We start from the raw sequence: 55,257 nt of genomic DNA, 5'->3' as shown, positions 1-55,257 counted from the left end.
GCCGCCTCCTGCGCCGCGACTCCGTACCGCCGGTGCCCGCCGCCGAGCTGACCGCGCGGTCCGCCGACGGCTCGCGCATCCACGTCGAACTGCACGGTCCCGAGGACGCCCCGGCCGTCGTCCTGGCCCACGGCTGGACCTGCAACACCCGCTTCTGGGACGCCCAGATCCGGGACCTGGCCGCCGAACACCGCGTCATCGCCTACGACCAGCGCGGCCACGGGCTCACCCCCGCACCCGGCCCCGGCGGCTACAGCACGAACGCGCTCGCCGACGACCTCGAAGCGGTCCTCGCCGCGACACTCGCCCCGGGCCGCCGGGCGGTCCTCGCCGGGCACTCCATGGGCGGGATGACGCTGATGGCCGCGGCCGCCCGGCCCGGACTGCGTGCGCACGCCGCCGCCGTCCTGCTGTGCTCCACCGGCAGTACGCGGCTGACCGCCGAGGCCCGCGTCCTGCCGATCCGCCCGGGGGCGCTGCGGACCCGGCTCACCAGCGCCGTGCTGGGGGCGCGGGCGCCGCTCGGGCCGGTCACCCCGGTCTCGAAGAAGATCCTCAAGTACGCCACGATGGGAGCCGGTTCGGCTCCGGACCGGGTCGAGGCCTGTGCCCGCATCGTGCACGCCTGCCCGCGCCGCGCGAGGGTGGAGTGGGGGCACGTGCTCGACGGGCTGGACCTCGCGGAGGGCGTGCGCGAGCTGCGGGTGCCGACCGCGGTGATCGCCGGTACGGACGACCGGCTGACCCCGCCGGTCCACGCGCGGGCCATCGCGGCCGCCCTGCCCCTCGGCCTCGGGCTGACCGAGCTGACGGGCGTGGGACACATGACGCCGGTCGAGGCCCCGGAGGCCGTCACGGCGAGAATCAGGGAGCTGGTCACCCGGTACGTCACCGAGCGGTCGGCCGCAACGGCCGAGAAGGAGGATGTCGCATGAGCAGCAGGCGGAGTCTGGAGGGCCAGGTCGTCGTCGTCACCGGCGCGGCCCGGGGCGTGGGCGAGCTGCTGGCCCGCAAGCTGTCCGCACGCGGTGCGACCCTCGCGCTGGTCGGTCTGGAGCCGGACGCGCTGAAGGAGGTCTCCGAGCGGCTGCACGGCGAGAGCGGCCACTGGTTCGCCGATGTCACCGACCACGAGGCGATGGCGCAGGTGGCGCGCGAGGTCAAGGAGCGCTTCGGGAAGGTCGACGTCGTCGTCGCCAACGCGGGCGTCGCCGCGGGCGGCCCGTTCGCCGACTCCGACCCGGACGCCTGGCGGCGGGTCATCGAGGTGAACCTCATCGGCGGCGCGGTCACCGGGCGGGCCTTCCTGCCCGTGCTGACGGAGAGCCGCGGCTACTTCCTCCAGATCGCGTCGCTGGCCGCGATCACCCCGGCCCCGATGATGACCGCGTACTGCGCGTCCAAGTCGGGCGTCGAGGCCTTCGCGCACAGCCTGCGGGCGGAGGTCGCCCACAAGGGCGTCCGGGTGGGCGTCGGTTACCTCTCCTGGACCGACACCGACATGGTGCGCGGCGCGGACCAGGACGACGTGATGCGCGAGCTGCGCCAACGGCTGCCGTGGCCCATGAACCGTACGTATCCGCTCGGCCCGGCCGTCGAACGGATCGTGGACGGGATCGCGCGGCGCTCCGCGCATGTGTACGCCCAGGGGTGGCTGCGCGGGATGCAGTCGGTGCGCGGCTATCTGCCCTCCGTCATCGCGCTGGGCGGGCCGCGCGAGATGCGGCGCTTCGAGCCCCGGCTCCACGGCGTTTCGAAAGGGCTGGTGGGGGCCGGCGGCGCGGCGGACCAGGACGCGCGAGCGGAGCGCGCTGACCGTACGTAACGGAAGGTAGCTGTCCGAAATGCGCGGGATGTCGGGTCATGCAACGCTGGGCGAGGCCCCGCAGGGGGCCATCCCCCCACGTACCGCACGCATCCCACAGGAGTGAACAGCATGGGTATCGCAGACCAGTTCAAGGACAAGGCGCAGGAGCTCGCCGACCAGGCCAAGCAGAAGGCCGGTGAGGCCAAGGAGCAGGCCCAGGAGCGCGGCCGGCAGGGCCAGGAGCGGGCCCGGCAGGGCCGGGACGACGTCCAGGACCGTGCTCAGGACGCGTCGGACCAGGCGCGCGAGCGCTTTGACCGTTGACGGTCGCTGAGGTGTGACGCGTGCGCGCTGCGCTGTGCGCGTGCGTACGCGTTACGTCGGGAGGCGCATCCGGGTGACCGGGTGCGCCTCCTCCATGTTGTGTTCGGGCCGTACCGGGCCCGCGCTGTCGACCGCGCGGGGTGCGGCGGTGCGTAGGATGCATGTTCGATGATGGGCTTTCGCGTCTCTGACGCCCGCCCTGCACGACAGCCGCTCGGGGGAGCCTTTCTTCGTGTCCACAGCGCATATAGCGCGTTCGGCGCCCTGTTCCCCGGGGAGCTGAACCGCGTCCCCGGCATCCCCGGCCGACCCGAGGCGTATCCGTTTTCTCGTCCGGTCGGTACCGGCGCTCTGGACGCTCGCGCTCGGTCTGTGGGGCCTGTCGCGGCAGGAAAGTGTGTGGCGGCCCTCGGCCACCGGCTGGCCGGACCGTGGGCTGGGCTGGGGGGCGGGCTGGCCCTCGGGCTGCTCCCGGCCGTGCAGTTCTACCTCCAGGAGGGGCGGTGCCGGGCGGTGCACTGAGTCGCCTACGGCGGCACGGTCGCGCCGAGCGGTCTGCTGAACTGGCTCTCGCTGATGATTCTTCCGGCGCGCCTGACGACCCTGCTGTGGAGCCGGGCGGGCCGTGACGTCGGCAGACGCTGGACCGCCGCGGCCCTGGCCGCCGTGGCCTGTGTGCTGCCCCTGATCCTGTTCAGCCGGAGCCAGTCCGCGCAGGTTTCCTGGATACCGCCGCTGACCTGGCACATGCTGATCGGCCCGGCGGTCCTGCTGGCCATCGGCGGCGTCGGCGCCCTGCTGGACCGGCCCCGGGCGGAGGGGTATCCGTCGGCCAGGCCCCCGGGGGAGGAGCGTCCGCCGGACCGGCCGCGGGCGGGCCGGCTGCCGGCGGCGTCCGTCGGGCTGCCGCTGCTGGCGCTGCCGCAGGCCGGCCTCGTCGGGCTCTCCTCTGAAGCGGCCCGGAAACGCGGTGCTCTTCATTCCGGCGGCCCGGCGGGACACCGAACCGGTCTCCCCGGACGCCTTCTCCGGGCTCGCGGACATAGCGCTGGCCCAGAGCCCGCAGAAATCCGGCACGCTGAAAGGCATAGAGGCGGAGCCGGACCGGATACGCACGGCGATGCTCGCCCAGAAGCGGATACTGCTGGTGACGGACGCGCCCCGGGTGGCGCGGCCGGTCACCGCCGCCCGGGACAAGGCCAAGACCTCCGTGCTGGAGGAGCACTTCACGGCCGTGGCCGACGAAGTGGCCCGGGGCCGCCGGGTGACGGTCTACGAGCGGCGCACGCCGCTGCGCTGACCGCCGGGCGTCCCCGGGCCGTCGAGCGAGCCCCAGGAGGTGCGTCCGCCCCGCCCTCAGGAACTCCGCGGCGGCAGCGGCGGCCGCCGCAGGTTCGGGGCCGTGTCGTACGAGGGCGGGGTGGCCGCCGGGTGGGCGGCCAGGAGGTCCAGGGCGAGGCGGACCGCGTCGTCGAGTACGGCGTACCGGCCCTCCGCCCAGTCGAGCGGGGTGCGCAGGGCCTCCACGTCCGGTTCCACGCCGTGGTTCTCCACCGACCAGCCGTAGGTGTCGAACCAGGCCGCGTTCATCGGCACCGTGATCACCGTGCCGTCGCCCAGGCGGTGACGGCCGGTCATGCCGACCACGCCGCCCCAGGTGCGCTGGCCCACCACCGGGCCCAGTTTCAGCAGCCGGAACGCGGCGGTGATCATGTCGCCGTCGGAGGAGGTCGCCTCGTCGGCCAGGGCGACGACCGGGCCGCGCGGCGCGTTGGAGGCGTAGCTGACCGCCTGGGCGTTGCGGGTCAGGTCCCAGCCGAGGATCGTACGGGTGAGCTTCTCCACGACCAGCTCGCTGATGTGGCCGCCCGCGTTGCCCCGTACGTCCACGATCAGCGCCGGGCGGGACACCTCCAGGCGCAGGTCCCGGTTGAACTGGGCCCAGCCCGAGCCGCCCATGTCCGGGATGTGCAGGTAGCCGCACTTGCCGCCGCTCAACTCCCTTACGACGTCGCGGCGTTTGGCCACCCAGTCCTGGTAGCGCAGCGGGCGCTCGTCCACCAGGGGCATGATCGCCACCCGGCGGGACGGACCTCCGCCCGCCGGGGCGAACGTCAGCTCCACCGTGGTGCCGCCTGCCGCGGTCAGCAGCGGGTACGGGCCCGCCACCGGGTCCACCGGGCGGCCGTCCACATGGGTGAGGACCGCGCCCTCCCTGATCCCCGTACCCGCCAGCGGTGAGCGCGCCTTGGAGTCCGAGGAGTCGCCGGGCAGGATGCGCTGGACGACCCAGCAGCCGTCCCGGCAGACCAGGTTGGCGCCGAGCAGGCCGATCGCCCGCTGGTAGTGCGGCGGGCCCTCGTTGCGGCGGGCGGGGGAGACGTACGCGTGCGAGGTGCCCAGCTCGCCCAGCACCTCGCGCAGCAGGTCCGCGAACTCGTCGGGGGACGCGACCCGTTCGACCAGCGGGCGGTACTGCTCCAGCACCCCGTCCCAGTCGATGCCGCACATGTCCGGCTCCCAGAAGAAGGAGCGGATGATCCGGCCCGCCTCCCCGTACGCCTGCCGCCACTCCGCCCCCGGGTCGACCTCGTGCAGGATGCGGCGCAGGTCCAGATAGACCGTGGAGTCGGTGTCGCCCGGTTCGGCCGCCGGTACGGCACGCAGCTCGCCGTCGTCCATCACCACGAGCCGGGACGAGTCGCCGCTGACCGCGAACCAGTCGAGGTGGTCGACCAGTTCCGTCTTGCGGGCCTTCGCGATGTTGAAGTGCTCCAGGGTCGGCCGCCCGGACATGTCGGCCGGGTTCGCGAACGTCTCGCCCAGCGCACCGGAGATCGGCCAGCGCAGCCAGACCAGACCGCCGCCGGTCACCGGGGCCAGCGCCGAGTACTTCGAGGCGGAGACCGGGAACGGTGTCACCCGGTTCTCCAGGCCCTCGAACTCCACCATCACCGGCGACCCCTCCGACGTACCTCCGTCCGGCACGTCCACCGGGTCCAGGCCGCCCGCCGCGGGGCGCCCGTCCGGGGAGAGCGCGAAGGGGGAGGGCGTGGCCGAGGAGAGCGGGACCAGGTACGGGCGGCAGCCGAGCGGGAAGGACAGGTCGCCGGTGTGCACGTCGTAGACCGGGTCGAAGCCGCGCCAGGACAGGAACGCCAGATAGCGGCCGTCCTCCGTGAAGACCGGGTTCTCGTCCTCGAAGCGGCCGTTGGTGACGTCCACGATCACCGGGGCGCCGGGGCCGGAGATCCGGGCGAGCTTGATCTGCCGCAGCGAGCGGCCGACTCCCGGGTGCGACCAGGTCAGCCAGGCCCCGTCGGGGGAGAAGGCCAGATCGCGGACCGGGCCGTTCACCGAGCGGATCACCTCGGTGAGCCCCGGGTGCTCGGCGGCCGGCACGCTCGCCGGGACCGCCGCGCCCGTGGCAGCGTAGAGGTCGGCGCGGGTGGAGCCGCCGGGGGCCCTCGCGGCCGCCTCTTCGGGCGTCCCCTCGGCCGCCTCCTCGGCCGCCAGGGGCTCGGGCGCCGGCTCCGCCTCCGGTTCCGCGGTGTCCAGGAGCAGCAGGCGGCCGTCGTTCGAGGCGATCGCGAGGCGCTCGCCGTCCGGGGCGGAGACCATCTCCTGCACCCGGCCCAGCTGCCCGGAGGCCAGCAGGCGCGGGGGGCGGTCGCCGCTGGCGCGCGGCAGGTGGGCGATCTCGACCGCGTCCGCGCCCTCCGCGTCGGTCACGTAGGCGACCCGGCCGCCGCTGCCGAGCATCTCCGGCTGCCGCACCCGGACGCCGGGGGTGTCGGCGATGGTGCGGGCGGGGCCGTCGCGGTGGGTGAGCCAGTAGAGGCTGCCGCGTACGGTGACGGCGCTGGCCCGGCCCGTCTCGTCGACGGACAGCGAGTCGACGTTGCTGGCGGCGGAGACCTGGTAGTGGCGGCGGCCGGTGCGCGGCCCGCCCAGGCGTACCTCCAGCTTGCGCGGGGTGGCGTCCGGCGACTCGAGGTCCTCGACCAGCCAGAGGTCCCCGGCGCACTGGTAGATCACCCGGTGGCCGTCGCTGGAGGCGTTGCGGGCGTAGTAGGCGTCGTGGTCGGTGTGGCGGCGCAGACCGGTGCCGTCCATCCGGCAGGAGTACAGGTTGCCGACGCCCTCGTGGTCGGAGAGGAACGCGATGCGGCGGCCGACGAACATCGGGGTGGCGAGGTGGCCGTCGATGTCCGGGAGCAGGCGTTCGCCGTGCAGCCACAGGCGGCCCATGGCCCCGCCCCGGTAGCGCTTCCAGGCGGCCGGTTCGTGCGGGGGCGTGCCGGTGAGCAGCAGGGTGCGGCGCTCGCCGTCGATGTCGGCGACCGCGATGTCGGAGACCGGGCCCCAGGGGAGTTTGCCGCCGGGGCTGCCGTCGGTGGGGACGCTGTAGGCCCAGGAGAAGTACGAGAACGGCTGCTGGTGCGAGGACACGGCGAGGATCTGCGAGGTGGCTCCGGGGTCGGGGCTCCAGCCGCAGACCCGGGCGTCGGTCGAGCCCCAGTAGGTCAGGCGGCGGGCCGGGCCGCCGTCGACCGGGGCGAGGTGGATCTCGGGGTCCAGCGTGCGCCAGGTCGTGTAGGCGATGGAGGTGCCGTCGGGCGAGAAGCGCGGATGGCTGACCCGGGTCCGGTCGACGGTCACCCGCCAGGCCCGGCCCGGCCGGTGCCCCGCGGCGGCGAGAGGGGCGACCCAGAGGTCGTCCTCGGCCGCGAAGCACAGCAAGTCCTGGTGGAGGTGCGGGAAACGGAGATACGCGACGTCGTCACTCACCCCCCAATGCTTTCCGCGCGAAGGGCCCGGGGCAACTTGTGGTGCAGCACACAAGCGAAACGATTTCGTTTCGCTGGGTGCTGGAGGTACGGTTCAGGTGTACGAAACAGTTTCGTTCGATTCCCGGGCGAGGCTGAGCGAGGCTGCGGGACCGCGAAGAGCGATACGGCGAAGGAGGTCGGCACATGGCACGCAGCAGGCTGACTCCCGAGCGTGAGGGCGAGCTGTACGAGGCCGTTCTCGACCTGCTCCGCGAGGTCGGCTACGACGCCCTGACCATGGACGCCGTCGCCGCCCGCACCCGGTCGAGCAAGGCCACGCTCTACCGCCAGTGGGGCTCCAAGCCCGAGCTCGTCGTGAAGGCGCTGCGGCACAACAAGCCGGTGAACCTCGCCGAGATCGACACCGGTTCGCTGCGCGGCGACTTCCGTGCCGCGCTGAGCCGGACCGACGACTGTCAGATGGAGAAGGACGCCGCGCTGATGCGGGGTCTGAGCCATGCCGTCCACGAGTACCCCGAGCTGCACCAGGCCCTGCGCGAGCTGCTGATCGAACCGGAGATGACCGGTCTCGACCAGCTGCTGCAACGGGCGGTGGACCGGGGTGAGCTGCGCTCGGACAATCCGGCGCTGAAGTACGTCCCGCACATGCTGGTCGGCGCGCTGGCCGCCCGGCAGCTGATCGAGGACCAGCCTGTCGACCAGGCGTTCCTCATCGATTACGTGGACTCCGTGGTTCTCCCCGCCCTCGGCGTCTGACGTCCCCGTCCCCTCCGTACGGCCCTCTCCCCGACCCGCCCCACCTGACACGCCGCTCTCGTCGTCGGGCTGGTTTCCTCTGCCCGTTTTCCAGACACACGACCTGACCGGGAGTACGCCCCCGTGGCCACTTTCCTCTACAAGCTCGGACGGCTCACCTTCCGCCGCCGCCGCTTCGTCGCCCTGATATGGGTGGCGCTGCTGGCGCTCGCCGGATTCGGTGCGGCCTCCGCGTCCACCGCCACCTCCAGCTCCTTCTCCATCCCGGGCACGGAGGCGCAGCGCGCCTTCGACCTGCTGGAACAGCGCAACCCCGGCTCCAGCGCCGACGGCGCCACCGCCCGGGTCGTCTTCAAGGCCCCCTCGGGCGAGAAGGTGACCGACGCCGACAACAAGCGCGAGATCACCGGCTTCGTCAAGGAGCTCCAGTCCGGCTCGGACCAGATCGCCTCGGTCGCCGACCCGTTCCAGGCGCAGGCCGTGAGCCAGGACGGTTCGACGGCGTACATCTCGGTCGCCTACAAGGTCAACTCCATGGAGCTGACCGACGCGACCCGGGACGCCCTGGAAGGCGTGGGCAAGGACGCGCAGAAGAGTGACATGAAGGTGGAGATCGGCGGTGACGCGCTCCAGGTCATGCCGCACAGCGGGGCCGCCGAGATCATCGGTGTCGGTATCGCCGCCGTGGTCCTGGTCATCACCTTCGGCTCGCTGATCGCCGCCGGGCTGCCGCTGGTGACCGCCCTCATCGGGGTCGGCATCGGGGTCTCGCTCATCACCGCCCTGGCCAACGTCCTGGACCTGGGCTCCACCACCTCGACGCTCGCCATGATGATCGGCCTCGCGGTCGGCATCGACTACGCGCTGTTCATCGTCTCCCGCTACCGCGCCGAACTGGCCGAGGGCAAGGAGCGCGAGGAAGCCGCCGGGCGGGCCGTCGGAACGGCCGGGTCCGCGGTCGTCTTCGCGGGCCTGACCGTGGTCATCGCCCTGGTCGGCCTCGCCGTCGTCAACATCCCGATGCTGACGAAGATGGGCTTCGCCGCCGCCGGAACGGTCGCCATCGCCGTCGTCATCGCCCTCACCCTCGTCCCGGCCCTGCTGGGCTTCGCGGGCAAGCGGGTCATGGGCCGCAAGGCGCGCAGGGCCGCCGAGTCGGCGGGCAAGGCCGACCTCGGCAAGGCCAAGCCGAACATGGGCACCCGCTGGGCGCGGTTCGTGCTGCGCAAGCCGGTCTGGGTCATGCTGGTCGGCGTCCTCGGCCTCGGCGTCATCGCCGTACCGGCCGCCTCGCTGGAGATGGGTTTGCCCGACGACGGCGCCCAGCCGAAGTCGACCACGCAGCGCCAGGCGTACGACATGCTCTCGGAAGGCTTCGGCCCCGGGTTCAACGGGCCGCTGGTCACGGTCGTCGACACCAAGAACAGCGCGGACGGCGAGGCCGCGGTGGCGCGGGTCTCCGAGGAGATCAAGTCCATCGGCGTGGTCGCCGTCGCCCCGGCCGAGTTCAACAAGGCCGGTGACACCGCGACGATCGTGGTCATCCCGAAGGACCGGCCGTCCTCCGTCGAGACGGAGAACGTCGTCCACGCCATCCGCGACGCGGGTGAGGGCGTCAAGGCCGACACCGGGGCCGAGGTACTGGTCACCGGCGCCACTGCGATGAACATCGACTTCTCGCAGAAGATGAACGACGCGCTGCTGCCCTACCTGGCGCTCGTCGTGGGCCTCGCGTTCCTGCTGCTGATGCTGGTCTTCCGCTCGGTCCTGGTCCCGCTGAAGGCGGCCCTCGGCTTCCTGCTCTCGGTGGTCGCCGCCCTCGGCGCGGTCGTCGCGGTCTTCCAGTGGGGCTGGCTGGGCTCGCTCTTCGGGGTCGAGCAGACCGGTCCGATCATGAGCATGATGCCGATCTTCATGGTCGGTGTGGTCTTCGGTCTGGCGATGGACTACGAGGTCTTCCTCGTCACCCGGATGCGCGAGGCGTTCGTCCACGGCGAGAGCCCGGGGCAGGCCATCGTGACCGGCTTCAAGCACGGCGCCCGGGTGGTCACGGCGGCGGCCGTGATCATGATGGCGGTCTTCGCGGGCTTCATCGGCTCCTCCGAGCAGATGGTCAAGATGATCGGCTTCTCGCTGGCCGTCGCCGTCTTCTTCGACGCCTTCGTGGTGCGGATGGCGATCGTGCCCGCCGTGCTGGCCCTGCTCGGCAAGCGGGCCTGGTGGCTGCCGCGCTGGCTGGACCGGGTCCTGCCCAACGTGGACGTGGAGGGCGAGAAGCTCCAGAAGCAGCTGACCGACGAGTCCGGTTCCCCGCAGGGGCCGGGAGAGGGCGACAGCGACCGCGAGCTCGCCCGCGTCTGACCCCGTCCGGATTCATCGAGCCCCGGGGCCGCGTCCGAGCGGAGCGCGGCCCCGGAAGCGCCGGTCACCTGTGGGGACGGGGGGCCGGGCGCGGAGAGAAAGCCCCCGTGCGACGCGCGCACGGGGGCTTTTCCCGCGGTGGTCCGGGGCTTTCCCAGGGGCTCTCCCGCTGTGGCCGGCTCAGCCGCGGGCCGGCTGGGTGCCCCGTTCCGGGCGGGTGGTGCGGGACGGCGGGCGCACCTGCCCGGTGTCGTCCGACGGCGTGGCCGGTGCCTGCGCGCGGGTGCGGGCCAGGAAGCGGGTCAGCGTCCGGATCTCGAACTGGAACACCTCGACGCCGTCCGTCGAGTGCAGCTCCACGATCAGCTGCGTACGGCCGCAGGGCCAGACCCGGACGGCCCCGCGCTCGATCGGGGTGCGCAGGCCGCGCTCCAGGAGGTCGCGGCCGAACGCCCAGTCGGTGCCGCCGGGCAGGGTGATGTGGACGGTGCGCGGGTCGTCGGCCGCGTCGTAGCGCAGTTCGACGGGGACCGGGCGGGTGAGGGGGCCGTCCGTGATGAGCCGGGCGCGTGCATGTTCTTCGATCACAGGGGACATGGGCCGGCTCCTCCTATATGCATCTCTCTGTCCTCTAATGTCCCATATTTCGCGGGGGTGGCGCGGTGGATGCCCCGAGGGGGCGGCCCGGTGGGCATCGTTAGCGATACTGCCGGGGTCCCGCTCTTGCGCATGGTTCGCAGGAGAGCACTATTATTGACGGGTTCATGACCCCGCCCGCAGGACCGCGTCCGCACGGGCGCGGAGGCCGCGCGGACCCCGCAGGAAGCGGAGCCTCCCATGCATGTACCCGATGGATTCATCGATGCACCTGTCTCCGTGGCCGCCGGGGTGTTCGCCGCCGGGGCCCTCGCCGTCAGCCTCCGCGGCGCGCGCCGGGAACTGGACGAGCGCACGGCGCCGCTCGCCGGGCTGGTGGCCGCGTTCATCTTCGCCGTACAGATGCTGAACTTCCCGGTGGCCGCCGGTACCAGCGGCCACCTGATGGGAGGGGCGCTGGCCGCGATCCTGGTCGGGCCCTGTACAGCGGTGCTCTGTCTGTCCGTGGTGCTGCTGATGCAGGGCATCTTCTTCGCGGACGGCGGTCTCACCGCGCTCGGCGTGAACATCACCGTCATGGGCGTGGTCACCGTCGTCGTCGCGTACGCGCTGTTCCGGCTGCTGACCGGCCTCCTGCCGCGCAACCGCCGGTCCGCGACCGCCTCGGCGTTCGTCGCCGCCCTGGTCTCCGTGCCCGCCTCGGCCGCCGCGTTCACGCTGCTCTACTGGATCGGCGGCACCACCGACATCCCGATCGGCACGGTCTTCACGGCCATGATCGGGGTGCACGTCCTGATCGGCATCGGCGAAGCGGTCATCACCGCGCTGACCGTCGGCGCCGTCCTCGCCGTACGTCCCGACCTCGTCCACGGCGTCCAGGGCCCCGCCACGCCCCTCAAGCTCCGGGTCGACGGCGAACTGGTCGACGCCCCGGCCGCCACCCGGGAGCCGGAGCCCGCCCCCGCCCGGTCCACCCGGGGGTTCTGGATCACCGGCCTGGTCTCCGCCTTCCTCCTCGCCGGGGTCGTCTCCTTCTACGCCTCCGCCGACCCGGACGGCCTGGAGCGGGTCGCCGCCGACAAGGGCATCGACGAGAAGGCCGAGGAGCACGGCGCCGCCGACTCCCCGCTCGCCGACTACGGGGTCGGTGACATCGAGAACGCCCGGCTCTCCGGCGGCCTCGCCGGGGTGATCGGCGTCAGCGCCACCGTCGTCGTCGGCACGGGCGTCTTCTGGATGGTCCGCCGCCGCAAGGACGACGAGCGGGGCGCACCCCGTACCAACCCGCGCGACCACGAGAACGCCTGACATGGGAGCGGGCCACGCCCACAAGCTCTACCGGCACGGACACTCGGCGGTCCACCGGCTGCCCCCGCACTGCAAGCTGGCCGCCGTCTTCGGCTTCGTGCTCGTCGTCGTCTCCACCCCGCGCGAGGCGATGTGGGCCTTCGGCCTGTACGCGGCGCTGCTGGCCGCCGTCGCCGCCCTGGCCCGCATTCCCGCCGCCTTCCTGCTGAAACGGCTCGTCATCGAGGTGCCGTTCGTCGCGTTCGCGCTGCTCATGCCGTTCGTGGTGCCCGGCGAGCAGACCGAGATCCTCGGCGTCCCGGTCAGCGTTCCCGGCCTCTGGGGCGCCTGGAACGTGCTCGCCAAGGCCACCCTCGGCGTCGCCGCCTCGGTGATCCTGGCCGCCACCACCGAACTGCGCTCCGTGCTCCTCGGCCTCCAGCGCCTGAAGCTGCCCCCGCTGCTCGTCCAGATCGCCTCGTTCATGATCCGGTACGGGGACGTCATCACCGACGAGATGCGGCGCATGTCGATCGCCCGCCGCTCCCGGGGCTTCGAGGCACGCGGGGTACGCCAGTGGCGGGTGCTGGCCGCCTCGGCGGGAGCCCTGTTCATCCGCTCGTACGAGCGCGGCGAGCGCGTCCACCTCGCGATGGTCAGCCGGGGCTACCGGGGCACGATGCCGGTCATCGACCAGGCCACGGCCACCCGCACCCAGTGGGCGTACGCGGCGGCCCTTCCCCTACTCGCCCTCGCGGTCTGTCTGCTGGGATGGACCCTGTGACGTCATCCTCCGCAGCCCAGGAGCCGCCGCTCTCGCTCGACGTCAGCGGCCTCGCCTACGCCTACCCCGACGGCCACCAGGCCCTCTTCGGGGTGAACCTCACCGTCGCGCGCGGCGAACGCGTCGCGGTCCTCGGCCCCAACGGCGCCGGCAAGACCACCCTCGTCCTGCACCTCAACGGCATCCTGGAGGCGGGCTCCGGCACGGTCCGGGTCGCCGGGCTCCCCGTCGCCGAACGGCATCTGGCCGAGATCCGCCGCCGGGTCGGCCTCGTCTTCCAGGACCCGGACGACCAGCTGTTCATGCCCACCGTCCGCGAGGACGTCGCCTTCGGGCCCGCCTCCGCCGGACTGCGCGGCCCCGAGCTGGAGGAGCGGGTCGTGCGGGCCCTGAAGCAGGTCGGCATGGACGAGTACGCGGGCCGCCCGCCGCACCACCTCTCCTTCGGGCAGCGCCGCCGCGTCGCCGTGGCCACCGTCCTCGCGATGGAGCCGGAGATCCTCGTCCTGGACGAGCCCTCGTCCAACCTGGACCCGGCCTCCCGCCGCGAACTGGCCGACATCCTGCGGTCCTTGGACGTCACCGTACTCATGGTCACCCACGACCTGCCGTACGCCCTGGAGCTCTGCCCGCGCGCGGTCGTCCTCAGCGAGGGTGTCATCGCCGCCGACGGCCGTACACAGGACCTCCTCTGCGACGCGGAGTTGATGCGTGCGCACCGGCTGGAGCTCCCGTTCGGCTTCGACCCGCGTTCCGTGACCGTGCCGTCTCCGTGAACAGACCGTGACGGACCGAAGGGGCCGACGCCCCGGGGCCCATGGTGCCCGCCCGGCCGTGCACCATGGGGGGATGAGCGAGGGCGCGGGCACATCGGCGGGTACGGGAGCAGGCGTGGACGTGGACGTACGGGGCACGGTGGCACCCGGGTTCGAAGCGGTCGCGGACGCGTTCGCCCGCAACTTCGAGCAGCGGGGGGAGCGCGGCGCGGCCGTCGCCGTCTACCGGGACGGGCGCAAGGTCGTGGACCTGTGGGCCGGTACGAGAGACGTGGACGGCACCGAGCCCTGGGCGGTCGACACCGTCCAGATCGTGCGCTCGGCGGGCAAGGGCATCGCCGCCGCCGTCCCCCTCCTGCTCCACCAGCGCGGACAGGTCGACCTGGACGCCCCGGTCTCCACGTACTGGCCGGAGTTCAAGGCGAACGGCAAGGAACGCGTCCTGGTCCGCGACCTCCTGGCCCACCGGGCCGGGGTGCCCGCCCTGGACCGCACCCTCACCCCCGCCGAGGCCGCCGACGGGCTCTCCGGCCCGGCGGCCGTCGCGGCCCAGAGCCCGTACTGGGAGCCGGGCACCGACCACGGCTACCACGCCCAGACCTACAGCTGGCTGATCGGCGAACTGGTCCGCCGCGCCACCGGCCGCACCATCGGCCGCTGGATCGCGGAGGAGATCGCGCGCCCGCTCGGCCTGGACTTCTGGTTCGGACTCCCCGCCGACGAGGCCCACCGCATCGGCCGCATCGGTTCCGTGGAGCCCCCGGCCCCCACCGCGGCCTCCGGCGCCCTGCGCGTACGCCCCAAACGCTCGGTGGTCGAGGCCTACCGCGACCCGGAATCGCTCACCCGGCGGGCGTTCGGCGCGATCGACCCGTTCCCCGACGAGAACGACGCCGCCTACCGTACGGCCGAACTCCCCGCCTCGGGCGGCATCGCGACCGCCCGGGGCCTGGCCCGCTGCTACGCCGCGATGATCGGCCCGGTCGACGGCCACCGCCGCCTGTTCGCCCCCGCGACCCTGACGCTGGCCCGCACGGAGGAGTCGGCGGGCCCCGACCGGGTCCTGGTGGTCAACACCCGCTTCGGCCTGGGCTACATGCTGCACGGCCCGGCGGCGCCCCTGCTGGGCCCCGGCTCCTTCGGCCACCCGGGCCGGGGCGGTTCGCTGGGCTTCGCCGACCCCGAATCCGGCATCGCGCTCGGCTATGTGACCAACGGCCTCCAGAAGGGAGTCACCGCGGACCCCCGTGCCCAGGCACTGGTCAGGGCAGTACGGTCGGCGCTATGACACCTGCAACGCGTGGGGCAAGGGCCCGCTTCGACGGCTACAGCGTCCTGATCACCGCCGCCGGCCAGGGCATCGGCGCGGCAACGGCCCACCGCCTGGCGGCGGAAGGCGCCTCGGTCCTCGTCACCGACCTGGACGCCGAGCGCGCCTCGGACACGGCGGCGGCGATACGCGAGGCGGGCGGCACGGCCGACTCCTTGGCCTGCGACGTGGCGGACCGGACAGCGGTGGAGGCGGCGGTCGCCCACGCGGCCGCGACCTTCGGCCGCCTCGACGTCCTCGTCAACAACGCGTACGCGGCGAGCGAGGACGCGAGTCTCTTCGAGGACGAGCCGGACGAGGAGTGGGACCGCGACCTGGACATCACCCTCTCCGGCCCCTTCCGCTGCGCCCGCGCCGCCCTGCCGCACCTGGTGGCCTCGGGCCGGGGTGCGATCGTCACCATCGGCTCGGTCAACGGCGAACAGGACTTCGGCGGCCACGCGTACAGCGCGGCCAAGGCGGGCCTGGCCAGCCTGACCCGTACGCTGGCGGGCCACGCGGGCCCGCGCGGCGTACGGGTCAACCTGGTGGCCCCCGGCACGATCCGCACGGCCGCCTGGTCGGGCCGCGACGCCGAACTGGAGCGTGCCGCCGCCCTCTACCCCCTCGGCCGGGTCGGCACCCCCGAGGACATCGCGTCCGCCGTCGCCTTCCTCGCCTCGTCCGACGCGTCGTGGATCACGGGGACGACACTGCGGGTGGACGGCGGAATCCTGGCGGTGAACACGGGGTTCCGCCAGGCGATGTCGGGGCGGGAGTAAAACCCCTGGCGGGGCGCCACCCGCCGCTCCTACCCTCCCCGCATGATCACGTACGAACACACCGACAGGGCGGGCCGTCCCGTCACCCTCCACGAGGTCGACGGGGACAACTGGCGGGCGGTCGCCGACTGCGCACCCCGCGACGACCAGCGCGACTGGGTCCCTGCCCTGGCGGCCCGCTACCTGGTGCTGACGGCCCGCGAGGACACCTGGCACTCCTTGGCGGTCCTGGCCGGTGACGAGGTGGCCGGGCACATCATGTGGGGGCGGGACGAGGACGGTTCGTACTGGATCGGCGGCGTGCTGATCGACGCCTCCCACCAGGGCCGGGGCATCGGCGCGGCCGCCGTACGCACCCTGGCGACCTGGCTGTCCGCCCGCCCCGGCCGCACGGCGGTCCGCCTCTCCTACGCCCCGGCCAACGAGGCCGCCGCCCGCCTGTACACCGCGCTCGGCTTCCGCCTGACGGGGGTGGAGGAGGGCGGGGAGGTGGTCGCGGAGTGGATGAACCAGCCCTCGGGGGATGTGCAGGAGGATAGGTAGCATGAGTGATGCCACCGGCAAGTACTCGATCACGCTGCCGCGCGGTATCGCGGAAGCCGCTCGGCAGCGTAGCGGCCTTTCCGCCTACGTCGTGGCGGCTGTCGCCCGCCAGATCGAGTGGGACAACCTGAACAGCTCATCGCCGTGGTCGAGGCCGATCATGGCCCGATCGGTGAGGAAGAGATCCAGGCCAGGCGCGATCAGCTGCAACGGGCCCGTGAGCAGCAGGCCGACGCCCAGAGCGCCGCGTGACACGGTCGGCGCCGATGCCGGGCTGCATGGGTACAAGTGCGCCATTGACGCCATGCTCTGCGCCACAGCTCTCGTAGCACCTGGCCCCGTCACCGTACTCACCTCCGACCCCGAGGACCTCACCGCGCTGTGCGGCGGGCGGGTCACTGTGATCAAGGTCTGACACCACCGGCCTCCGTACCTGTGCCTCCCGGAGAAGCCGCTCGCCCGCCGGGAGACCCGGCCGTTAGGTTTGGGCCCATGATTGTGTGGCTCAACGGCACCCACGGCGCGGGAAAGACGACGACCGCCGCACTCGTGCGGCAAATGCTCCCGGATTCACGGGTGTTCGACGCCGAGAAGGTCGGCGAGACACTCATGGACATCACGCCGGTCCTGTCCCGTACGGACAACTTCCAGCACTGGCCGCCCTGGCGGCAGCTGGTGGTCGAGACCGCCCGCCGCGTACTCGACTACACGGGCGGCATCCTGGTGATGCCCATGACGGTGCTGGTCGAGCCGTACTGGCGCGAGATCAGCGCGGGCCTCGCCGAACACCGCATTCCGGTCCGCCACTTCGTCCTCCACGCCGACCAGGACACCCTGCGCGGCCGCATCGAGGGCGACACGGACCTCGGCCCCTCCCCGTTCCGCTTCGCCCATCTGGAGCCCTACGCCGAGGCCGCCCGTACCTGGCTGCACGCCGAGGCCGAGGTCATCGACACCACACACCTCACGCCCGCCCAGGTCGCGGAACGGATCGTGGAGGCGGTCAAGGGGTGAGGCGGGGAGGGGGCGACGGGTGGCTGCCGACTGATTCGGGAGGAGTGGTCGTGCGCTGGACGCGCTCCTTGATCTGACCCCGCACGCCCTATTTTGCCGACGCGCTGTCGGTATCTACTGAGCGCATGACCACACTCACCGGACGGCCTCTACCCGCCGTCGGTCCGGACGGGGTCAACCCGTCGCGGGCCCGCTCTGCCGTGCGTGCCCTCTACACCCGTCCCGCGCTCACCGCCGGAGACCTCAGCGCTCCGCTCCTTGCCCTCCCCGACGGGCATCCCGGGGCCGGAAGCCTCCCCGGCGCGGTACCCCTTGCAGAGGTCCAGCGGACCGTGGCTCGGTGGGGCGATCTCGGCATTCGCGGCGTCAAGGTATTCGTCCTGGGCCACGACCGCGACAGCGCCGGGTCAGCCGCCGTGTCTGCGGGCAACCGCATGGTCCTGGCGGTGTCGGCGATCAAAGCGGCCGCACCGGACCTGGCTGTGACCACAGAGGTGTGCGGTTGCTCCTGGACGAGCGGAGGGGAATGCGTGTTGCGTACGTCCGCCGGAGGTATCGACCTCGACGCGACCTACCGGCTGATGGGCGACATGGCAGTTCAGCACGCTGAGGCCGGAGCCGACGTCGTATCACCCACTGCGATGCTCGACGGCTCGGTGCGCGCCGTCCGTGCCGCCTTGGATGACGGAGGGCTCCGCGATGTCGGGGTCAACCCCAACCTGGCTATCCACACGATGCTGTACGGCCCCTTCAAGGAGTTGATGGCCACTGACCCGGCCGCCGGCCACCGGCGTGGCCTTCAGCTCGAACCGGGCCGTGCCCAGCGCGACACCGTGGTCCAAGCCAGGCGTTGGATCGCCGAGGGGGCGGACTCGCTCACCCTCCAGCCGGTCATGACCGCAGTCGATGTCCTCGTTCGACTCCGGGCCGATCAGGAGGCGCCGCTCGTCGCGTACTCCACTTCCGGTGAATGGCCTGCCCTGCGGGGGATGGGCGCCGAGGGAATGGCCGAATACATCGCCATGCTCCGGCGTGCGGGCGCGGACCACGTGCTGACGTTCGCCGCCGGGCAGGTGGCTGCATACCTGGAGCAGAGCCGTGGATGATCGCCCGTACTTCCGCCCGGCTGCCCTCGACGCTATCCTCGCGGACGCGACCCGTCTCGGGTTCGCCATGTCCTGCGAGGACCGGACCGGGTCCCTGCTCGCGACGCTTGCCGCGTCCAAACCCGCCGGGAATATCGTCGAACTGGGCACGGGGGTTGGCGCCGGGGCGTCCTGGCTGCTCCACGGCATGCGCCCCGACGCCCACCTGACCAGTATGGAGACGGACCCCGGGCGCCAGGCCGTCGCCGCCGCGCATCTGGGTCATGACACCCGTGTGTCCTTCGTGACGGCAGATGCTGACGCCTGGCTCGACGGCTATACCGGTCCTCCCCTCTCACTCGCCTATGTGGACTGCCGCCCCGGAAAGTTTCTCCGGCTGGACGATCTGCTCGAACTGCTGGAGCCGGGCGGCCTCTACGTCGTAGACGATCTGTTGCCGCAGCCCACGTGGCCCAGCGATCACCAGACCCGCGTCGACGACTTTCTCGCACGTCTGAGCGAACGCTCCAACTTGCTTGGGACGCTCGCGACATGGGCGTCGGGGCTTCTGGTCGGAACCCGTATCTGACGGACTATCGTGAACGGCATGTCCGCTGATCTGATCCGCATTGTGTCCCGCGACTCGCCCATGGCACTCGCCCAGGTGGAGCGCGTCCGTGCCGAGCTGGCCGTACTCCACCCCGGCACCCGTACGGAGGTCGTCCCGGTCAAGACGACGGGCGACAAGTGGATGGGCGACCTCAGCGCGGTGGAGGGCAAGGGCGCGTTCACCAAAGAGGTGGACGCCGCTCTCCTGGCCGGGGAAGCCGACCTGGCGGTGCACTGCGTCAAGGACATCCCGGCGGACAGGCCCCTGCCTGCGGGTACGGTCTTCGCTGCTTTTCTCCGGCGCGACGACATCCGTGACGCACTGATCCACCCCGGCGGCCTGCGCCTCGACGAGCTTCCCGCCGGGACGCGTATGGGGACGTCGTCCGTCCGCCGTGCCGCCCAGCTCGCCGCATCCCACCCCCACCTCTTCTGCGTACCGATGCGCGGCAACGCCAACCGGCGCCTCGAGAAGCTTGCCGCAGGCGAGGCCGACGCGCTGCTGCTGGCAGCGTCCGGGCTGGAGCGTATCGGCCGGTCCGACGTGATCACCGAGATCCTGTCGCCCGAGGTAATGTGCCCGCCGATCGGTGCCGGAGTGCTGGCCCTCCAGTGCCGGGAGGTTGACACCGACCTCATCGACGCCGTGAGCGGGCTCGGCGACCCGGCGGCCCACCGCGAGACGACCGCCGAGCGGATGTTCCTGCACGTGCTTCAGGGGCACTGCAACAGCCCCATCGCCGGTTACGCCCAGGTGGAACGGAACGGCGATCTGTCGCTGCGGGCCAAGGTCTTCACCCCGGACGGCAAGACCGTCCTCAACGCCCACGAATGGGCCGGAGCTCTCGACCCGGCCACCCTGGGCACGTCCGTCGCGGTCAGCCTGCTGCGGCAGGGGGCCAGGGAGCTGATCGACGGCATCGCCCACTGACGGACCGCCTGCCGCCCGCGATGTGCCGGGTGCCACGTAGTGCCCGCGGCCGAGCGACGGGTTCAGGCGGCGGTCTGTTCGTGGTTGGTTCTGCATGCGCGGCAGAGGCCGGGGGTGCGGGCGCGGAAGCCGCGTTCGCAGCCGTCGCAGTTCTGCATGGGGATGACGAGGGCGGCACGTACGGGGGTGGTCTCCTGAGTGCCGGGGAGGGGTGGTGGCAGGAGCGCGATGAGGCGGTGTCTGACGAACTGCGCCGGGTGGTTGACGGGTTGCGGGAGGTCGGTCGTCAGGGCGTGGCGGATGGCGTCGGGGTGCGCTTCGCGTTCCAGCCAGGCGGCCATGGCGGGGGTGAGGCGTTCGACTGCGTCCTCGGTGAGCGTCAGTTCGTGCGTGTGTCGTCGTAGGTCGGTGAGGAGCGCGGCGGCAGTCCGGCGGAGTTCGGGGGTGAGTTCGCGGGGCCGGGGGAGGGGGCGGGGCGGGGCTTTGGGTGCGGTCGGTGGCGGTACGAGGCGTGCGGTGGGTGTGTTGGGTTCGGTGGCGGGCTGGGTGGGGGGTTCCGGCACCGGTCCAGGGTCTGGCAGCGGGGTCGGCGCGGGATCAGGCACAGGTGCCTGTGCCTGTGCCTGCTGCGCCTGTGTCCGGGGCTGCCGGGAGGCGGGCGGCAGTTGTGGCGTGGGCGCCGCTCGGGGGTGCAGCAGTGCTTCGGGGTGGTTGCAGTAGACCGTGCGGGTGGCGATTCGGCCGTTCGGGAGGCGGACGACGGTGCGTTGAAGGTAGCCGTGGGCTTCCAGTTCGCGCAGGGCGGTGGCGATGAGTTTTTCGCCTTCGGGGAAGCGGGAGGCGAGGGCCTTGACGCCGACCTCGGTACCTCGGGGCAGCGACTGGATGCGTACGGCGACGCCCAGGGCGGTGGCGCTGAGGGCGGTGTGCTGGGCGAGGTGGTTGCCGACGACCGTGAAGCGCTCGGTGTGCGGGATGGCGATGTGGATCACGCCACGGGCCGGGAGAGGTCCGGGAACCTCTGCCAGGGCGCGCATGAGCGCAGTATTCTGCTGGGTATCCATCGGGAAGGTCTCTTCTTCCTTGGTGGTCAGGCCCTCGTTCGGGATTGCAGTCCCGGTCGGGGGCCGACGTATGTCCGGTGTCTGGTGTTGGTGCTGGCGTGAGCATATGCCCGCCAACCGGCTCGAAATCCAGCTGAGTTGGCAAACCTCACCCGTGTGGGTGACGAGCCCCTGGGGCCCGTCGGGTAGAGGCCGGGGCGGGTGGGGTGGGGTTGTTTCTCCTGGTTCTTTAAGTAGTTGATGTCGCGCTTCGCCGCGTCGCGGTCGAGCGCGATCCGGTCGCGCCGTACCGGGTCGCGGTGGAGCGCGACCCGGTGGAGGCCGTCACCGTACGAGGCCGATTTCGGCCCATACCGTCTTGCGCGGTACGGGCCCGGGGGTGACGCCCCAGTGGTCGGCCAGTGCCTCGACGATGAGCAGCCCGCGCCCGTTCTCCGCGTCGTCCTCGGGTGCCTTCACGGCTCCCGGGCCGGGCGGGAGGCGGTCACCCCGGGTGTCGGTGACTTCGATGCGTAGGGTCTTCGCGTCGACGGTGAGAGTGAGTTGGAAGTCCCTTCCCTTGACGCGGCCATGCACCGTGGCGTTCGCGGCCAGCTCGGCCACGATGTGGGCCGCCGACTCCGACGGGAGCCCCCAGGCGCCGAGATGGGCGACGGTGAGCAGCCGGGCGAGCCGGGCGCCCCGGCGGGTGGGTGAGAGCAGGACGGTGAACGAGCGGGTGGGGGCGGGGTGTTGTGCGAGCGGCACGACTTCTTGGTTCATGTCACTCAGCGTGGCCGTCTCTGCGTACCGTGCCCAGTGACGGAGCCCTTGCGTACGGTGAGTGTCCGGGGCTTGTCCGGTGTTGTCCGGGCTGTCGGGCGTGACGCGTGGGGAACGGGCGGGGTTGAGGGAAGAGCGGCACGCACGTCGGAAGTGGGGCTGGCATGAGCGTGGTTGATGACGGTACGGAGCGTGGAGACGGCGGGGCGGACGAGCCCGGCTGGGACGTCGACCCGGACGACGAGTCGGGTGCCGCGGTGGTTGCCGCCGTGGGGCGCCAGATCAGGGCGTGGCGTGAGGCGGCGGGGATGCGGGCGGGGGAGCTCGGGTCGGTGATGGGGTACGGGGAGGACCTCATCTACAAGGTGGAGGGCGGACGGCGCATCCCCCGCCCGGAGTTCATGGACGGGGTGGACCTGGCGCTGGGGGCGGGCGGGAAGCTCGCGGCGATGAAGTCGGACATCGCCGAGGTGCGGTATCCGAAGAAGATCCGGGACTTGGCGAAGTTGGAGGCCAGGGCCGTCGAGCTGGCGGCGTACGGCAGCCACAACCTGCACGGTCTGTTGCAGACGGAGGAGTACGCCAGGGCTCTGCTCGGTACGCGGCGCCCTGTTCTGTCACCGGACGAGCTGGAGCGCGCAGTGGCCGCTCGCGTGGCGCGGCACTCCATCTTCGACCGAGCTCCCGCTCCCGAACTCAGTTTCGTCCAGGAGGAGGCCTCGCTGCGCCGCCCGATCGGCGGCTTGGCGGTGTGGCGGCGACAGCTCGAAAACCTGCTCCGCCTGAGGGAGTTGCCCTTCGTGGACATCCAGGTGATGCCGACCTCCCGGTGGGACCACCCAGGAACGGGCGGGCGTATCCAAGTGCTGAAGTTCGCGGACGGCTCGGCGGTCGGACGGGCCGATGACGAGTTCGCCGGAAGGCCCATCGCTCACCCGAAGCAGCTCCGTATCCTTGAGCTAGGGTTTGGAATCATCCGGGCTCGGGCTCTCACGCCGGAGGAGTCCCAGGCCTTCATCGAGCAAGTGCTGGGAGAGTCATGACCTACAGGCCCTCTGCCGGGGAAGCGTCTGAGCTGCGATGGTTCAAGAGCAGCTACAGCGACAGCAGCAACCCCAACGACTGCGTCGAGGTCGCGACCGCCCCCGACGCCGTCCACGTCCGCGACTCCAAGAACGCCCAGGGCCCCCGTCTCGCCGTCACCCCCGCCGCCTGGGAGGGTTTCGTCGCGTACGCCGCCACAGGGCGCTGATCCGACCTCAACTCGTGTGCAGCATCAGGCCGATGCCCACTGCCATCAGGCCCGCCGCCGCGATCCTCGGCGCCCCGAAGCGCTCCTTGAAGAACAGCGTGCCGATCGCCGCACCCACGATGATCGAGGACTCCCGCAGCGCCGCGATCGGGGCGAGCGGGGCCCTGGTCTGGGCCCACAGCACCAGGCCGTACGCGACGACCGACAGGGCCGCGCCGAGCAGGCCCCGTACGGCGAACGGTTTCAGCTGGGAAGCCAGTTCGGAACGGCGGCGGTAGTAGGCGTACGCCGGGATCGCCAGGCCCTCCAGGATCATCAGCCACGCGACGTAACCGAGCGGTGTGCCCGACGCCCGGACGCCGACGCCGTCCACCGTCGTGTACCCGGCGATGGCCAGGCCCGTGCCCAGGGCAGCCACGATCGCGGGCCAGTGCGGGCGGGTGCCGGAGCCGTGGATGCCCCAGAGGGCCAGGCCGACCAGTCCGGCCGAGGCGACCGCGACGCCCGCCGTCGCCCACGCGTCCGGGTGCTCGCCGACGAAGACCGCCGCCAGGACGGTCACCACCAGCGGGGCCGTGCCCCGGGCGATCGGGTACATCTGGCCGAAGTCGCCGAGCGTGAACGACCGCATCAGCAGCAGCATGTACGCCACGTGCAGTGCGGCCGAGACCAGGAGGTACGGCCACGCCCCGGCCGCCGGGAACGGGGCGAAGAGGGCGAGGGCCGCGCCGATCAGCAGGCCGCCGCCGGAGATCAGAGTGAAGGAGAGCAGCTGGTCCTTGATCGCGTGGGCGATGGCGTTCCAGCTGGCGTGCGTGACTGCGGCTATGAGGACCGCGAGCGCGACCAGAGGGGTCACCTGGCAGACTCGCGCACGTCCGCCACCGTCGCGCCCGCGTGGGCGATCAGGGTCTTCGGGTCGAGCGGGAACACCGTGTGCGGGGTGCCCGCCGCCGCCCACACCACCGGGTGGTCCAGCAGCCGCCGGTCCGCCAGTACTCGGGTCCGGGTCGCGTGGCCGAAGGGCGGTACGCCCCCGATGGCGTACCCGGTCGTCTCCCGGACCAGGCCCGCGTCGGCCCGCTCGACCTTCTGCGCGCCCAGCTCACGCCGTACCAGCTCGACGTCCACCCGCGAGGAGCCGTCCATCAGGACCAGGACCGGGACCCCGTCCGCCGCGAAGACCAGGGACTTGACGATCTCGCTCAGCTCGCAGCCGACCGCGGCGGCGGCCTCCGCTGCCGTACGGGTCGCGTCCGGGAAGCGTCGTACCTCGACCTGGAGGCCCAGCTCGGCCAGTGCCTCGGCGAACCGGGGGTGGGCGGGGGAGGTGACGGGGGCGGGGGCGGTCGCCGGGGGCTCGGGTGTGCTCATGGCTGCACGCTAGCGGTCGTTGTAGGGGGCACGCGAGGGGGTTCCGGCTGCTGGTTCTGCGACCCCTCCCGTGCGCCCTCGCGCCCTTTCGCCAGGTCATCCGGCCAATCCTCGGTCCTTCCCTGGCCGGAAGTCGCGGGCGCTGATCGCGGCTCCCCTTCCCGCGCCACAGTGATAGGGCGACATATGCAGGAAAGTGTGACAAGGGGGAAATAGTGCTCCGCATCCACTTCACCGCCCAGGACCTGGAGTACGTCCGCCTCGCCCGGCGCCCGGACCCGCTCTGGGAGATCGTGTGCAGCATCTGCCGGCTCCAGACCGACGAGGGCCCGGTCGCGTTCGGCCCCTGGCGGCGGGCCGTCGTCCCCCGCCTGCGCGGGACCGGCGGCGGAGCGGACCGCGCCGTCGCGCTGGCGCTGCGCAGCCTGGTGCCGTTCGGCCCCTACTTCCCCGACTTCCTGACGCCCGCCGTGGACGGTGGCAACGCGGATCTGCGCCAGGGCGTGGACCGGGTGCTGTCGACGCCCCGGACCAGGCTGCGCAGGGAGCTCACGCTGCTCGCGGAGTCGGCGCCGGGGGTGCGGCCCTTCCTGGGGGAGGAGTTGGCGCGGGGTGACGCGGCGGCGCTGCGGGCGCTGGGCGGGCTGCTCACCGCGTACGACGCGGCGTTCGTCGCCCCGTACCGGCCGTGGATCGACGCGGCGGTGGCCTCCGACCTCGCCTGGCGGAGCCGCGAACTGGCGGCCGGAGGCACCCGGGCCCTGCTGGAGACGTTCCGCCCGATGGCCCGGTGGAGCCCGCCCGTGCTGGAGGTGACGTACCCGGTCGACCGGGACATGCACCTGGGTGGGCGCGGACTGCTCCTGATGCCGTCGTACTTCTGCTGGCGCAAACCGCTCACGCTGGTCGACGGCGCGCTGCTGCCGACGCTGGTCTACCCGGTCGAGAAGCCGGTCCTGGCCGCCGCCCCCGGTTCCCCCGGCGCCTCGCTCGCCCGGCTGCTGGGGCCGACGCGCGCCGCGCTCCTCCACGAGGTGACGGCCCGCGGCTGCGCCACGACGTCGGAGCTGGCCCGTGCGGTGGGCTGCTCGCTGCCCAACACCAGCCAGCAGCTGGCGATCCTGCGCGAGGCGGGCCTCGCGGCCTGCCGCAAGGAGGGCCGGTGCACGCTCCACCACCCTTCGCCGCTGGGGCGGCAGCTGCTGGAGGGGGCGGCCTCGTCCCGGGGAACGGGGACGGTCTCCTCTCGATGGAGGTGACCCTTTCATCCCGATGAAAGGGTGCGGCGCGCGTACCCGTTCCGCTGCCACGCTTCTTCCGTCACACCACTCGCCCACTCGTCCCACAGGGGAGCACCGGGCCCCAGAGGCCCGGCGCAGGGAGGAACACCATGCGCACGTTCGTACGAGCGGCAGCACTGCTCATGTTCACGGCAGGCGCCGTACTGACGACCGGGGCCGGGGCCCAGGCCGGTTCGGCCGACGCCCAGGACGCCCAGGACACCTACGCGGGCTGCCGGTCCGGGTACGTCTGCATCTACCCGGGCGCGTCCTGGAACGGCAACCGGCCGGAGGCGACGTACTACCGGTACGGCGTCTACAACCTCAACAACCAGATCGGCACCCACCGGGTGTTCAACAACCAGACAGGCGGGGCGACCGTCCAGCTGTGCACGGGGTACAACGGGGTCGGCTGCGGCGCGAAGATGCCCACGTGGACCTTCTGGGACGTGGACCTGACCCCGATCAACTCGATCAGGCTCGCGCCCTAGCCGCGCAGGGCCCTGTCCGCAGGGGTCTACTCGGATGACCTGGGGCGGGGGTGCTTCCGCCCTCGCCCCAGGGACGTGAGTACCAGCAGGTCGCTTCGGCATCGAGACCGGCCTCAGCCGCCCGCGCGCAGCACCTCCGCCACCACCGGGCCCGCCGCGTCGCCGCCGTGGCCGCCGCTCTGGACGACCGCCGCGGCGGCGAGGTCGTTGCTGAAGCCGGTGAACCAGCTGTTCGAGGTCTCCTGCCCGCCGACCTCGGCCGAACCGGTCTTGGCGCCCTTGTCGCCGCCCACCGACGCCATGGCCTTCGCGCCCGTGCCCCAGGCCGCCGTGGCGCGCATCATCGTGGTCAGCTGCTGGGTGACGGAGGGCGACAGCGAGCGCGAGGCGGTGGCCAACGGCCGGTTGTCCAGGGACTGGGGGACGATGACCGGCTGGCGGAAGGTGCCGGTGCGGGCGGTGGCGGTGACGGACGCCATGTTGAGGACGTTCATCTGGACGGTGCCCTGGCCGATGTACTGGGCGGCCGCTTCACCGCCTGTCTCCGCCGGGACGCTGCCGTCGGTCGTGACGACGCCGGTCTTCCAGTCCAGGCCGATACCGAAGACGTCCCGGGCGATCTTGGGGAGGGCGGCGTCGTCCTTCGTGTCGTCGATGAGCTTGATGAAGGCGGTGTTGCAGGACTTGGCGAAGCTCTGGGTGAAGGTGGAGCCGTCCGGCAGCGCGAAGTGGTCGAGGTTGTGGAACGAACGCCCGTAGTACATCGCGTTCTTGGGGCACTCCGCCGCCCCGTTCGCGGTGACGAGCCCCTTCTCCAGCAGCAGCGCCGCCGTCACGATCTTCAGCGTCGAGCCGGGCGCCTGCTTGCCCTGGAGCGCCACGTTGAACTCGGTCACCGGGTTGTTGGCCACCGCGCGGATCGCCCCCGTGGACGGCTTCACCGCGACCACCGACGCCTGCGAGTACTTCTTCACCGCCCGCTCGGCCGCCGCCTGGGCGCCCGCGTCGAGCGTCGTCTGCACCTTGCCCGGCTTGCCCTTGGCCAGAGTCAGCAGGTTGATCTCCGGCTGGGACTCGTCGGCGGGCTCGATCCAGGTCTCGATGCCGGCCGAACCGCCGGCGCTCTCCCCGTACTTCTGGCGCAGCGTGTTCAGGATCGGCCCGAGCGAGGGGTACTTCTCCTTGGTCAGCACTGTGCCGTTGCGGTCGACGGCATCGATCGCCGGGGTCGAGGACTCGCCCGTCTTCAGCGTCGCGCCCTCCGTCAGCTGCGGGTGCACGACCGTGGGCGCCCAGTCGACCAGGGCCTTCCCGGTCGTCAGGCCGCGTACGACGGTCAGCTCCGAGGCGTACGACAGGGGCTTGGACTTCCCGTCGTACGACACGGTGGCCTTGACCTCGTAGGGCACCTTCGTGCCGACCGCCGGGCCCGGGGTGATCTTCACCTTGCCGATGTGGGCGTCCTCGCCGTACGAGGCGAGCACCGGCTCCGCGCCCGCCTCGTTGTTGGTGAGCAGGGCCGCGGTCGCCGCGTCCCCGGCCGCCCAGGCGTCGAAGAAGCCCTTCGACGTCTCGGCTATCTCCTCCGCGCTCGGCGGTCCCGTCTTCACCTTCGAGGACTCGGACGCGCTCCGCGTACCGCCGCCCCCGTCGCCCGTGTCTCCGAGCACGCTGTACGCCCCGTAGCCGATACCGCCCGCCACCAGGACGAACACACCGCCGACGACGCCGACCTTCGCTCCACTGCGCATCCCGCAGTCCCCCTCCCCAGGAGAGCCCCGAAAAAGGTTCAAGGGGCATCCTTGAGGAAGCCTAGGCGGCGGTGGCGGATGGTGAGGGTGTTGTTACCGGACCGGAATGCTTGGCTGGAAAGCGCTCTCCGCTCCGCAGCCGTGTGAGCTGGGGCCATGCTGGGAAGACTGGACGGGGGTGCACGGGGGAGTGCACGCGGGCGCGAGCGTCGGGGGGCGTGGAGCATGGGGGCACGGGCGTGCGCGGGGGTGGTCCGGTGACGGCCTACCCGATCAAACAACTGCCGTTCGCGGCGCTGCCCGAGGGCGGGGCCGCGACCTGGTCGGCGGCCGACGCCGAGCGGTGGCGGAAGGCGCGGGTCCCGGCGGCCCTCGCCCCGGTGCTGGGCGGCTGGCTCCTGGCCGCCCTGGTGGCGGTGTCGTACGTCCTGCTGTTCGCGATCTCGTCGGCGGGCGCGGGCTGGCACGGCGGGTCGGGAGAAGGGGACGGCACGGACTGGCTCAGGTACCCGGGAGCGGTCCTGCTGACCGCCCTGCCGCTGTGGTACCGGTACGTTCCGGTCGCGGCCGTGACCGCCGCCCTGGCCGTCGCCGTGGAGGCGGGCCTGTCCCTGGCCCTCTCCGGCGGCCTCGACACCCCGGCCGTGGCCGGGTACACGGTCGTGCTCGCCGCCTGCGCCCTGGCGTTCACCGGGGGCTGCCTACGGCTGCGGGCCCGGCGCCGTCAGCGCGCCCTGACCCTCGCCGCGGCGGGCACACGACGCTTCCCGCTGCCCAAGGGCGTTCCGGAGTCCGACGGCTACCGGGGCCACCAGGCATTCCTGGGCGGGCTGGCCCTCTGTCTGCTCGCCGCCGTGTTCCTCGCCGAGGGCCTGTTCGGCGACCTGACGGCCTCCGGGGCGGCGCCCGCGTACGACGCCGTCGGGCAGCAGCGCATCGGACTGGTGCTTCTGGTGGCCGGTACGACCCTCTACGGCCGGGGCCACCTCGCCTACCGCGCGGCCCGGCGGCTGCACGAGGAGCCGCAGCCCGCCCTGATCGTGGGCGTGCGCGCCGGAGAGCCCCGACGCCTCGGGGCATCCCAGCACCCCTGGGAGGGCGTGCGGTACTGGGTGTACGCGGACGCCCGCACCACCTCGGCGCCGCCCCTGATCGCGTACGAATCCCTCCCGCGCGACACCCGGGCGATGACACGGCTGCTGGGCAGCGGTTCGGTGTACGGGGCGGGGAACGGGCACCACGACGTCGACCCGCACCACGAGCCCTTCGAGGCGGTCCTCTACGGCACGCTCGCGGAGGGCGACGAGGTCGCTCTGGAGTACGCCTGCGCCGAGTACCACCGCCACCAGCAGATGGGGCGGATGTACGCGACCACCCTGGCGGCACCGCTCCGCCCCGACCGCCGTCACGGCCTGGGCCCGTGGGAGCCGGTGGACGGCCCCGCCCGTCAGCAACAGCGGCTTCAGGAGGCCGCGGAGGCCGAGGAGCGCCGCAGGAAGCAGGCGCGCGAGGCCGAGGAGCGCCGCCGGAATCCACGGCGCAGCTCGCCCCCGTCCCGAGGAGGCACCCGTGACGGCCGCAGCGGCCGGGCCGACGGCGGCGGCTGCGGGGGGTCCGGCCCCAGCTGCGGGTCGAGCTGCGGGGGCGGGGGCGGGGGCTGCGGGGGTGACTGAACCCGCCCGCCACCTGGACTGGCACGCCGCCGCCCCGGCGGCCTCCACCCCTGTGCGCATACGCTGCTCATCTCGGGTGCGGGGTACGGGGTACGCGGGGCACGGCCCGCGCAGGGCGTGGTGCACCGCCGACGAATCGGGAGGCAGCGGATGCCGAGGGGTCCGAACGGTACGACGAACGCGGGAACCGCCGACGCGCACAAGCAGACGCCGGGCGGAGAGACGTTGGGGCCGCGTGCGTCCCTCGTGATGTCGCTGGTGCTCGGCCTGCTGCTGGGCGCGCTGTCGGGACTGGTCATGGTTCCGGCGGCCCAGCACCTGCGTTCCCTCCAGGGCGGCGAGCGGGCTCAGGCGACGCTGCACACCGCCGGTTCGTGCATGGCGGGCCAGTGCCGGGTCGAGTTCGAGGCCGACGGGCGGACGGTCATCGCCGACCTGCCGGTGGGCAGCGGCGGCGGTAAGCAGTCGGCCGGGGCCCGACTGGTCGTCCGGTACCAGGCGGACGATCCTCGGACAGTCGCCCGTGAAGCGGACGTCGGGGGCGGCGGGGCGGTGGTGCTGGCGGCGCTGTCGGGCGGAGCCGCCCTGTTCTTCCTGGTCATTTCTGCCGTGGCGGCGGTCTTCCTGGTGCGGCAGCGACGTACGGCGGGGCGTGGCAGCCCGGAGTGACCCGGACGGAGGGGCCCCGGGCGATGACCGACCCGGCGACGTGCCGGCGGGCCCGGCACCATCAGGTGCCGGGCCCGCCGGTTCCGGCTACACCCAGGTGTCCAGCCACATCCGGTCCCGCCACAGGTCCTCCGGGATCGAGGTCCCCGTGTACAGCGGCCAGAAGTAGATGAAGTTCCAGATGATCAGCAGCACCAGCACGCCCGCCGCGATCGCCCCCAGCGTGCGGCGGCGTTCACCGGTCGGGTCGTGGGTGGTCAGGCCCAGTTCGGCTCTGGCCCCCGTGCCCGCAGCCGGGCCCAGCATCGCGCCGATCATCATCGTCACGGCCAGACAGAGGAACGGCACGAAGACCACCGCGTAGAAGAGGAAGATCGTCCGCTCCTGGTAGAAGAACCAGGGCAGCCAGCCCGCCGCCACCCCGCAGGCGATCGCGCCCGCCCGCCAGTCGCGGCGGAAGAACCAGCGCCACACCACGTACGCCAGGGCGAAGCACGCCGCCCACCACAGCAGCGGGGTGCCGATGGCGAGGACCTCGGCGGCGCACTTGCCGGTCGCCGACTCCTTGCAGCCCGCCTGCTCCTCGTAGAAGTACGAGACGGGGCGGCCGAGGACCAGCCAGCTCCAGGGGTTCGAGTCGTACGTGTGGCCCGAGGTCAGGCCGACGTGGAAGTCGTACACCTGGGTCTCGTAGTGCCACAGGCTGCGCAGCCAGTCCGGCAGCCAGCTCCAGGCGGAGTCCTTGCCCTCGGTGGCCGCCCAGTTGCGGTAGTAGCCCTTGTCCGTGACGATCCAGCCGGTCCACGAGACGACGTACGTCACGATCGCCACCGGCACCGTGGAGACGAAGGCGGGCACCAGATCCCGGCGCAGCACCGCCTGGTACGGGCGCACCGCGCCCGCCGTGCGCCGTGCGCCGACGTCCCACAGAACCGTCATCAGGCCGAACGCGGCCAGGACGTAGAGGCCGTTCCACTTCGTGGCGAAGGCCAGGCCCAGCAGCACGCCCGCCGCGAGACGCCACGGCCGCCACCCCAGGCGCAGGGTCTCCGCGACCCTGGCGTCCGGGCGCAGCACCCCCTCCTCGTCCACCGGCAGCCCGTCGGCCAGTCGGCGGCGGGCACGGTCCCGGTCGACCACCAGGCATCCGAACGCGGCCAGTACGAAGAACATGACGATCAGGTCGAGCAGCGCGGTCCGGCTCATCACGAAGTGCAGCCCGTCCACCGCGAGCAGCAGCCCCGCCAGACAGCCCAGGAACGTCGAGCGGAACAGGCGGCGGCCGATCCGGCAGAGGAGGAGGACGGAGACCGTGCCCAGCACCGCCACCATGAACCGCCAGCCGAACGGCGTGAAGCCGAACAGCTGTTCACCGAACCCGATGATCCACTTCCCGACCGGCGGGTGCACCACATAGCCCGGGTCGGTCGGGACCGGGACGGACGAGGGGTCCTTCAGGATCAGCTTGTCGACGTCCTTGGGCCAGGAACCCTCGTACCCCTGGTTGACCAGCGCCCACGCGTCCTTCGCGTAGTACGTCTCGTCGAATATCACCGCGTGCGGCTGGTCCAGCTTCCAGAACCGCAGCAGGCCCGCGACCAGCGTCACCAGCAGCGGGCCGCCCCAGGCGGACCAACGCACCAGCCGGTCGGCGATATGCGGCGGGACCGCGAGTACCGACCACATCTGCCGTCCCGGCCGGGTGTACGGCGGGTCCAGACGGTCGCGGAGGGAGGTCTCCGCCCGGGGAACATGGCCGAAACGGCGCAGCCGCCGTTGCCAGGAGGTCGGCTGCTCGCCGAGCGGGTTCCCGGCGTCTTGGCCCCGCTGGGTCTCGGGTGCGGTACTCGTCACCGCGCCATCGTAGGGAACGCATCTGTGCGAAGGGCGCTGCCCGTGCTGCGAGGATGGCTGATGTGACTGGAACGACTGGAACGCTCGTGCTCGCAGGGACCCCCATCGGTGATGTGGCGGACGCCCCGCCCCGCCTGGCCGCCGAACTGGAGCGGGCCGACATCGTCGCCGCCGAGGACACCCGGCGGCTGCGCCGGCTCACCCAGGCGCTCGGCATCCACACCTCGGGGCGTGTCGTCTCCTACTTCGAGGGCAACGAGTCCGCCCGTACGCCGGAGCTGGTGGAGGCCCTGACGGGGGGTGCGCGCGTGCTCCTCGTCACGGACGCGGGCATGCCGTCCGTCTCCGACCCCGGCTACCGGCTCGTCGCCGCCGCCGTGGAGAAGGACATCCGCGTCACCGCCGTGCCGGGACCGTCCGCAGTGCTCACCGCGCTCGCGCTCTCCGGGCTGCCCGTGGACCGGTTCTGCTTCGAGGGGTTTCTGCCGCGCAAGGCCGGTGAGCGGCTCTCCAAGCTCCGCGAGAACGCCGACGAGCGGCGCACGATGGTCTTCTTCGAGGCCCCCCACCGGCTGGACGACACCCTCGCCGCGATGGCCGAGGTCTTCGGCGCCGAACGGCGCGCCGCCGTGTGCCGGGAGCTGACAAAGACGTACGAGGAGGTCAAGCGCGGACCGCTGGGAGAGCTGGCCGTGTGGGCGGCCGACGGGGTGCGCGGGGAGATCACCGTCGTCGTCGAAGGCGCCTCCGACTCCGGCGACGAGGGGCTGGACGCGGAGGAGCTCGTGCGGCGCGTGCGCGTGCGCGAGGAGGCGGGGGAGCGGCGCAAGGAGGCCATCGCCGCCGTCGCCGCCGCAGCGGGGCTGCCCAAGCGGGAGGTGTTCGACGCGGTGGTGGCCGCCAAGAACGCGGAGAAGGCCCCGCAGAAGCCTTAGTACGTGCCGGCGGTGCTCACGGCGTTTCCGTCAGCAGCCCGTACGCCGTCGCCACGAACGTGTCCCCCCGGTGCACCCGCCGCGTCGCCGTCGCCGCCACCGCGAGCCCCGAGTCCGGGCGGAAGCCCAGGAACGCCTGCTGGCCCAGCGTCGCCCCCGCGTGGAAGAGCACCCGACCGTACGGGGACGGGTGCTGGAACCACGTGAGGGTGTGGGTGTGCGCGTGCCGCAGGCCGCGCCGCAGCAGCGGGCGGGTCACCTCGGTGAGCGCGGCGCTCAGCGCCGGGTCCCGGGGCTCGGGCCCGCCCACGTGCGCCTCCAGGAACGTCAGCAGGTCCAGCGGGGTCGCCCGCACCGCGCCCGCCGCCGTGAAGCCGCCCGTGTCCAGCGCGGGCACCGGCGTCCCGTCGCGGCGGCGGCCGACCGCGTCCGTGCCGTCCGGCCCCGGGCGCACCCGGGTCGCGTCCAGCCCCAGCGGGGCCAGCACCTGCTGGTGCAGCAGGACCTCCCACGGGGTGCCGGTGGCCGCGGCCAGGGTGTGGCCGAGGACCGAGACGGCGAAGTTCGAGTAGCGCCAGCGGGTGCCGGGGCGCCGGCGCGGACGGGCCCGCAGGAAGGCCCGGACCACCCGGTCGGCCGGATAGCCGCCGTACGGGCCGGTCGACCAGCGGGGCACCGCCTGCGGGTAGAAGTCGGCGGGCAGGCCCGGCAGCCCCGAGGTGTGGGTGAGCAGATGGCGCAGCGTGATCCGGCGCACCGCCGGGTGCACCGGGAGGCCCGGCGCCAGCAGGTCCGCCGCCCGGTCCTCGTACCGCACCCGGCCCTGGGCGACCAGCCGGGCCAGCAGCAGCCCCGCGTACGGCTTGGACGCCGAGCCCAGCTCGTAGGTCAGCAGCTCCCGGGGGACCGGGCCCGGCGCCGCGCTGCCGCCCGTGTGGACCGTACGGTCTCCGCCACGGCTCATCGCGAGCACCACGTCCGGGGCGTCGATCCGGTCGGCCGCCTCGGCGAGGAGGCGGGCGGTGGCCGAGGTGCCGGGGGCGTCCACGCGGACCGCGGTCATGTTCGTCGCGTCCGTCATGCCGGGGCCGGTTCGGCGCTGAGGCCGGACAGGGCGCGGGACATCGCGAGCGCCGAGGCGAACGCGGCGACCAGCGTCGGGTGGTAGACGAGGTCGAACACCGTCTCCTCGTCGCCCTCCGGCATCCCGCCCACCACCGGCATCGCCCCGTCCGGCCGCTGGGCCTGCGCGAACCCCTGCCAGGCCGCCGGGTCCAGCGTCGGGGAGGGCAGGCAGGCGTCGACCACCAGCAGCTCGCCCAGCAGGTCCCAGCGTTTCAGGTCCAGCCAGTCGTCCAGCCAGGTGGGCAGCCACAGCCCCAGGTAGTCGGCGATGTCGGCGGGAAGGCCCGCGGGCTTCTCGCCCCAGTCCGTGAGGTGGAAGACCGTGTGCGTGATGTCGTAGCCGATGTGGCCCTCGACCGTCCACGGCTCGGGCCGCCGCGCCAGCCAGGTGCGGGCCAGCGCCGCCGTCTCCGGGACGCTCGGCTCCACCCCGAACCGCCGCTCGATCGCGCTCAGGCCGAGCCTCCGCACCGGCAGCACCTCCAGCGCCGCCCAGCTGGCCAGCCCGTGGTTGAGCCGGATCGCGGACTCCAGGTCGGGCTGCCGGTAGCCGAGCTCCCGGAACGGTACGTAGACCTCCAGCGGCACCGGCGAGAGCGGTTCGCGCCGCTGGCCCTCCAGCAGCCGCGCCCCGGAGCCCAGCAGCTCGTGCCAGGCGTGGTCCAGCAGCTTGTGGGCGAGCGCGGACTGCTGGGAGCCCGCCACGCCCTCGCGGAAGATGACCTTGCCGATCAGCGCGAGCTCGCCCAGCGGCTTGAACCGGTCCAGCATCCCCGCCTCCGGGGCCGGGTCGGCCTCCAGCCGGAACCCTTCCCGGTGCTCGTACAGCCAGCCCAGGGCCTTCGCCCCGACGTCGTGGATCTGCTGGATGCCGCTGCTGCTCATGGGGTGTGCCTTTCCCGGCCGGGCCCGGCCTCGTCCGTCTGCCGCGTCGGCCCCGGCGACCGCAGCGACCTCAGGGACAGGGCCGCCGCGAAGGCCGTGACGAGCGTGGAGTGGTAGCAGTCGATGAAGGGGTACGGGTCCGGTGGCGCGTCCTCGCGCACCGGTACGCCCGTCTCCGGGACGCAGCCGCTCGTGTGCTGCACGTCGGCGAGCACCGGCCAGACCGCGTCCAGCAGGGCCGTCGGCGGTGGCCCCGGCAGGGAGGCCGCCACCGCCAGCAGCTCGCCGGTCAGATCCCACTGCCCGCTCTCCAGACAGCCGTCGGCCCATGCGGGCAGCCAGGTCCGCAGATAGCCGTCGATCCTCTCCGGCACGCGGTCCGGCATCCGGCCCCAGTCGGTGAGGTGGAAGACGGTGTGGGTCAGCGCGTAGCCGGACGGGCCCTCGAACATCCACGGTTCGGAGAGACCGCCCAGCCAGGTCCGGGACAGGACCCCGCCGGCGTCCGTATGGGTCACCACCCCCACCCGCCGCTCGGAGTTGACCAGGCCGAGCTGCCGGTTGGCGTGCTGCTCGGTGTGGGCCCAGGCGCGCGTCGCGGTGAGCGGGCGGGCGAGCGCCTCGAAGCCTTCGTGGCGCAGCCCGTACCCGGCGAAGGCGGCGTAGATCTCGTACGGGTACGCGGCGAACGGCTCGGCGCGCAGCAGCTCCAGGAGGAGGTCGCCTCGCGCGACCTGCTGCCAGGCGTACGTGACGAGGTCCCCGGCCAGCTCGTGTTCCGGGGTGCCCGGGGCGGTGGCGCGGCGGATCGTGGAGCCGAGCTGGGCCAGTTCACCGAGGGGTTTGAGGGTGGCGTTGACCTGGGTGTGGGGTTCCAGGACGTCGTCGGGGAGCGTGAAGTGGCTCCGGTGGGCGTCGGTCCAGGCGAGGGCCCGGCTCAGGACGCGGGGCAGGACGGCGAGCGCGGCGCCGGTGGAGGGGGAGGTGCCGGGTGAGGCGTGGTCCCCGGGAGGCCGGCCCGAGCGGCTTCGGGGGTCCGGGCGCCCCCGGGGGCCCTGTGTCGCGGTCGCCGTCATCGTGCTCTCGCCTCGGCCATCAGCCGGGCGGCCCGCACCTGGAGGGTGACGCGGGGGTCGTGGCCGCCCATCAGCTCGACGAAGTCCAGGCCGCGCTCCAGGCCCAGCGTCGCCGGCTCGCCGCCGACGGCCGCCAGCCAGCGGCCCGCGCCCGCCGCCTGGAGCCAGTCGCGCCGCCGGACCGCGCGGACGAAGCCGCGCGACAGGTCGACGGCACGGTTCGCCGCGGCCCGCTGGACGGCTGAGGGGGAGGCCGGGACGGCGAGCGGGGCCAGGACGGACAGCTGGTGGGTGAACGCCTGCCAGGGGGCCTCCTCCAGCCAGGCGGCGTCGGGCTCCTCGTACGCACCGGGGGCGCCCGGGGACGGGGGCGCGATCCGCTGGAGCGTGGAGATCATGTGCCAGTGGCTCCAGGCCGTGGCGGCCGGAGCGTCGGGCTTGGGCGGGAACTCCCGTACCGCCCGGTCGAGCACGGCGACGTCGCCCGGATGCGGATGACGTCCGTGGAGAACACTGGGCAGCAGCAGGTCGGCCCCGATGACCCGCACGGCGGCGATTCCGGTCCGGTTCTCCTCGTCGATTCCCGCCGCGCCGCACACCGTGGCGAGGTGGTCCCCGCTCCGCAGAGCGAGGACCACCTCCGTTGCCAGGTCATGCACGGCGCCCGCCAGCGGGGACGAGGCATGTGTCTGGTCCATGTGGCGACGACTAGCCCTTCTTCGGGCGCGGGGTCGGGGGCGAGAGCAGCAGAGCGCCGCCGCCCGCGAGGAGCGCGAGGTACGCGCATTCGCGCGAGTCCCGGTACAGCCCCTCGGCCTCGCCCGGGTTGAGGGCCGCGTCGAGATCGAGCTCGATGTCAGTGGCAGTGGTGTCCGTCGTGTACATGGGTTGTTCCCCGTCCTGTGGGAAATGGGGTGGACGTAATGAGTGAAAAGCAGGAATGGGGGTGCCGCAAATCGGGCTGCGACATCCGTGGAAATTACGCATTCAATTGAATGATGAATTCCTGGGGTGGGGTCGGCATAAAAGGCCGGAAATTCGGGGAGGGGGAGGAGTGGGTACGGGGGTCGTGCGCGGGCGCGTTCACGCCCGGCTCCCGGCGCGAACGGGGGCGCTCGGTGACCCGGTGGTCACGGTCTGTCCTGCCGTGCATCTCTCCCGCGCCATGCGGGGGCAAAGGGCGGCAAAAGGAGGCCAAGAACGCACCAATATCGGCCCTGAGCTGGTGCGTCCATCCGCGTCCAGGTGTCCACTGGAAGGGACGGGCCACCTGTTCGAACCCCTCGGGCGGGTCGGCCGTCCCCGGAGCGCGTGACCGGCGGCCAGGAGGAGCGGGTATGAGCGAGATCGCAGCGACCACCGTCCATGAGGCGTACGCCTTCGCCTGCATGAGGTGCGGATACGGCTGGGAGCAGTCCTACGAGATACAGCACCACACGGACGTCCACGGCCACGACTTCGTCGTCTACACGGCCGACGGCGAGCGTGTGCCGTCCCCGCTCTCCACGCCCACCTGCACCAACTGCGGCGGACACGTGGTGCGCATCATGCGGGCGGGGCGGGTCGCCGGTGTCCAGGAGCTCCTGCGCAAGCAGTCCGCGCCGCGCGAGGCGGAGGACCGGGCGGTGTCCGTCGCCGCCGCCCCGGAGCGCCACTGGCGGCTGTCGGACCTCCTCCATCCGTTCCACCGCAGGTGACATCCCCCTGGTGCGCCGGACGCCGATGACGTACGGGGGCCGGGCCCTCGTACGATCGTCGGCATGAGCCGTACCGAAGCCCCGCCGCTGCCCGAGCCCCTGCGGGTTCCGGTCGCCGACTCCCACACCCATCTGGACATGCAGGACGCCACCGTCGAGGAGGCCCTCGCCCGGGCCGCCGCGGTGAACGTCACGGCGGTGGTCCAGGTGGGCTGTGACGTGGCGGGCTCCCGTTGGGCCGCCGAGACCGCGGCCGCCCACGCCGCCGTCCACGCCTCGGTCGCCCTGCACCCCAACGAGGCCCCGCGCATCGTCCACGGGGACGTCGAGGGCACCGCGCGGCAGGGCGCCCGGGAGCCCGGCGGCAAGGCGGCGCTGGACGAGGCGCTCGCGGAGATCGACGCGCTGGCCGCCCTCGACCACGTGCGCGGGGTCGGCGAGACCGGTCTGGACTTCTTCCGTACGGGTCCCGAGGGCGTCGCCGCCCAGGAGGAGTCGTTCCGCGCCCACATCGAGATCGCCAAGCGGTACGGCAAGGCGCTGGTCATCCACGACCGCGACGCGCACGCGGACGTCCTGCGGGTGCTGGCGGACGCGGGCGCGCCCGAGCGGACCGTGTTCCACTGCTACTCCGGTGACGCCGACATGGCCCGGATCTGCGCGAGCGCCGGATACTTCATGTCCTTCGCGGGCAACGTGACCTTCAAGAACGCCCAGCCGCTGCGCGACGCGCTCGCCGTCGCCCCCGCCGAGCTGGTCCTCGTCGAGACGGACGCGCCCTTCCTCACCCCCGCCCCGTACCGCGGACGGCCCAACGCGCCTTACCTCATTCCGGTCACGCTGCGCGCCATGGCCGAGGTGAAGGGGCTGGACGAGGACGCGCTGGCCGCCGCGATCTACGACAACACGGCACGCGCGTTCGACTTCTGAGGGCCCCGGAGATCTTCCCGGCGCGCCCGACACGGCGACCCTGAGTAGCCGTATCGCTTTGGAGAGTCACTATGTCTCCGCTATCGTCCCGGGCGCACCAGGGCCGCGCGGCCCTGTGGCCCTGGGGGGGTCGGCGGGTGGAACTTCGGGAGCGGCGTGAGCACTTCACAGGGCAGTCACCGGGCAGCGCGCGGCGGACGGAGGGGGCGCACGGCACTCGCGCCGCCGCCCGCCCCGGCCCCGTACGCCCCGCCCGCGCCGGACGGGTTCCACGAGCGGCTGACCGTCGTCGAGGGGACCTGGGCCGCCGGGGCGGTGCACGACCCGACCATGGTGGACACCCCGCTCACCGGTTTCCCGCTCCCCGGCACCCTCCTCCCGGCCCCGCCCCCCTCCGTCCCGCGCCAGCCGCCCTCGCGCGCCGGGGCCGGGTCCGGGTCCCGGCGGGCGGCCAAGCGGCGCCGGACGCTCGTCGCGAACCCCGAGAGTCTGCGGCGCCTTCTCCCCCGGGCCCTCGTCGTCGCGTTCCTGGCGGGCGGCACCACCGCGTTCGTCGCCAACGACAAGGCGGTCCGCCTCAGCGTCGACGGCACACCCCGGACCCTGCACACCTTCGCCGACGACGTCACCGAGCTCCTGGCGGACGAGGGCGTCACCGTCGGCGCGCACGACGCCGTCTTCCCGGCCCCCGGCACGGCCCTCGACCACGGCGACGAGGTCGTCGTCCGCTACGGGCGGCCGATCACCCTCACCCTCGACGGCGTCCGCCACCAGGCGTGGACGACCGCCGGAACCGTGGCCGGGGCCCTGCGCGAATTCGGGGTCCGCGTGGAGGGGGCGTACCTCTCCACCGCCCGCTCCGCACCGATCGGCCGCACCGGCCTGACCCTCACCGTCCGCACCGAACGCACCGTGACCTTCATGGCCGACGGCCAGGAACGCACCCTGCGCACCAACGCGGCCAGCGTCCGCGAGGCCGTCGCCGAGGCGGGCATCACGCTGCACGGCCAGGACACCACCTCCGTGGACCCCGCGAGCTTCCCGCGCGACGGCCAGACGATCTCCGTCATGCGGATCACCGACACCCGCGAGGTGCGCGAGGAGACGGTCCCGTACGCCGTCGAACGCAGCGAGGACCCCGAGCTGTTCCGGGGCGTCGAGGTCGTGGAGCGGGCGGGCCGCAACGGGGTGCGCCGGGTCACGTACACCGTCCGCACCGTCAACGGGGTCCGCCAGAAGCCCCGCAGGACCGCCGAGGAGCTGGTCCGCCGGCCGGTCAGCCGCGTCGTCCGCACCGGCACCCGGCAGCGGCCCGACTCGGTCGCCGGGGCGGACGGGCTGAACTGGGGCGCGCTGGCCGCCTGCGAGTCGGGCGGGCGGCCGGGGGCGGTCGACCCGAGCGGCACCTACGGGGGGCTGTACCAGTTCGACACCCGGACCTGGCAGTCCCTCGGCGGCAGCGGACGCCCCCAGGACGCGCCCGCCGCCGAGCAGACGTACCGGGCGAAGAAGCTGTACGTACAGCGGGGGGCGAGTCCGTGGCCGCACTGCGGCCGTAGGCTTACCGGGTGAGCAGCACAGAGCCCGACGCCCTCCTGGGCCCCGCAGACATCCGCGACCTGGCCGCGAAGCTGGGCGTACGCCCCACCAAGCAGCGCGGTCAGAACTTCGTCATCGACGCCAACACCGTCCGCCGCATCGTGCGCACGGCGGGGGTCCGCCCGGACGACGTCGTCGTCGAGGTCGGCCCCGGGCTCGGCTCGCTGACCCTGGCGCTGCTGGAGGCGGCGGACCGGGTGATCGCGGTCGAGATCGACGACGTCCTCGCGGCCGCCCTGCCCGCCACGGTGAACGCCCGGATGCCGGAGCGCGCCGACCGCTTCGCCCTCGTCCACTCGGACGCGATGCTGGTCACCGAGCTGCCGGGCCCGGCGCCCACCGCACTGGTGGCGAACCTCCCGTACAACGTGGCCGTGCCGGTCCTGCTCACCATCCTGGAGCGCTTCCCCAGCATCGAACGCACCCTCGTCATGGTCCAGTCCGAGGTCGCCGACCGCCTCGCCGCCCGCCCCGGCAACAAGGTCTACGGCGTGCCGTCGGTGAAGGCCAACTGGTACGCGGACGTCAAGCGCGCCGGGGCCATCGGCCGCAACGTGTTCTGGCCCGCCCCGAACGTCGACTCCGGCCTCGTCTCGCTCGTCCGGCGCACCGAGCCCATCGCCACCACCGCGTCCCGCGCCGAGGTCTTCGCGGTCGTGGACGCCGCCTTCGCCCAGCGCCGCAAGACGCTGCGCGCGGCCCTGTCCGGCTGGGCGGGCTCCGCGCCCGCCGCCGAGGCCGCGCTCGTCGCCGCCGGGGTCTCCCCGCAGGCGCGCGGTGAGGCGCTGACCGTCGAGGAGTTCGCGGCGATCGCGGAGAACAAGCCGGAGGCGTCCGAGCTTTCCGGGGGCGACAAGTGAGCGTCACCGTCCGTGTCCCCGCCAAGGTCAACGTCCAGCTCGCCGTGGGCGCCGCCCGCCCCGACGGCTTCCACGACCTGGCCAACGTCTTCCTCGCCGTGGGCCTGTACGACGAGGTCACCGCCACCCCCGCCGACGAACTGCGCATCACCTGCTCCGGCCCGGACGCCGCCCAGGTCCCGCTGGACACCACCAACCTCGCCGCCCGGGCCGCCCTCGCGCTGGCCGAGCGGTACGGCATCGAACCCGCCGTCCACCTCAACATCGCCAAGGACATCCCGGTCGCGGGCGGCATGGCGGGCGGCAGCGCCGACGGGGCGGCCGCCCTGGTCGCGTGCGACGCCCTGTGGGGGACCGGCGCGAGCCGCGACGAACTCCTCGCGATCTGCGCGGACCTGGGCAGCGACGTGCCGTTCAGCCTGGTCGGCGGGGCCGCGCTCGGCACCGGACGCGGCGAGAAGCTGACCCCGATCGAGGTGGGGGGCACCTTCCACTGGGTCTTCGCGATGGCGGACGGCGGCCTCTCCACGCCCGCGGTGTACGGCGAGTTCGACCGCCTCACGGCGGACACCGAGGTCCCCGAGCCGACCGCGTCCCCCGCCCTGCTCGCCGCCCTGCGCTCGGGCGACTCCGGCGCACTCGCGGCCGCCCTGGGCAACGACCTCCAGCCCGCCGCGCTCTCCCTGCGCCCCTCCCTCGCGGACACCCTGGCGGCGGGCACGGCGGCCGGGGCCCTGGCCGCCCTGGTCTCCGGCTCGGGCCCGACGACGGCGTTCCTGGTCGAGGACGAGTCGGTGGCCCTCAAGGTGGCCGACGCGCTGCTGACGTCCGGGACCTGCCGCAGCGCACGGGTGGCGGTGTCGCCCGCGCCGGGCGCGCACGTGATCTGACGCCCCTCGGACCTTCCTGCCCCTCGTACTCACCGAGCAAGTGAGTACGAGGACGCTGCCGCACCCCGGCCCGCGCACGCGACCGTACCCCCATGGGATCAAGTGTTCGTGAACTGGCCGGGGCGACGCCCGCCACCCGGGACCGCTACGTCGACCTGCTGAGGGTCGCCTCGCTCGCCGCGGTCGTCCTCGGCCACTGGCTGATGGCAGCCGTCACCCCGGACGGGGTGGGCAACCTGCTGGCGGTCGTTCCGGCGCTCCAGCCGCTGACCTGGCTGCTCCAGGTCATGCCGGTGTTCTTCTTCGTCGGCGGCTTCTCGCACGCGCTGTCCTACCGCTCCCTGCTCCGCAAGCGCCCCGGCGGCTCGACGGACTCCGTCTACTCGGCGTTCCTGCGGGCCCGGCTCCAGCGGCTGCTGCGCCCCACCATGGTCTTCGTCCTCGTGTGGGGCGCGGCGGCGCTGCTGGTCCAGCTCCTCGGCGGGGGCGGCGGGCTGAGCGGCGTCACCCTGCGGATGGTGACCCAGCCGCTGTGGTTCATCGGGATCTACCTGGCGATGGTCGCGTTCACCCCGCCGCTGCTGAGGCTGCACGAGCGGTACGGCTGGGGGGCCTTCGCCGCACTGGCGGGGGCGGCCGCCGCTGTGGACGCCCTCCGCTTCGCGGCGGGAGTCCCGTACGTGGAGTTCCTCAACTTCGCGTTCGTCTGGCTGGCGGTGCACCAGCTCGGGTTCCTGCGCGCCGACGGTCACCTCCGCCTCCGCCGCCCCGCCCTGCTCGCCGGTGGCGGTCTGGTCACCGCCGCCGCGCTGGTGGCGTTCGGCCCGTACCCGCTGTCCATGGTCGGGATGCCCGGCGAGAAGGTCAGCAACATGGCCCCGCCCACCCTCGCCCTGCTCTGCCACGGCCTCTGGCTCGTCGGCGCGGTCGAACTGCTCCGCGCCCCGGCCGCCCGCCTGCTGGAGCGCCCCCGGGCCTGGCGCACGGTGGTGGCCGCCAACGGGGTGGCGATGACCGCGTTCCTCTGGCACCTCACGGCGATGTTCGGGGTGTACGGGGCGATGCTCGCCCTCGACGCCCCGCTGCCCGAGCCCGCGTCGGCCGCCTGGTGGGCCCAGGCCCCCCTGCGGATCGCGCTCGCCGCGGCCCTCACCGCCGGTCTCGTGGCCGCCTTCCGCACCTTCGAGCGCCCGGTCCCCACCGCCCCCGCCGCAGGCCACGGTCCCCTCGCGGCCCTGGGCGCGACACTCTGCCTGCTCGGCGTGCTGGGCCTGTCCATGGTCGGCTTCGGCGGCCTGCTGGAGGGCCGCACGGCCCTGCTGATCGCGATCCCGGTCAGCGCCCCGGGGGCCGTCGCGATGACCCTGTGCGGCTGGCTGCTGGTGGAGCGGGCGGGGCGGGGGCCGGGCAGGGGTCAGCGGCCGTAGTGGTAGCGGCAGGCGGCGATGCGGACCTCGTCGTCGACCACCTTGTAGATGAGCCGGTGCTCGTCGGTGATGCGGCGGGACCAGTACCCGTGAAAGCCGTGCTTCAGAGGTTCCGGCTTGCCCATTCCTTCGTTTCCGTTCCGGGCGATGTCCTGGAGCAGTGTGTTGATCCTCTTGAGGATCTTGCGGTCCTGGCTCTGCCACCAGACGTAGTCGTCCCACGACGACTGATCCCACACGAACTTCACTCCGCGAGCTCCTGTACCGTGCCGCCGCCGCTTTCCAGACGGTCGATCGAAGCCAGCAGCCGACGGGCGTTCTCCGGGCTCCGGAGCTGGTACGCGGTCTCCTTGAGGGACTCGTACTCGTCGAGCGCCACTATCACCACGGGCTCGTGGCCGGCGCGCGTGACCACGACCTCTTCACGGTCGTCCACGACTGCGCTCAGGGTCTCGGCGTACTTCGCCCTCGACTCCGTGTAGGTCATGGTCCTCATACTGCGCCTCCATCTGTACGTCATCCTGTACGTACAGAAAACTGTACTGCACATGCCCGCTGGTGAGACCGCACGCCTCGCACCTTCCGCCGCGCCGTACCCTGGGAAGGTCGATCGATCCCCCCGGACAGGAGTGAAATGGCCGTCAATCTGGTCAATGTCGAGCAGGTCAGCAAGGTGTACGGCACCCGTGCCCTGCTCGACGGTGTATCCCTCGGGGTGTCCGAGGGCGACCGGATCGGTGTCGTGGGCCGCAACGGCGACGGCAAGACGACTCTCATCCGGATGCTCGCCAAGCTGGAGGAGGCGGACACCGGCCGCGTCACCCACAACGGCGGACTGCGCCTCGGCGTCCTCACCCAGCACGACTCCCTGGACCCGAAGAAGACCATCCGCCAGGAGGTCATCGGCGATCTGGCCGACCACGAGTGGGCGGGCAGCGCCAAGATCCGCGACGTGCTCACCGGGCTCTTCGGCGGGCTCGCCCTGCCCGGCTTCGAGCACGGGCTCGACACCGTCATCGCCCCGCTCTCCGGTGGCGAGCGCCGCCGTATCGCCCTGGCCAAGCTCCTCATCGACGAGCAGGACCTGATCGTCCTCGACGAGCCCACCAACCACCTCGACGTCGAGGGCATCTCCTGGCTGGCCAGACATCTGCGCGCCCGCCGCTCGGCCCTCGTCTGCGTCACCCACGACCGGTGGTTCCTGGACCAGGTCTGCACCCGCATGTGGGACGTCCAGCGCGGCACCGTCCACGAGTACGAGGGCGGTTACAGCGACTACGTCTTCGCCCGCGCCGAGCGCGAACGCATCGCGGCCACCGAGGAGTCCAAGCGGCAGAACCTCATGCGCAAGGAGCTGGCCTGGCTGCGCCGCGGCGCCCCCGCCCGTACCTCCAAGCCGCGCTACCGCATCGAGGCCGCCAACGAGCTCATCGCCGACGTGCCGCCCCCGCGCGACACCAGCGAGCTGATGAAGTTCGCCAACGCCCGCCTCGGCAAGACCGTGTTCGACCTGGAGGACGTGACCGTCCAGGCCGGGCCCAAGACCCTGCTCACCCACCTCACCTGGCAGCTCGGCCCCGGCGACCGCGTCGGCCTGGTCGGCGTCAACGGCGCGGGCAAGACCTCCCTGCTGCGCGCCCTGGCCGAGGCCGCCCGCACCCAGGGCGACGAGCAGCCCGCCGCCGGGAAGATCGTCGTCGGCAAGACCGTCAGGCTCGCCTACCTCTCCCAGGAGGTCCACGAGCTGAACCCGAACCTCCGCGTCCTGGAGGCCGTCCAGCAGGTGCGCGACCGGGTCGACCTCGGCAAGGGCCGCGAGATGACCGCGGGGCAGCTCTGCGAGCAGTTCGGCTTCACCAAGGAGAAGCAGTGGACGCCCGTCGGCGACCTCTCCGGCGGTGAGCGCCGCCGCCTCCAGATCCTGCGGCTGCTGATGGACGAGCCCAACGTCCTCTTCCTCGACGAGCCCACCAACGACCTCGACATCGAGACCCTGACCCAGCTGGAGGACCTCCTCGACGGCTGGCCCGGGTCGATGATCGTGATCTCCCACGACCGGTTCTTCATCGAGCGCACCACCGACCGGGTCATGGCCCTCCTCGGCGACCGCGCCCTGCGGATGCTGCCGCGAGGAATCGACGAGTACCTGGAGCGCAGGCAGAAGATGGAGGAGGAGTCCACCCCCTCCGCCGCTGCCGCCCCCCGTACGTCCGCCGCCCCCGCGGCCGCCCCGGCCGTCTCCGCGCAGGAGGCCCGGGCCGCGAAGAAGGAGCTGCAGAAGGTCGAGCGGCAGCTCGACAAGCTCTCCACCCGGGAGACCGCGCTGCACAAGCAGATCGCGGACAACGCCACCGACTTCGAGAAGGTCGCGGGGCTCGACGCCGAACTGCGCGAACTCGTCACCGAGCGCGACGAGCTGGAGATGCGCTGGCTGGAGCTGGCCGAGAACGCCTGACCGGCACTGCTGGGGTCGGTGGGGCCAGCAGCGCTGGTGGGGTGTCAGGTGCTCGTGGGCCGGGTGGTAGAAACGGGACAGCAGAGACTGGACCGTATGTTCGAGGGGGACCACACCGATGTCGCAGCCGCCGCAGGGCAGCCCGGGCGAGCAGGGCGGCTTCGGCGCCCCGTACGAACCACAGCCGGGTGTGTACGGAGACCCGGCGCAGCACGGGCCGCCGCCTCCCGGCCCGTACGGCTATCCGCAGCCGCCGACGCAGCCGGCCCCCCTGCTGTCCGGCGGACCCGGTGGACCCGGCCGCCCGTCCCGGGGCCGGGCCGCGGGGATCGTCGCCGCGGTGCTCGCCGGGGTGCTGGTCGTCGGGGCCGGTGTCTGGTTCGTCGTGGGCGGCGGTGACGACGCCGACGACAGGAAGCCCGTTGCCAAGGGCACGGAGAGCGGCGCCCCGAAGCAGTCGGACACCCCGCCGAGCCGGAAGGCGACGCCCGACCCCGGAGCCGCGGAGCTCAACAAGGGCCGCAAAGAGGGCGAGGCCCCCGTCCGCTGGATCCAGAAGAACGGCGTGGACCTGCCCGAGGGCGGCGACTCCGCCCTCGGGCCCTGGGTCGTCGGCGACACCGTGGCCAAGGCCATGTACCGCACCGCGTCCGCCTATTCACTGGCCGACGGCGCGCAGGAGTGGAGCCTGCGCCTGCCCTCCGACGTCTGCGCGGCACCCACACGGCCGACCGCCGACGGGAAGATCGTCATCGGACTCATGTCGGACACCACGGACGAGGCGTTCTGCAACAGACTCCAGATGATCGATCTGGCCACCGGAAAGGCAGGCTGGACCGCTTCGTACGACCGCTCGGAAACCCAGGACGCGCTCTCCGACGTCGTCATGGCCATCAACGGAGACGTCGTGACCGTGGGGCGGACCAGCCTCACCGACGCCTACCGGATCAGCGACGGCAAGCACCTGTGGGGCAAGCTCCCCGGCGGCAGCTGCCAGCCGTACGGCCTCACCAGCGGTGCCGTCCCGCTCGCCGCAGTCGACTGCCGCAAGGAGCCGATCGACCCGGCCGAGGAGGAGGTGCGGCGCATCGACCCGGCCACCGGCCGGACCGTGTGGACGTACAAGGTCAAGAAGGGCTGGAAGGTCGACCAGTTCTACTCCGTGGACCCGCCGGTCGTCTCCGTGCGCAAGTCCGGGGCGGAGTCGGAGTGGGCGGTCGTCCTGCTCGACAGCGACGGCACCTACCGTGCCCAGCCCCAGGCGGGCAACGAGGACTACGGCGTCCGGTGCGCCGACGACCTGCGCAACGAGGGCGGGAACCTGGACCACTGCATCGGGGCGGCGGCCGACGCGAGCACGTTCTACCTCGCCACGAAGGCCCCGGAGGACAGCGACGACAAGACCAACGCCGTCGTCGCCTTCGACAGGACCACCGGCAAGCGGAAGTGGAAGGTCGACGCGCCCGCCGCGCAGACCCTGCTGCCGTTGCGCGTCGAGGGCGGCAAGGTGCTGATGTACCTGAGCCCGCCCGCGGCCGGGGTGAAGGGTGCGGGCGGCGGCATCATGGCGCTCGGGCCGCAGGGCGGACCCCTCCAGCCGGTGCTGCGGCACCCGGCGTCCGCCGCGGCGGCCGAGCGCACCTTCTACGACCCCCTGGTCCACTACGCCGACGGACGCTCCCTCCTCATGCACGGCTACGTCACCGGGCCCTCCGACAAGGAGGAGATGGAGCTGAAGACCATGATCGCCTTCGGTGACTGATCGTCGCCCCAAGCCGCAGAACGACCGTACGTGAGAACGAGAGGGCCACACCCGATGTCGCAGCCGCCGCAGGGCAGCCCTGGAGGGCGAGGCGGGTTCGGCGCCCCGTATGAGCCGCAGCCGGGGGTCTACGGAGACCCCACGATGCCGATGCCCCAGGCGCCCGGGTCCGGGTCCGGGGGACGCTCCCGGGGGCGGGTCGCCGCGCTCGTCGCCGCTGTGCTCGCCGGGGTGCTGGTCGTCGGGGCCGGTGTCTGGTTCGCCGCGGGCGACGGTGGCTCCACCGACGACAAGAAGCCCGTCGCGAAGGAGACCACCGCGAAGGAGACCGCCGCTCCCGGGGAGTCGGGCCCCCCGGGTGAACGGTCGGTGACCCGGGCCCCCACAGCGGACGACCTCAACGCGCAGCGCGAGCCGGGCGACAGCCGGGTTCTCTTCGTCCAGAAGAACGAAGTGGACCTGCCCGGCGGGGGGACCGAGGTGTACGGCCCGTGGTTCGCCGGGGACCTCGTGACCAGGGCCGCGTACCGCACGGTGGCGGGCCATGCGGTGGCGGACGGGACGGAGGAGTGGAGCCTGCCCCTGGCCACCAGCGTCTGCGCCGCACCCACCCTGCCGACCACGGACGGGAAGATCGTCCTCGCGCTCCAAAGCGACACCTCGGAGGGCGCGACCTGCGACAGGCTCCAGATGGTCGACCTGGCGACGGGCAAGGCGGGCTGGAGCGCCCGGTTCCAGCGGATCGGCGTCTGGGACGGACTCTCGAAGGTCAACATGGCCGTCAACGGCGATGTCCTGACCGTCGGGCGCGTCGGCCGTACCGACGCCTTCCGGATCAGCGACGGCAAGCACCTGTGGGACGAACTGCCCGGGAACTGCCAGCCGTTCGGCTTCGCCAGCGGCCCCGTGCCGCTCGCCGCCACCAGCTGCCAGGAGGAGGGGCCCAACGACCACGCCGTGCAGCACGTGCGGCGCATCGACCCGGCCACCGGCCGCATCCAGTGGTCGTACAAGGTCAAGAAGGGCTGGAAGGTCGACCAGTTCTACTCCGTGGACCCGCCGGTGGTCTCCCTGCGGCAGGGGAGGGAGAAGTGGGGCATCCTGATTCTCGGCGACGACGGCACCCGCCGCAGCGCGCTGAGCGGCCCCGCAGCCGACAACTACGCCCCGACCTGCGGGTTCCAAGAGGCGGACCGCGGTCGGAATCTCGACGCCTGCCAGGGCGTCGCCGCCGATGACGACACGTTCTACATCGCCACCGAAGCCGTCGCGGACGGCGGTGACATCTCCAACGCCGTCGCCGCCTTCGCCCTGGAGACCGGCAAGCAGAAGTGGAAGGTCGAGGCCCCCGCCCGCCAGATCCTGATGCCCCTGCGGGTCGAGGACGGCAGGCTGCTGATGTACGTGAGCCCGGCCCGGGCCAAGGAGGAGGGCACGGGCAAGGGCGGCGGCATCCTCGCGCTCCCGTCGGGCGGCGGGGACCTGGAGCCGGTGCTGCGGCACCCGGTCGCCGCGAGCACGGTCGAGCGCACCTTCTCCCCGCCGCTGGTCGCCTACTCCGGCGGGCGGGCCGTGCTCGTCCAGCCACTCCTCAGCCGGGCCGATGACGAGCAGGAACAGGAGCAGGTGGTGATGCTCGGCTTCGGTGACTGACCGTCACCCCGGGCGGGGCGTAACGAGGGCATCACGACGCGGTTCTCCCTTGGGAACAGGGGGTGGACCGATCCGGTGTTCGATGGCGGGCGGGTGGTAGAAAGAAGCCCCGCTCGACTGTCGTAACACTGCGGAATCCATGACCGATTCGCTCCTTTCCGAGGGGAATTGACCCTCTCGGAATCGCGGGGGAGACCGAATCGACCACCGGACCGCACGAAGGGGGACGCGCTGATGAGCCAGCCGCCCAGCCAGCAACCGCCGCAGGGAGGCTTCGGGGCTCCGCAGGAGCAGCCGCAGGGGACTCCTCAGCCGCCACCGCCCCAGGACCTGCCGCCCGCTCAGCCGCCGCAGCCTCCGGCCGGAGCCCCGCAGCCCCCGGCCGGGCCGCCGCAGACCCCGCCCCCTGGCGCACCCCCGGCGTACGGCTATCCGCAGACGCCTCCGGGCGGCCAGCCCGGTTACGGCTACCCGCAGCAGCCCGGCCAGGGGCCCGGACCGTACGGCCAGCAGGCCCCGGGCCCGTACGGCCAGCAGCCCGGCCCCTACGGCCAGGAAGCCCCCGGACCGTACGGCCAGCAGGCCCCCGGTCCGTACGGCCAGCCGACGCAGCCCGGCTACGGCTACCCGCAGCAGCAGTACCCCGGCGCCCCCGTTCCCGGCGGTCCGGGCTCCGGCGGCGGTTTCCTCAAGGGGAAGACCGGCATCGTGGTCGCGGCGGCGCTCGCCGTGGTCCTGGCCGCCGGGGCGGGCGTCTGGTTCGTGGTGAGCGGCAGCGACGACGACAAGAAGCCCGTCGCGGGCCAGAGCACCGGGCCCGCCGACCCCAAGGCCCCCAGCGAGTCCCCGACGGTCGACGAGGGCGACGGCAGCGGCGACGGCCGGGAGGCGAACGACGACCTCAACGCCGGGCGCAAGCCGGGCGAGGCCAAGGTCGCCTGGCTCCAGAAGAACGACATCGACCTGCCGCGCAACGGCTCCTCCGTCCACGGCCCCTGGTTCACCGGCGACCTGATCGTCAAGGCCATGTACCGGGGGGTCTCCGCCTACTCCGTCGCCGACGGCAAGCAGAAGTGGACCCTCCCGCTCCCCGCCGATGTGTGCGCGACGCCGAACGCGCCCACCACCGACGGCAAGATCGTCATCGGGGTGAAGGACGGCACCACGGACAAGGCCAACTGCTCGCTTCTCCAGATGATCGACCTCAACACCGGCAAGGCCGGCTGGAAGAAGGAGATCAAGAAGAACGGCACCTGGGACTTCCTCTCGGACATCGGTCTGGCGATCAGCGGGGACACCGTCGCCGTCGGGCGCACCGGCAACTCCAACGCCTACCGCGTCAGCGACGGCAAGGAGCTCTTCGGCACCCCCGAAGGCAACTGCAAGCCCTACGCGTTCGCCGGCGGGCCGAAGCTCATCGCCGCGGTCAACTGCCGCACCGACGACGTCAAGAACCCGCAGCAGCAGGTCCAGGAGCTGACCCCGGCCAACGGCAAGCCCAAGTGGACGTACCAGCCGCCGCGCGGCTGGGAGATCAGCAAGGTCTACTCGGTCGACCCGCTCGTCGTCAGGCTCGACCACGACAAGAAGAAGCAGTGGGCCATCGCCGCGCTCACCGACAGCGGCAAGCTCCGCTCCCAGCTCTCGCCCGCCAAGGGCGACACCCTCACCGCCGACTGCGGGAGCGGCTTCGCGGTCTTCGGCAAGAAGCTCGAAGGGTGCAGCGGCATCGCCGCCGACGCCAACACCCTCTACATGGCGACGAAGGACGAAGGCAGCGGGTCCGCCCGGACGAACAAGGTCATCGCCTTCGACCTGAACACCGGCAAGCCCAAGTGGGAGGCTCCGGCCCCGGCCGGGCGCGTCCTGAAGCCGCTCCGCATGGAGGGCGGCGAGCTGGTGCTCTACATGCGGCCGAAGTACGACGCGAGCGGGGCGGTCGTGACGCTCGCGGCGACCGGCGGCAAGCCCAAGACGCTGCTTCAGCACCCCACGTCGACCGGTCGGATCGAGAACGGTTTCTTCTCGTCCAAGGTCGCCTACGAGGGCGGCCGCTCCTTCATCTTCAGCGAGCGCGTGAGCGCCGGCAACGACAAGGAAGAGCTGGAGCAGACGACGCTGCTGGTGTTCAGCAAGTGACGGCCCGCAACGGCATCTGAACGCGTCCGGCCCCCCTCAGGGCCGGACGCCCCCACTCCACTCGCCTTCCGCTTCTCCTGTTCTCCCGAGGTACGCACGCCATGACGCAGCCGCCCCAGCCGCCCCAGCCACCCAACGAGCCTTCGAACACACCGAACCAGCCGCCTCAGCCGAACACGCCCCCGGCGCCGCCCGCAGGTCCGCCCGCCGGTGGTTTCGGTGCGCCGCAGGACCCGCCGCCCGGAGGGTTCGGCGAGCCGACCCCGCCGCCCGCGGACCCGTACGCCAAGCAGCCGCAGCAGCCGCCGGCCGCGCCCGCCGGGGGCTACGGCACCCCGCAGCCGCCTCCGCAGGGCGGCTACCCCACCCCGCCCGCACCGCAGCCCAACGGCTACGGCTACCCGCAGGAGCCTCAGCCCCCGCAGCCCGGCTACGGCTACCCGCAAGGCCTTGGAGGCCAGCCCGGCCAGCCCGGCCATCCTGGTCAGCCCGGTCATCCCGGGATGCCGCAGCAGGGCTACGGCTACCCGACCCAGCCCATGTACGGCGCCCCGCAGCCCGGCGCGGGTGACGGCAGCGGCGGTGGCGGCAAGAAGTTCAGCACCCAGATGCAGATCATCCTCGCCGCGGCCGTCGCCGTGGTGCTGATCATCGGCGCGGGCCTCATCTACGCCAACACCGGCGGCGACGACAAGGACGGCGGCAACAACCAGGCCTCCTCGTCCGGCAGTGAGGGCAAGGGCGGCGAAGGCAAGGGCGGCGAGGGCGGCGGCCTGGCGGGCGGTGACGAGAAGGCGCCCGCCAACACCAAGGCCAAGGTCGCCTTCCAGGTCCCCGAGCCGAAGGTCACCGAGGTCACCTCGGTCAAGGGCTCCTGGCTCACCGACAAGGCGTACGTCAAGAGCGGCGTCAGCGAGGTCACCGCCTACGACGCGGACAAGGGGACCAAGCTCTGGACCCTGCCGCTGGCGGGCGAGGTCTGCGCCGCGTCCCGGCACATGAGCAAGGACTACAAGACGGCCATCGTCTTCGAGGAGTCCAAAGCCACCAAGGAGAACAAGTACCCCTCCTGCAACCAGGTCGGTGTCATCGACCTGAACACCGGCAAGCTGCTGTGGAGCAAGGGCATCACGGCCGCCACCGGCGGTGACAAGGAGATCCGCTTCGAGGAGGTGACGATCAGCGGGACCACCGTCGCCGCGGCCGGCACCCGTGGCGGCGCGGCCTTCAAGCTGGACAACGGCGCCGAGCTCTGGAAGCCGAAGGTCGGCGCGGACGGCTGCTACGACACCGGTTACGCGGGCGGCGAGGCCCTCGCCGTGGTCCGCAAGTGCGGCTCGTACGACAGCCCGCAGCTCACCATCCAGGCGCTGAACCCGACGACCGGTGCGCCGCTGTCCTCGTACCAGATGCCCGAGGGCGTCGACTACGCGTCCATCGTCTCCACCAAGCCGCTGGTGGTCGCGGCCGACGTCGGCGACACCGCCGGTGACGGCAGCAGCATCTCCGACTTCTTCTCGATCGACGCGGCGACCGGCAAGCTGATCGTGCGCATCTCCGCCGACGCGGACCTGTACGCGGCGCGCTGCGGCGCCACCGACGTCGAGAGCTGCCAGCACATGGCCGTCGGCAACAACAGGCTCTACCTGCCGACCGAGGAGCACGACGGCACCGGGGAGTACGGCAAGACCAACGAGATCGTCGCCTTCGACCTGAAGACCGGCAAGCTGCTGGGCGGCCGTGCGGACGCCGGTGACCGCTACACCCTGGTCCCGCTCCGGATGGACGGCACCAACATCATCGCGTACAAGGAGCCCCCGTACGACAAGGGCGGCCAGATCGTCTCCATCGACGGCGAGACCTTCAAGGAGACGCTGCTGATGGAGAACCCGAGCGACGAGGCGGTCCGGTCCGCGGAGAGCCGGTTCACCACCGACCACTCCGAGGTCCTCTACTCCCAGGGCCGGCTCTTCAAGTCCAGGATGCTCATCAGCGAGCGCAGCGGCAGCGACCTCGACCGGAAGCTCTACCTCGTGCTCGCCTTCCGAGCGGAGTGATACCCCGTCCCTCCCGCGGCCGTTCCTGAGGGCGCGGCGCACCGATCAGGGCCCCGCCGGTCGATCATCGACCGGCGGGGCCGATCGTTTTCCGCCCTCGTGGTGATCGCCGGAAGTCGGTCAACGGGCCCCGAATAGAGCAGAATTCGGCATTCTGGGGGGCTTCTCCCCGGTAAGGGCCGCGCAGCGCCGAACAAGCGTGTAGCTTGCCGGGTCAGGAGGCCGGGGGGCCGCCGACCGGGGCGTAAAAGGGCACTTGGGGGCTTGATCGATGGGCGTGCGGCTCATGGTGGTCGACGATCACCGACTGCTCGCCGAGGCACTCGCCTCGGCGCTGAAACTGCGCGGGCACCGGGTGATCGCCGCCGCCGCTCCCACGTCCGGGGCGGCGGAGCTGGTGGTCAGCCGGGCTCCGGAGGTCTGCCTCTTCGGTACGGCCACGCCCGCCGCCCCGGGCGTCTTCGACCCGATCGCGCGGATCGGCCAGGAGCGCCCGCAGGTGGCGGTGGTGGTCCTCGGGCCGGTGCCCAGCCCGCGCGGCATCGCCGCCGCGTTCGCCGCCGGGGCCGCCGGGTACGTCCGGCACGACGAGCGCATCGAGGGCGTGGAGCGCGCCATGCTCAAGGCGCGGTCGGGGGAGAGCGCCATCGCCCCCCAACTGCTGCGGGGTGCCTTCGCCGAGCTGCTCAACCCCGCGGAGCAGCCCGACGACGAGGGGCGGCGGCTGCTGCGGATGCTCACCCCGCGCGAGGCGGAGGTCCTGGTCCGGGTCGCCGATGGCGAGGACACCCGGCTGATCGCGGCCGGGATGGACATCGCCCCGAGCACCGCTCGCACCCATGTCCAGCGGGTCCTGATGAAGCTGGGGGTCGGCTCCCGGCTGGAGGCGGCCGCCCTCGCGGCCCGTACGGGCCTGCTGGAGCGGGCGGCGGGCAACGGCTACGCACCGCAGGGGCCGTGCGCCCCAGGGCGGGACGGGTGACGTAGGCACCCCTGACCGGGACCGTCGCGCCCCGCCGAGCGGGAGCGCGACCTCCGTGGAGCGCCGGACCATTGACCGTGGTGTTTGCTTGTGATTTGTTGTGTGCGCTTATGTTGGTTGGGGGAGTGGGTGGAGGACCCTGGTGAAGAAGACGGTTACGACGCTCGCCGACGGCCGTGAGCTGATCTACTACGACTCCGCCGACGGCATCGTCCGCGACGCCGTCGACCGCCGCCCCCTCGACGCCGTCTCGACCTCGTCCGAGATCCGCCGCGACCCGCTGCTCGGGGACTCCGTCGCCGTCGCCTCGCACCGGCAGGCCCGCACCTACCACCCGCCCGCCGACGCCTGCCCGCTCTGCCCCACCCGGGACGGGCGGCTCAGCGAGATCCCCGACAGCCACTACGACGTCGCCGTCTTCGAGAATCGCTTCCCCTCCCTCGCCGGGGACTCCGGCCGCTGCGAGGTCGTCTGCTTCACCTCCGACCACGACGCGTCCTTCGCCGACCTCACCGAGGAACAGGCCGCCCTCGTCCTCGCCGCCTGGACCGACCGCACCGCCGAGCTGGGCGCCCTCGACCAGGTCACCCAGGTCTTCTGCTTCGAGAACCGGGGCGCCGAGATCGGCGTCACCCTCGGCCACCCGCACGGCCAGATCTACGGCTACCCCTTCGTCACCCCGCGCACCGAGCTGATGCTCCGCTCGGCCGCCCGCCACCGCGAGGGGGCCGGCCGCAACCTCTTCGACGACGTGGTCGCCCGCGAGGAGAAGGACGGCAGCCGCGTCGTCCTCGCCACCGACCACTGGATCGCCCACGTCCCGTACGCGGCGCACTGGCCCTACGAGGTCCACCTCC

The 55,257-nt window shown here is 72.5% G+C and carries 54 protein-coding genes (1 of these 54 only partly in view); 38 read left to right on the top strand and 16 right to left on the bottom strand.

The features are described 5' to 3' along the window. The 4 genes from CIB93_RS17950 to CIB93_RS39450 form a co-directional block, all read left to right on the top strand. Nucleotides 1-935 carry the 3' portion of an alpha/beta fold hydrolase gene (locus CIB93_RS17950; protein ID WP_096627963.1) on the top strand. 4 nt of this gene lie to the left of the window's left edge, so 935 of the gene's 939 nt are visible here — the last part of the coding sequence; its start codon lies beyond the left edge, outside the window; it ends in the stop codon at nucleotides 933-935. After that, a complete protein-coding gene (locus CIB93_RS17945) occupies nucleotides 932-1,825 on the top strand; it encodes an SDR family oxidoreductase (RefSeq protein WP_096627961.1) in 894 nt (297 codons plus the stop codon). The genes CIB93_RS17950 and CIB93_RS17945 overlap by 4 nt, the downstream gene beginning before the upstream one ends. Nucleotides 1,826-1,936: 111 nt before the next feature. Continuing rightward, nucleotides 1,937-2,131, top strand: coding sequence for a hypothetical protein (locus CIB93_RS17940; RefSeq protein WP_096627960.1), 195 nt, complete (start codon nucleotides 1,937-1,939; stop codon nucleotides 2,129-2,131). A gap of 399 nt (nucleotides 2,132-2,530) precedes the next feature. Beyond that, the gene (locus tag CIB93_RS39450) at nucleotides 2,531-2,653 is read left to right on the top strand and encodes a hypothetical protein (RefSeq protein WP_306454823.1); all 123 of its coding nucleotides are present in this window, start codon (nucleotides 2,531-2,533) and stop codon (nucleotides 2,651-2,653) included. 5 nt (nucleotides 2,654-2,658) lie between these two features. On the opposite strand, the gene CIB93_RS39445 is transcribed toward CIB93_RS39450, so the two are convergent. After that, nucleotides 2,659-2,910, bottom strand: a complete 252-nt coding sequence (locus CIB93_RS39445; protein WP_306454822.1) for a hypothetical protein — start codon at nucleotides 2,908-2,910, stop codon at nucleotides 2,659-2,661. 191 nt (nucleotides 2,911-3,101) lie between these two features. On the opposite strand from CIB93_RS39445, the gene CIB93_RS39440 reads away from it, so the two are divergent. Continuing rightward, nucleotides 3,102-3,431 (top strand): hypothetical protein, encoded by a 330-nt coding sequence (locus tag CIB93_RS39440; protein ID WP_306454821.1) that lies wholly within the window; start codon nucleotides 3,102-3,104, stop codon nucleotides 3,429-3,431. A 56-nt stretch (nucleotides 3,432-3,487) separates the two neighbouring features. On the opposite strand, the gene CIB93_RS17930 is transcribed toward CIB93_RS39440, so the two are convergent. Continuing rightward, complete coding sequence (locus CIB93_RS17930) at nucleotides 3,488-6,922, bottom strand: S41 family peptidase (RefSeq protein WP_096627958.1); 3,435 nt, start codon at nucleotides 6,920-6,922, stop codon at nucleotides 3,488-3,490. Between the two features lie 185 nt (nucleotides 6,923-7,107). Between CIB93_RS17930 and CIB93_RS17925 the strand changes: the two genes are divergently transcribed. Together CIB93_RS17925 and CIB93_RS17920 are read left to right on the top strand one after the other, a co-directional pair. Continuing rightward, nucleotides 7,108-7,680, top strand: a complete 573-nt coding sequence (locus tag CIB93_RS17925; protein WP_096627957.1) for a TetR/AcrR family transcriptional regulator — start codon at nucleotides 7,108-7,110, stop codon at nucleotides 7,678-7,680. 123 nt (nucleotides 7,681-7,803) lie between these two features. Next, complete coding sequence (locus CIB93_RS17920) at nucleotides 7,804-10,041, top strand: MMPL family transporter (RefSeq protein WP_096627955.1); 2,238 nt, start codon at nucleotides 7,804-7,806, stop codon at nucleotides 10,039-10,041. 180 nt (nucleotides 10,042-10,221) lie between these two features. Here CIB93_RS17920 and CIB93_RS17915 read toward each other — a convergent pair whose 3' ends face one another. Beyond that, a complete protein-coding gene (locus tag CIB93_RS17915; protein WP_096627954.1) occupies nucleotides 10,222-10,638 on the bottom strand; it encodes an SsgA family sporulation/cell division regulator in 417 nt (138 codons plus the stop codon). Nucleotides 10,639-10,878: 240 nt separating this feature from the next. Between CIB93_RS17915 and CIB93_RS17910 the strand changes: the two genes are divergently transcribed. The 11 genes from CIB93_RS17910 (at nucleotide 10,879) to hemC (ending at nucleotide 19,758) form a co-directional block, all read left to right on the top strand. After that, nucleotides 10,879-11,946, top strand: a complete 1,068-nt coding sequence (locus tag CIB93_RS17910; RefSeq protein ID WP_096627952.1) for an energy-coupling factor ABC transporter permease — start codon at nucleotides 10,879-10,881, stop codon at nucleotides 11,944-11,946. A gap of 1 nt (nucleotide 11,947) precedes the next feature. Beyond that, a complete protein-coding gene (gene cbiQ, locus CIB93_RS17905) occupies nucleotides 11,948-12,709 on the top strand; it encodes a cobalt ECF transporter T component CbiQ (RefSeq protein ID WP_096627951.1) in 762 nt (253 codons plus the stop codon). Further along, nucleotides 12,697-13,485 carry an energy-coupling factor ABC transporter ATP-binding protein gene (locus CIB93_RS17900; RefSeq protein ID WP_096627949.1) on the top strand — a complete coding sequence of 263 codons (789 nt, stop codon included), beginning with the start codon at nucleotides 12,697-12,699 and terminating at the stop codon, nucleotides 13,483-13,485. The genes cbiQ and CIB93_RS17900 overlap by 13 nt, the downstream gene beginning before the upstream one ends. A 121-nt stretch (nucleotides 13,486-13,606) precedes the next feature. Then, the gene (locus CIB93_RS17895) at nucleotides 13,607-14,773 is read left to right on the top strand and encodes a serine hydrolase domain-containing protein (protein ID WP_096628017.1); all 1,167 of its coding nucleotides are present in this window, start codon (nucleotides 13,607-13,609) and stop codon (nucleotides 14,771-14,773) included. Further along, nucleotides 14,770-15,576 (top strand): SDR family NAD(P)-dependent oxidoreductase, encoded by an 807-nt coding sequence (locus tag CIB93_RS17890; RefSeq protein WP_096627948.1) that lies wholly within the window; start codon nucleotides 14,770-14,772, stop codon nucleotides 15,574-15,576. The genes CIB93_RS17895 and CIB93_RS17890 overlap by 4 nt, the downstream gene beginning before the upstream one ends. Before the next feature lie 42 nt (nucleotides 15,577-15,618). Next, the gene (locus CIB93_RS17885) at nucleotides 15,619-16,119 is read left to right on the top strand and encodes a GNAT family N-acetyltransferase (RefSeq protein ID WP_096627946.1); all 501 of its coding nucleotides are present in this window, start codon (nucleotides 15,619-15,621) and stop codon (nucleotides 16,117-16,119) included. Nucleotide 16,120: 1 nt separating this feature from the next. Continuing rightward, nucleotides 16,121-16,534 (top strand): hypothetical protein, encoded by a 414-nt coding sequence (locus CIB93_RS38920; protein ID WP_257002238.1) that lies wholly within the window; start codon nucleotides 16,121-16,123, stop codon nucleotides 16,532-16,534. 77 nt (nucleotides 16,535-16,611) lie between these two features. Next, the gene (locus tag CIB93_RS17870) at nucleotides 16,612-17,133 is read left to right on the top strand and encodes an AAA family ATPase (protein ID WP_096627945.1); all 522 of its coding nucleotides are present in this window, start codon (nucleotides 16,612-16,614) and stop codon (nucleotides 17,131-17,133) included. 125 nt (nucleotides 17,134-17,258) lie between these two features. Then, complete coding sequence (locus CIB93_RS17865) at nucleotides 17,259-18,239, top strand: hypothetical protein (RefSeq protein ID WP_096627943.1); 981 nt, start codon at nucleotides 17,259-17,261, stop codon at nucleotides 18,237-18,239. Then, on the top strand, nucleotides 18,232-18,807 hold the full coding sequence (locus tag CIB93_RS17860) for an O-methyltransferase (protein WP_096627942.1): 576 nt from the start codon (nucleotides 18,232-18,234) through the stop codon (nucleotides 18,805-18,807). The genes CIB93_RS17865 and CIB93_RS17860 overlap by 8 nt, the downstream gene beginning before the upstream one ends. An 18-nt stretch (nucleotides 18,808-18,825) precedes the next feature. Next, nucleotides 18,826-19,758: a hydroxymethylbilane synthase gene (gene hemC, locus CIB93_RS17855; protein ID WP_096628016.1), complete on the top strand. Its 933-nt coding sequence runs from the start codon at nucleotides 18,826-18,828 to the stop codon at nucleotides 19,756-19,758. A 62-nt stretch (nucleotides 19,759-19,820) separates the two neighbouring features. Here the strand turns inward: hemC and CIB93_RS17850 are convergent, their stop codons facing one another. Beyond that, nucleotides 19,821-20,822, bottom strand: a complete 1,002-nt coding sequence (locus CIB93_RS17850; RefSeq protein ID WP_096627940.1) for a hypothetical protein — start codon at nucleotides 20,820-20,822, stop codon at nucleotides 19,821-19,823. A 324-nt stretch (nucleotides 20,823-21,146) separates the two neighbouring features. After that, nucleotides 21,147-21,584, bottom strand: coding sequence for an ATP-binding protein (locus CIB93_RS17845; protein ID WP_096627939.1), 438 nt, complete (start codon nucleotides 21,582-21,584; stop codon nucleotides 21,147-21,149). 164 nt (nucleotides 21,585-21,748) lie between these two features. Between CIB93_RS17845 and CIB93_RS17840 the strand changes: the two genes are divergently transcribed. Together CIB93_RS17840 and CIB93_RS17835 are read left to right on the top strand one after the other, a co-directional pair. Continuing rightward, nucleotides 21,749-22,627, top strand: a complete 879-nt coding sequence (locus tag CIB93_RS17840) for a helix-turn-helix transcriptional regulator (protein ID WP_096627937.1) — start codon at nucleotides 21,749-21,751, stop codon at nucleotides 22,625-22,627. Beyond that, nucleotides 22,624-22,836 carry a DUF397 domain-containing protein gene (locus CIB93_RS17835; protein ID WP_096627936.1) on the top strand — a complete coding sequence of 71 codons (213 nt, stop codon included), beginning with the start codon at nucleotides 22,624-22,626 and terminating at the stop codon, nucleotides 22,834-22,836. The genes CIB93_RS17840 and CIB93_RS17835 overlap by 4 nt, the downstream gene beginning before the upstream one ends. A gap of 7 nt (nucleotides 22,837-22,843) precedes the next feature. On the opposite strand, the gene CIB93_RS17830 is transcribed toward CIB93_RS17835, so the two are convergent. Both CIB93_RS17830 and CIB93_RS17825 read right to left on the bottom strand, forming a co-directional pair. Next, nucleotides 22,844-23,695 carry a DMT family transporter gene (locus CIB93_RS17830; RefSeq protein WP_096627934.1) on the bottom strand — a complete coding sequence of 284 codons (852 nt, stop codon included), beginning with the start codon at nucleotides 23,693-23,695 and terminating at the stop codon, nucleotides 22,844-22,846. After that, a complete protein-coding gene (locus CIB93_RS17825; RefSeq protein WP_096627932.1) occupies nucleotides 23,692-24,210 on the bottom strand; it encodes a YbaK/EbsC family protein in 519 nt (172 codons plus the stop codon). Before CIB93_RS17825 ends, CIB93_RS17830 begins: the two co-directional genes overlap by 4 nt. 215 nt (nucleotides 24,211-24,425) lie before the next feature. Here CIB93_RS17825 and CIB93_RS17820 point away from each other — a divergent pair, with 215 nt between their 5' ends. After that, nucleotides 24,426-25,469: a helix-turn-helix transcriptional regulator gene (locus CIB93_RS17820; RefSeq protein ID WP_096627931.1), complete on the top strand. Its 1,044-nt coding sequence runs from the start codon at nucleotides 24,426-24,428 to the stop codon at nucleotides 25,467-25,469. 131 nt (nucleotides 25,470-25,600) lie between these two features. After that, nucleotides 25,601-25,981, top strand: a complete 381-nt coding sequence (locus CIB93_RS17815; RefSeq protein ID WP_096627929.1) for a hypothetical protein — start codon at nucleotides 25,601-25,603, stop codon at nucleotides 25,979-25,981. Between the two features lie 113 nt (nucleotides 25,982-26,094). Here the strand turns inward: CIB93_RS17815 and CIB93_RS17810 are convergent, their stop codons facing one another. Next, a complete protein-coding gene (locus CIB93_RS17810) occupies nucleotides 26,095-27,732 on the bottom strand; it encodes a penicillin-binding transpeptidase domain-containing protein (RefSeq protein ID WP_096627927.1) in 1,638 nt (545 codons plus the stop codon). 257 nt (nucleotides 27,733-27,989) lie between these two features. On the opposite strand from CIB93_RS17810, the gene CIB93_RS17805 reads away from it, so the two are divergent. Together CIB93_RS17805 and CIB93_RS17800 are read left to right on the top strand one after the other, a co-directional pair. After that, the gene (locus CIB93_RS17805) at nucleotides 27,990-29,405 is read left to right on the top strand and encodes a hypothetical protein (protein ID WP_096627926.1); all 1,416 of its coding nucleotides are present in this window, start codon (nucleotides 27,990-27,992) and stop codon (nucleotides 29,403-29,405) included. 249 nt (nucleotides 29,406-29,654) lie between these two features. Continuing rightward, on the top strand, nucleotides 29,655-30,074 hold the full coding sequence (locus CIB93_RS17800) for a hypothetical protein (RefSeq protein ID WP_179500153.1): 420 nt from the start codon (nucleotides 29,655-29,657) through the stop codon (nucleotides 30,072-30,074). 87 nt (nucleotides 30,075-30,161) lie between these two features. On the opposite strand, the gene CIB93_RS17795 is transcribed toward CIB93_RS17800, so the two are convergent. Then, complete coding sequence (locus CIB93_RS17795; protein WP_096627924.1) at nucleotides 30,162-31,928, bottom strand: dolichyl-phosphate-mannose--protein mannosyltransferase; 1,767 nt, start codon at nucleotides 31,926-31,928, stop codon at nucleotides 30,162-30,164. A gap of 53 nt (nucleotides 31,929-31,981) precedes the next feature. Between CIB93_RS17795 and rsmI the strand changes: the two genes are divergently transcribed. Further along, nucleotides 31,982-32,863 carry a 16S rRNA (cytidine(1402)-2'-O)-methyltransferase gene (rsmI, locus tag CIB93_RS17790; protein WP_218839787.1) on the top strand — a complete coding sequence of 294 codons (882 nt, stop codon included), beginning with the start codon at nucleotides 31,982-31,984 and terminating at the stop codon, nucleotides 32,861-32,863. Between the two features lie 16 nt (nucleotides 32,864-32,879). On the opposite strand, the gene CIB93_RS17785 is transcribed toward rsmI, so the two are convergent. Genes CIB93_RS17785 through CIB93_RS37960 form a run of 5 tightly spaced genes read right to left on the bottom strand, consistent with a single transcriptional unit; the run spans nucleotide 32,880 to nucleotide 36,834 of the window. Beyond that, on the bottom strand, nucleotides 32,880-33,944 hold the full coding sequence (locus CIB93_RS17785; RefSeq protein WP_096627921.1) for a serine hydrolase: 1,065 nt from the start codon (nucleotides 33,942-33,944) through the stop codon (nucleotides 32,880-32,882). Beyond that, on the bottom strand, nucleotides 33,941-34,873 hold the full coding sequence (locus CIB93_RS17780; RefSeq protein ID WP_096627919.1) for a hypothetical protein: 933 nt from the start codon (nucleotides 34,871-34,873) through the stop codon (nucleotides 33,941-33,943). The genes CIB93_RS17785 and CIB93_RS17780 overlap by 4 nt, the downstream gene beginning before the upstream one ends. Next, nucleotides 34,870-35,949 (bottom strand): hypothetical protein, encoded by a 1,080-nt coding sequence (locus CIB93_RS17775; RefSeq protein WP_096627918.1) that lies wholly within the window; start codon nucleotides 35,947-35,949, stop codon nucleotides 34,870-34,872. The genes CIB93_RS17780 and CIB93_RS17775 overlap by 4 nt, the downstream gene beginning before the upstream one ends. Next, a complete protein-coding gene (locus CIB93_RS17770) occupies nucleotides 35,946-36,647 on the bottom strand; it encodes a hypothetical protein (protein WP_096627916.1) in 702 nt (233 codons plus the stop codon). Before CIB93_RS17770 ends, CIB93_RS17775 begins: the two co-directional genes overlap by 4 nt. A 10-nt stretch (nucleotides 36,648-36,657) precedes the next feature. Then, nucleotides 36,658-36,834 (bottom strand): hypothetical protein, encoded by a 177-nt coding sequence (locus CIB93_RS37960; protein ID WP_096627915.1) that lies wholly within the window; start codon nucleotides 36,832-36,834, stop codon nucleotides 36,658-36,660. Between the two features lie 452 nt (nucleotides 36,835-37,286). On the opposite strand from CIB93_RS37960, the gene CIB93_RS17760 reads away from it, so the two are divergent. The 6 genes from CIB93_RS17760 to CIB93_RS17735 all read left to right on the top strand — a co-directional run bounded on the left by CIB93_RS17760 (nucleotide 37,287) and on the right by CIB93_RS17735 (nucleotide 43,352). Next, complete coding sequence (locus tag CIB93_RS17760; protein WP_096627913.1) at nucleotides 37,287-37,646, top strand: hypothetical protein; 360 nt, start codon at nucleotides 37,287-37,289, stop codon at nucleotides 37,644-37,646. Nucleotides 37,647-37,709: 63 nt separating this feature from the next. After that, nucleotides 37,710-38,576 carry a TatD family hydrolase gene (locus tag CIB93_RS17755; RefSeq protein WP_096627912.1) on the top strand — a complete coding sequence of 289 codons (867 nt, stop codon included), beginning with the start codon at nucleotides 37,710-37,712 and terminating at the stop codon, nucleotides 38,574-38,576. 330 nt (nucleotides 38,577-38,906) lie between these two features. After that, on the top strand, nucleotides 38,907-40,148 hold the full coding sequence (locus tag CIB93_RS39435) for a resuscitation-promoting factor (protein WP_179500151.1): 1,242 nt from the start codon (nucleotides 38,907-38,909) through the stop codon (nucleotides 40,146-40,148). After that, nucleotides 40,145-41,035 (top strand): 16S rRNA (adenine(1518)-N(6)/adenine(1519)-N(6))-dimethyltransferase RsmA, encoded by an 891-nt coding sequence (gene rsmA / locus CIB93_RS17745; RefSeq protein ID WP_096627909.1) that lies wholly within the window; start codon nucleotides 40,145-40,147, stop codon nucleotides 41,033-41,035. The genes CIB93_RS39435 and rsmA overlap by 4 nt, the downstream gene beginning before the upstream one ends. Beyond that, nucleotides 41,032-41,925, top strand: a complete 894-nt coding sequence (locus tag CIB93_RS17740) for a 4-(cytidine 5'-diphospho)-2-C-methyl-D-erythritol kinase (RefSeq protein WP_096627907.1) — start codon at nucleotides 41,032-41,034, stop codon at nucleotides 41,923-41,925. Before rsmA ends, CIB93_RS17740 begins: the two co-directional genes overlap by 4 nt. A gap of 92 nt (nucleotides 41,926-42,017) precedes the next feature. Beyond that, entirely contained in the window at nucleotides 42,018-43,352 is a 1,335-nt protein-coding gene (locus CIB93_RS17735) for an acyltransferase (RefSeq protein ID WP_096627906.1), read from the top strand. Here the strand turns inward: CIB93_RS17735 and CIB93_RS17730 are convergent. Further along, nucleotides 43,340-43,600: a Txe/YoeB family addiction module toxin gene (locus tag CIB93_RS17730; RefSeq protein WP_096627904.1), complete on the bottom strand. Its 261-nt coding sequence runs from the start codon at nucleotides 43,598-43,600 to the stop codon at nucleotides 43,340-43,342. The genes CIB93_RS17735 and CIB93_RS17730 overlap by 13 nt on opposite strands. Then, a complete protein-coding gene (locus tag CIB93_RS17725; RefSeq protein ID WP_006125193.1) occupies nucleotides 43,597-43,848 on the bottom strand; it encodes a type II toxin-antitoxin system Phd/YefM family antitoxin in 252 nt (83 codons plus the stop codon). The genes CIB93_RS17730 and CIB93_RS17725 overlap by 4 nt, the downstream gene beginning before the upstream one ends. A gap of 138 nt (nucleotides 43,849-43,986) precedes the next feature. Between CIB93_RS17725 and CIB93_RS17720 the strand changes: the two genes are divergently transcribed. The 7 genes from CIB93_RS17720 to CIB93_RS17690 form a co-directional block, all read left to right on the top strand. After that, nucleotides 43,987-45,807, top strand: a complete 1,821-nt coding sequence (locus CIB93_RS17720) for an ABC-F family ATP-binding cassette domain-containing protein (RefSeq protein WP_096627903.1) — start codon at nucleotides 43,987-43,989, stop codon at nucleotides 45,805-45,807. 118 nt (nucleotides 45,808-45,925) lie between these two features. After that, the gene (locus CIB93_RS17715) at nucleotides 45,926-47,569 is read left to right on the top strand and encodes a PQQ-binding-like beta-propeller repeat protein (RefSeq protein ID WP_096627901.1); all 1,644 of its coding nucleotides are present in this window, start codon (nucleotides 45,926-45,928) and stop codon (nucleotides 47,567-47,569) included. A gap of 144 nt (nucleotides 47,570-47,713) precedes the next feature. Then, nucleotides 47,714-49,222 (top strand): PQQ-like beta-propeller repeat protein, encoded by a 1,509-nt coding sequence (locus tag CIB93_RS17710; RefSeq protein WP_257002236.1) that lies wholly within the window; start codon nucleotides 47,714-47,716, stop codon nucleotides 49,220-49,222. A gap of 234 nt (nucleotides 49,223-49,456) precedes the next feature. After that, nucleotides 49,457-51,361 (top strand): PQQ-binding-like beta-propeller repeat protein, encoded by a 1,905-nt coding sequence (locus CIB93_RS17705; protein WP_096627898.1) that lies wholly within the window; start codon nucleotides 49,457-49,459, stop codon nucleotides 51,359-51,361. A 101-nt stretch (nucleotides 51,362-51,462) separates the two neighbouring features. Beyond that, nucleotides 51,463-53,418 carry a PQQ-binding-like beta-propeller repeat protein gene (locus CIB93_RS17700; RefSeq protein WP_096627897.1) on the top strand — a complete coding sequence of 652 codons (1,956 nt, stop codon included), beginning with the start codon at nucleotides 51,463-51,465 and terminating at the stop codon, nucleotides 53,416-53,418. Between the two features lie 271 nt (nucleotides 53,419-53,689). Then, a complete protein-coding gene (locus CIB93_RS17695; protein ID WP_096627895.1) occupies nucleotides 53,690-54,400 on the top strand; it encodes a LuxR C-terminal-related transcriptional regulator in 711 nt (236 codons plus the stop codon). 142 nt (nucleotides 54,401-54,542) lie between these two features. Beyond that, nucleotides 54,543-55,257, top strand: a 715-nt coding sequence (locus CIB93_RS17690; RefSeq protein WP_096627894.1) for a DUF4931 domain-containing protein, incomplete at its 3' end; no start/stop codon positions are given.

This window comes from Streptomyces sp. WZ.A104 (assembly GCF_002382885.1).
Taxonomy (GTDB): Bacteria; Actinomycetota; Actinomycetes; order Streptomycetales; family Streptomycetaceae; genus Streptomyces.
Note: the sequence above shows the minus strand (reverse complement) of the source record. Positions and strands in the feature narration are given on the sequence as shown.

Excerpts from the sequence above, each read along its gene's own strand:
- CIB93_RS37960 (WP_096627915.1), bottom strand. The coding sequence starts at position 36,834 with ATGTACACGACGGACACCACTGCCACTGACATCGAGCTCGATCTCGAC.
- CIB93_RS17810 (WP_096627927.1), bottom strand. The coding sequence starts at position 27,732 with ATGCGCAGTGGAGCGAAGGTCGGCGTCGTCGGCGGTGTGTTCGTCCTG.
- CIB93_RS39445 (WP_306454822.1), bottom strand. The coding sequence starts at position 2,910 with ATGGCCAGCAGGACCGCCGGGCCGATCAGCATGTGCCAGGTCAGCGGC.
- CIB93_RS17695 (WP_096627895.1), top strand. The coding sequence starts at position 53,690 with ATGGGCGTGCGGCTCATGGTGGTCGACGATCACCGACTGCTCGCCGAG.
- CIB93_RS17870 (WP_096627945.1), top strand. The coding sequence starts at position 16,612 with ATGATTGTGTGGCTCAACGGCACCCACGGCGCGGGAAAGACGACGACC.
- CIB93_RS17715 (WP_096627901.1), top strand. The coding sequence starts at position 45,926 with ATGTCGCAGCCGCCGCAGGGCAGCCCGGGCGAGCAGGGCGGCTTCGGC.
- CIB93_RS17890 (WP_096627948.1), top strand. The coding sequence starts at position 14,770 with ATGACACCTGCAACGCGTGGGGCAAGGGCCCGCTTCGACGGCTACAGC.
- CIB93_RS17700 (WP_096627897.1), top strand. The coding sequence starts at position 51,463 with ATGACGCAGCCGCCCCAGCCGCCCCAGCCACCCAACGAGCCTTCGAAC.
- CIB93_RS17710 (WP_257002236.1), top strand. The coding sequence starts at position 47,714 with ATGCCGATGCCCCAGGCGCCCGGGTCCGGGTCCGGGGGACGCTCCCGG.
- hemC (WP_096628016.1), top strand. The coding sequence starts at position 18,826 with ATGTCCGCTGATCTGATCCGCATTGTGTCCCGCGACTCGCCCATGGCA.
- CIB93_RS17845 (WP_096627939.1), bottom strand. The coding sequence starts at position 21,584 with ATGAACCAAGAAGTCGTGCCGCTCGCACAACACCCCGCCCCCACCCGC.
- CIB93_RS17900 (WP_096627949.1), top strand. The coding sequence starts at position 12,697 with ATGGACCCTGTGACGTCATCCTCCGCAGCCCAGGAGCCGCCGCTCTCG.
- CIB93_RS17770 (WP_096627916.1), bottom strand. The coding sequence starts at position 36,647 with ATGGACCAGACACATGCCTCGTCCCCGCTGGCGGGCGCCGTGCATGAC.
- cbiQ (WP_096627951.1), top strand. The coding sequence starts at position 11,948 with ATGGGAGCGGGCCACGCCCACAAGCTCTACCGGCACGGACACTCGGCG.
- CIB93_RS17785 (WP_096627921.1), bottom strand. The coding sequence starts at position 33,944 with ATGACGGACGCGACGAACATGACCGCGGTCCGCGTGGACGCCCCCGGC.
- CIB93_RS17800 (WP_179500153.1), top strand. The coding sequence starts at position 29,655 with ATGTCGCTGGTGCTCGGCCTGCTGCTGGGCGCGCTGTCGGGACTGGTC.
- CIB93_RS17885 (WP_096627946.1), top strand. The coding sequence starts at position 15,619 with ATGATCACGTACGAACACACCGACAGGGCGGGCCGTCCCGTCACCCTC.
- CIB93_RS17760 (WP_096627913.1), top strand. The coding sequence starts at position 37,287 with ATGAGCGAGATCGCAGCGACCACCGTCCATGAGGCGTACGCCTTCGCC.
- CIB93_RS17755 (WP_096627912.1), top strand. The coding sequence starts at position 37,710 with ATGAGCCGTACCGAAGCCCCGCCGCTGCCCGAGCCCCTGCGGGTTCCG.
- CIB93_RS17825 (WP_096627932.1), bottom strand. The coding sequence starts at position 24,210 with ATGAGCACACCCGAGCCCCCGGCGACCGCCCCCGCCCCCGTCACCTCC.
- CIB93_RS17940 (WP_096627960.1), top strand. The coding sequence starts at position 1,937 with ATGGGTATCGCAGACCAGTTCAAGGACAAGGCGCAGGAGCTCGCCGAC.
- CIB93_RS17780 (WP_096627919.1), bottom strand. The coding sequence starts at position 34,873 with ATGAGCAGCAGCGGCATCCAGCAGATCCACGACGTCGGGGCGAAGGCC.
- CIB93_RS17735 (WP_096627906.1), top strand. The coding sequence starts at position 42,018 with ATGGGATCAAGTGTTCGTGAACTGGCCGGGGCGACGCCCGCCACCCGG.
- CIB93_RS17925 (WP_096627957.1), top strand. The coding sequence starts at position 7,108 with ATGGCACGCAGCAGGCTGACTCCCGAGCGTGAGGGCGAGCTGTACGAG.
- CIB93_RS39435 (WP_179500151.1), top strand. The coding sequence starts at position 38,907 with ATGGTGGACACCCCGCTCACCGGTTTCCCGCTCCCCGGCACCCTCCTC.
- CIB93_RS17945 (WP_096627961.1), top strand. The coding sequence starts at position 932 with ATGAGCAGCAGGCGGAGTCTGGAGGGCCAGGTCGTCGTCGTCACCGGC.
- CIB93_RS17835 (WP_096627936.1), top strand. The coding sequence starts at position 22,624 with ATGACCTACAGGCCCTCTGCCGGGGAAGCGTCTGAGCTGCGATGGTTC.
- rsmI (WP_218839787.1), top strand. The coding sequence starts at position 31,982 with ATGGCTGATGTGACTGGAACGACTGGAACGCTCGTGCTCGCAGGGACC.
- CIB93_RS38920 (WP_257002238.1), top strand. The coding sequence starts at position 16,121 with ATGAGTGATGCCACCGGCAAGTACTCGATCACGCTGCCGCGCGGTATC.
- CIB93_RS17815 (WP_096627929.1), top strand. The coding sequence starts at position 25,601 with ATGCGCACGTTCGTACGAGCGGCAGCACTGCTCATGTTCACGGCAGGC.
- CIB93_RS17775 (WP_096627918.1), bottom strand. The coding sequence starts at position 35,949 with ATGACGGCGACCGCGACACAGGGCCCCCGGGGGCGCCCGGACCCCCGA.
- CIB93_RS17720 (WP_096627903.1), top strand. The coding sequence starts at position 43,987 with ATGGCCGTCAATCTGGTCAATGTCGAGCAGGTCAGCAAGGTGTACGGC.
- CIB93_RS17705 (WP_096627898.1), top strand. The coding sequence starts at position 49,457 with ATGAGCCAGCCGCCCAGCCAGCAACCGCCGCAGGGAGGCTTCGGGGCT.
- CIB93_RS17725 (WP_006125193.1), bottom strand. The coding sequence starts at position 43,848 with ATGAGGACCATGACCTACACGGAGTCGAGGGCGAAGTACGCCGAGACC.
- CIB93_RS17850 (WP_096627940.1), bottom strand. The coding sequence starts at position 20,822 with ATGGATACCCAGCAGAATACTGCGCTCATGCGCGCCCTGGCAGAGGTT.
- CIB93_RS17840 (WP_096627937.1), top strand. The coding sequence starts at position 21,749 with ATGAGCGTGGTTGATGACGGTACGGAGCGTGGAGACGGCGGGGCGGAC.
- CIB93_RS17865 (WP_096627943.1), top strand. The coding sequence starts at position 17,259 with ATGACCACACTCACCGGACGGCCTCTACCCGCCGTCGGTCCGGACGGG.
- CIB93_RS17910 (WP_096627952.1), top strand. The coding sequence starts at position 10,879 with ATGCATGTACCCGATGGATTCATCGATGCACCTGTCTCCGTGGCCGCC.
- CIB93_RS17915 (WP_096627954.1), bottom strand. The coding sequence starts at position 10,638 with ATGTCCCCTGTGATCGAAGAACATGCACGCGCCCGGCTCATCACGGAC.